Below are 57,671 nucleotides of genomic sequence, written 5' to 3'. Positions count from 1 at the left end.
GGCCGTCGCGAAGAAAGCCGTCGCCAAGAAGGCGCCGGCCAAGAAGACCGCCGCCAAGAAGGACGACGTCGAGGCGGTCGACGAAGAGGCGGTCGAGGAGACCCCGGGCACCGGCAAGCCCGGTGCCGAAGAGCCCGCCGAGGACGGCGCCCAGGGCTTCGTCCTGTCGGACGAGGACGAGGATGACGCGCCCGCGCAGCAGGTCGCCGCGGCCGGTGCCACGGCCGACCCCGTCAAGGACTACCTCAAGCAGATCGGCAAGGTCCCGCTCCTCAACGCCGAGCAGGAGGTCGAGCTCGCCAAGCGCATCGAGGCCGGTCTGTTCGCCGAGGACAAGCTGGCCAACGCCGACAAGCTCGCCCCCAAGCTCAAGCGTGAGCTGGAGATCATCGCCGAGGACGGCCGCCGCGCCAAGAACCACCTCCTGGAGGCCAACCTCCGTCTGGTGGTCTCCCTGGCCAAGCGCTACACCGGCCGCGGCATGCTCTTCCTGGACCTCATCCAGGAGGGCAACCTCGGTCTGATCCGCGCGGTGGAGAAGTTCGACTACACCAAGGGCTACAAGTTCTCGACGTATGCCACCTGGTGGATCCGTCAGGCGATCACTCGCGCGATGGCCGACCAGGCTCGCACCATCCGTATCCCGGTGCACATGGTCGAGGTCATCAACAAGCTCGCGCGCGTGCAGCGTCAGATGCTCCAGGACCTGGGCCGCGAGCCCACCCCGGAGGAGCTGGCCAAGGAGCTCGACATGACCCCGGAGAAGGTCATCGAGGTCCAGAAGTACGGCCGCGAGCCCATCTCCCTGCACACGCCGCTGGGCGAGGACGGCGACAGCGAGTTCGGCGACCTCATCGAGGACTCCGAGGCAGTCGTGCCGGCCGACGCAGTCAGCTTCACGCTTCTCCAGGAGCAACTGCACTCCGTCCTCGACACCCTGTCTGAGCGCGAGGCGGGCGTCGTCTCCATGCGCTTCGGTCTCACCGACGGTCAGCCGAAGACGCTCGACGAGATCGGCAAGGTCTACGGCGTCACGCGCGAGCGCATCCGCCAGATCGAGTCCAAAACGATGTCGAAGCTGCGTCACCCGTCGCGCTCGCAGGTCCTGCGCGACTACCTCGACTAGGTCTGGTCCGCCGGGCAGTCCTGGCTCCCGGCCGTACGTCACCAGGGCCCGGTCTCCCGCACAGGGGGCCGGGCCCTCGGCGTGCGTGAAGTGCGCGTCACCGCCTCGTGGATCACTCTGGGTTCTCCATGACCACCTCAGAGTGAGGAGCGCTAATGCGTCGGCCCCATGTACGAGCGCTGGCTCTCACGGCCGTTGCGGCCGTGATGCCGCTGGCATCCCCCGCTCCGGCAGCTGCCGACAGGGTCGTCATCGGCGGTTATCCCGTCGAGATTTCCCAGAGCCCCTGGACGGTGGCGCTGGCGAGTCGTGACCGGTTCGGGGGTACGCGGGCCGGGCAGTTCTGTGCGGGCGCGGTGATCGGCCGGTCGACCGTGCTGACCGCCGCCCACTGTCTCGGCGAGGAGGCGCTGGGCGCACCCCTCGGGCAGATCCGCGATCTGAAGGTGATCGCCGGGCGCGGGGACCTGCTGGGAGACGAGGGCAAGGAGATCCCGGTGCGCGCGGTCCGGGTCAACCCGGCGTACGACAGCCATACGAACGCCGGTGACGCCGCTGTGCTCACTCTCACCGAGCCGCTGCCCGCGAGCTCGGTGATTCGCACGGCGGGCTCCGGTGACGCGGCCTACCGGCCCGGAACGGACGCCGTGGTCTACGGCTGGGGCGATACGACGGGCAGGGGTGACTTCGCACACGCTCTGCGGGCCGCCCGGGTACGGGTGCTGTCCGACTCTGTCTGTGCGGAGGCGTATCCGGACAGTGCGGAAGGGAAGTATCTGGCCGACTCCATGCTGTGCGCCGGGGAGTTGGATGGCGGCCGGGATGCCTGTCAGGGGGACAGCGGTGGGCCTCTGGTCGCCCAGGGGCGGCTGATCGGCCTTGTGTCGTGGGGGAACGGCTGTGGACGGGCCGAGGGCCCAGGTGTCTATACGCGGGTCTCAGGCGCCATCACGGAGTTGGGCGCGGGCCGCTGACGCGTACGTAGCAGCCACGGCGGGCGGCAGGGACGTACAGGCAGGGCGGGCGGCAGGGACGTATAGCCACAGCCGTCGACAGGTACGTACAGCCACGGTCGCCGGCTGAGATGTACAGGCGTGGCCGCCTGCTGGGTTGTCCGGGCCGACCGGGCATGACTACGGGCGGCGGCCCCTGATTGCCAGGGACAGCCGCCCGGTCACCGGCCTGTGCCGTGCTGGCTCGTCGTGGATGCGAAGTGTCAGCGCTCTTCTTCGTTGGCGCTTGCCGGGACGGCCGTCAGCCGCTCCGTCTCGTCCTGTATCTCAGCGGCGATCTTCTTGAGTTCCGGCTCGAACTTGCGCCCGTGGTGGGCACAGAAGAGCAGTTCACCACCGCTGAGGAGGACGACGCGCAGATATGCCTGGGCGCCGCAACGGTCGCAGCGGTCAGCGGCCGTCAGCGGGCTCGCGGGGGTCAGAACAGTAGTCACGTCGCCTCTTCTCTAGCTCGACGAGCTGTCGTACCAGGGTCAACATCCAACCAGGCCCAAAACGTTCCCGCTCGGGACTCTGCCTCGGAAAAAATCTCACTCCGAGTCGGCTGTCTGCTGCCGGTTGGCGGCGAATGAGCCGTATTGCGTGTCTTTGTATCTTTACGGGTTCGCGCTGTCTGTCAGGGTCAAGTCCTCCCGGCTGGGTTGCCGGTTGTTCATGAGGACGTGCCCGGAGCCTAAATGGTTCATGCCTGGAAGGGAACGTGATATGTACTTCACTCCATCGAGGGATCGAACAGGCATGCGACCCTGGACTACTCTGAGTCTCAGAGGAGGGTGGCGTTACAACGGCTCTACCAGGCCTCGGTACCCTCGGACCGGCGACCGAAGCCGGTCCTTACCCTAAAGGGCCCCACTTGAAATTCAGCGAGGAGCGAACCGCGTGACCGCCGAGACGTCCGTGCCGTCCACAGCGCTGCTGACCGGAGCAGACCGGGACGGTTCCAACTACACCGCGCGGCACCTGCTCGTCCTCGAGGGGCTCGAGGCCGTGCGGAAGCGCCCGGGCATGTACATCGGATCGACCGACAGCCGCGGTCTGCTCCACTGCCTCTGGGAGATCATCGACAACTCCGTGGACGAGGCCCTGGGCGGGTACTGCGACCACATCGAGGTGATCCTGCACGACGACGCCTCGGTGGAGGTGCGGGACAACGGCCGCGGCATCCCCGTAGACGTGGAGCCCAAAACGGGCCTCTCCGGTGTCGAGGTCGTGATGACCAAGCTGCACGCCGGCGGCAAGTTCGGCGGCGGCTCGTACGCGGCTTCCGGCGGCCTGCACGGCGTGGGTGCCTCCGTGGTGAACGCGTTGTCGGCCCGCCTGGACGTCGAGGTGGACCGAGGGGGGCACACGCACTCCGTCAGCTTCCGGCGCGGCACGCCCGGTGCCTTCAAGGGGGCCGGTCCGGACGCGGCCTTCGATGCGTCGGCCGGTCTGCGCAAGCTCAAGAGGATCCCCAAGACCCGCACCGGCACGCGCGTGCGCTACTGGGCCGACCGCCAGATCTTCCTCAAGGACGCCAAGCTCTCCCTGGACACGCTGCACCAGCGCGCCCGCCAGACGGCTTTCCTGGTGCCCGGACTGACGATCGTCGTCCGCGATGAGTACGGGCTCGGCGAGGGGGGCAGCAAGGGCGAGGAGTCCTTCCGTTTCGACGGAGGCATCAGCGAGTTCTGCGAGTACCTGGCGAGCGACAAGCCCGTCTGCGATGTCCTCCGTCTCTCCGGACAGGGCATCTTCAAGGAGACGGTCCCGGTCCTGGACGACCACGGCCAGATGACGCCCACCGAGGTCACCCGTGAGCTCGGCGTCGATGTCGCGCTGCGCTGGGGCACCGGCTATGACACGACGCTCAAGTCGTTCGTCAACATCATCGCCACGCCCAAGGGCGGCACCCATGTCGCGGGCTTCGAGCAGGCCGTCACCAGGACGGTCAACGAAGTGCTGCGCACGAAGAAGCTGCTGCGCGTCGCCGAGGACGACGTCGTCAAGGACGACGCCCTGGAGGGCCTCACCGCGGTGGTGACGGTGCGCCTCGCCGAGCCGCAGTTCGAGGGCCAGACCAAGGAGGTGCTCGGCACCTCGGCGGCCCGTCGCATCGTGACGAACGTGGTCTCCAAGGAGCTCAAGGCGTTCCTGACCTCCACGAAGCGGGACACGGCCGCGCAGGCCCGCGTCGTCCTCGAGAAGGCCGTTGCCGCCGCCCGTACGCGTATCGCGGCCCGTCAGCACAAGGACGCGCAGCGCCGGAAGACGGCCCTGGAGTCCTCGTCGCTGCCCGCCAAGCTCGCCGACTGCCGTAGTGACGACGTGGAGCGCAGCGAGCTGTTCATCGTCGAGGGTGACTCCGCGCTCGGCACCGCCAAGCTCGCGCGGAATTCCGAGTTCCAGGCGCTGCTGCCGATCCGCGGCAAGATCCTCAATGTCCAGAAGGCGTCCATCTCGGACATGCTCAAGAACGCCGAGTGCGGGGCGATCATCCAGGTCATAGGAGCCGGGTCCGGCCGGACCTTCGACATCGACGCGGCCCGCTACGGCAAGATCATCCTTCTTGTCGACGCCGATGTCGACGGCGCGCACATCCGCATCCTGCTGCTCACGCTCTTCCAGCGCTATATGCGGCCGATGGTCGAGTCGGGCCGGGTGTTCGCCGCGGTTCCGCCGCTGCACCGCATCGAGCTGACCCAGCCGAAGAAGGGCCAGGACAAGTACGTCTACACGTACTCGGACCGCGAACTGCGCGACAAGTTGCTGGAGTTCCAGAGCAAGGGCATCCGGTACAAGGACTCCATCCAGCGCTACAAGGGCCTTGGTGAGATGGACGCCGACCAGCTGGCCGAGACCACGATGGACCCGCGCCACCGCACCCTGCGCCGCATCAACATCTCCGACCTGGAAGCCTCGGAGCAGGTCTTCGACCTGCTGATGGGGAACGAGGTGGCGCCGCGCAAGGAGTTCATCTCCAACTCGGCTGCGACGCTGGACCGTTCTCGCATCGATGCGTAGGCGCTCCGCTGGGTAGGGCAGGATCGAAGCTGCGGGGTCGTTGGGGCTGATCGTTCCCCCACTCTCGACTTCGCTTCGAGGGGGGAACCCCATCGCGGCGGAGCCGCAAATTGACACAGCCCCGCGCCCCTAGAAGAGGCATGCGGCCTTCCCTTAGGGGCGCGGTACCGGCCACGTGTCTCAGGGGGCCACCCATGCGTAGCGGTGCTCTGGGCGGCCCGTGTCTCCGTATTTGAGAGTGAGGCGTAGGCGGCCGGCCTGTTCCAGGTGGCGGAGGTAGCGTTGGGCGGTGGAGCGGCTGAGGCCGGTTCGGGCTGCGACCTCGTGGGCTGACAGTGGATGGTCGGCGTCGTGCAAAACTTTGCAGATCAGGTCTGTGGTGGGTTCCGAGTGGCCGCTGGGCAGACCGGGCGAGGAGGCGGCGGGCGTCGTACGCAGCGCGCCGAAGATCCGGTCGACCTGCTCCTGGCCCGCCACGCCCTGGCCCTCGACGCGCTCCACGGTGCGATGCAGGGCGGCGTACGAGTCGAGGCGGGTGCGCAGCGCGGCGAAGGTGAACGGCTTGACCAGATAGTGCAGGGCGCCGAGGCGCATCGCGGCCCGCACGGTCTCCACATCACCGGCCGCCGTGATCATGATGACGTCGCTGTCGTGGCCGAGCTCCCGCATCCGCTGGACGAGTTCGAGCCCCGTCCGGTCGGGCAGATAGTGGTCGAGCAGCACCAGGTCGACGGGTTCGCGGGCCACGGTGGCCAGGGCCTGCGCCGCGGTGTGCGCGCGGGCGGTGACCCGGAAGCCGGGCACTTTGCCCACGTACTGGGCGTTGATCTCGGCGACACGGAAGTCGTCGTCCACGACCAGGACGTCAATCATCGGGCCTCTCTCCCCGAGCTCGGGCCTGCGTCGGGCCCGTTGCTCCGGCTCCAGTGTTGTAGCGCGCGCTAAACGAGCACAACACGCTTTTGCGAGCAGAAGAAGGCCTTGCGGTCACAAGACTGCTGCTCTTGCACACGGCACCTCTACGGTCGCAAGGCAGGTGCGCAGACGCAGAGTTGGTGAAGAAGCAGGCCGCGGGCTGAGCTTCCTCGCACGGCTGGCCTCCCCTGACAGCTGTGCCGAGGTGGGCGCGGTCGCGATTCCCGTACTTCGGCCGTGCCCTCAGGCGCGGGTCGCCCAGACGTAACGGTGCTCCGGGCGGCCCGCGTCGCCGTACTTGAGGCTCAGCGTCGCCCTCCCGGTGCGCTCCAGGAGCTTCAGATAGCGCTGGGCGGTCTGCCGGCTGAGCCCTGTCCGGTCCGCGATCTCCTGGGCCGACAGAGGGCCTTCGGCGCTCAGCAGCGCCTGGCGTACGGCCTGCGCGGTGGTGGGGGAGTGCCCCTTGGGCAGATTCGGCTCCGAACCCGCGGAGAGGGCGCCGAAGATCCGGTCGACCTCGGCCTGCTCGGCTTCGCCTCCGCCGTCGAGGGTCCGGCGCAAAGTCGCGTACGCCTCCAGCTTGGCGCGCAGTCCGGCGAAGGCGAACGGCTTGACCAGGTACTGGAGCGCGCCGTGCCGCATCGCCGCCTGGACCGTGGAGACGTCACGGGCCGCGGTCACCATGATCACGTCGGTCTGGTGGCCGCGACGCCGCATTTCCTGGACGACCGCGAGGCCCGTCTCGTCGGGCAGATAGTGGTCCAGGAGCACCAGATCCAGCTGCGGCAGCGCCTCCACCTGCCGCAGCGCCTCGGCCGCGGAGTGCGCCTGGCCGGCGACATGGAAGCCCGCGACCTTCTCGACGTAGGCGGCGTTGACTCGGGCGACCCGGGTGTCGTCGTCCACGACCAGCACCTCGATCATCGCGACTCCTCCTTGGTGGTCGTGGTGCCTGCCACGGCGGCTTGCCGCGCCTCGTACCTGACGCCGGCCCGTCCGGGCTCCGGAGCGAGTCCCGGCTCCGCCAGCGTCTCGGGCAGCACGATGGTGAACTCCGCGCCCCCGCCGTCCGCCTCCGCGACCCGCGCGCTGCCGCCCTGCCGCTCGGCGAGCCGCCGCACCAGGGAGAGGCCGATTCCGCGCTTTCCGTGCGCCGGAGGCTTCTTGGTGGACCATCCGTCGGTGAAGATCAACTCGCGCTGTTCGGCGGGGATTCCGGGCCCGGTGTCCCGCACCCTGAGCACTGCCGTACGCCCCTCCGCGCGCAATTCGACCTCCACGCGCGCGTGCTGCTTACCGGCGACGGCGTCGAGCGCGTTGTCGACCAGGTTGCCCACGATCGTGACGAGTCCACGTGGATCGATCAACTGGTCGGGGAACAGCGTGCTGTCCGAGATCGACAGTGCCACTCCACGCTCCGCCGCGACGGTGGCCTTGCCGACCAACAGGGCGGCGAGCAGCGGGTCGTGGATCTTCTCGGTGACCTGTTCCGCGGTGACCCTGTGGTCGCCGACCACCTCGCCGACGAACTCCACGGCGTCGTCGTACATCTCCAGCTCCAGCAGGCCGAGGAGCGTGTGCATACGGTTGGCGTGCTCGTGGTCCTGGGCGCGCAGGGCGTCGATCAGGCCGCGGGTGGAGTCGAGTTCGCGGCCTAGCTGCTCCAGTTCGGTGCGGTCGCGCAGCGTGGCGACGGCGCCGCCGTCGTCGGTGGGCATCCGGTTGGCGACCAGGACGCGCTGACCGCGGACGGTGAGCAGATCGGTGCCGGAGACGCGTCCGGCCAGTACATCGGTCGTACGTCCCTCGCCGAGGGCCTCGTCGAGCGGCTGCCCGACGACCTCGTCACCGATGCCCAGCAGGCGCTGTGCCTCGTCGTTGAGGAGCCGGACCCTGCCGCCGCGGTCCAGGGCGACGACGCCTTCCCTGATGCCGTGCAGCATCGCTTCGCGTTCGGCGAGGAGCGCGGCGATGTCCGAGAAGGCCAGGTCGCGGGTCTGCCGCTGGACTCGCCTGGAGATCAGATACGCGGCCAGCGCGCCGACGGCCAGGGCCCCGCCCGCATACGCGAAGAGGCCCGGGATCGCGTGGATGAGCCGGGCGCGCACACTGTCGTACTCGATGCCGACGGAGACCGCGCCGATGATGTCGCCCTCGGCGTTGCGCAACGGCACCTTGCCGCGGGCCGAGCGGCCCAGCGTCCCGCTGTCGATCTCCATGACCTCCTGGCCGGCCAGGGCCTTCTCGGGGTCGGTCGAGACCTTGCCGCCGATCCGCTTGGGGTCGGTGTGCGACCAGCGCACGCCGTCCGTGTTCATCACCACGACGTACTCGGCCCCGCTGGCCTTCCGGATCCGCTCCGCCTCGGCCTGTACGGGTCCGTCGGCCGAGGGACGCGTCGACGTCAGGTCCTCGGCGAACTGCGGCTGCGCGGCCGTGGTCTGCGCGATCGCGAGGGCACGGCGCATCGCCTGGTCGTCCAGCTGCTCGCTGAGCGGGGCGAGGAACAGGCCGGTCGCGAGCACGGCGACTCCGGCGGCGATCGCCACCTGCATCAGCAGCACCTGCGAGAACATCCGTTTCGGCATGCCGAGGCGGAGTCGTCGGGCAGGGGGAGTGGGACTCATGCCTATGACGGTACGGCCGCCGCTGCGCGGTGCCGTAGGGGTGTGGCGTGGATCTCTTGTGCGAGGCGTGATCAGGGGGCTACAAGGCTCGCCACAGCCGGACGGGAAAGCTCGCGCACTGCCAGTACGTCCATCCGGGCCGGGGAGCCGAGGGCCGAGCCGCAGCTCTCCTGTCGGGGCGGCATTGAGGCACCCTGGGCGACGGTGACGCGCCAGATGCTGCCGTCGGTGTGGGCGACGGTCACCTCCCAGCGCGGCGCGGTGCCGTCCGTGCGGACGACCGTCAGCGTGTCCGCGGCCTCCTCGCCGGTCGCCGTGCGGACCGCCAGTTCGGCCGCCTGGCCGGGGCGCTCCCAGGCGGAGCTCCCGCGGCACCCTTCGGTGACCACACGCCCTTCCCGTACGCCCTGGAGTATCTCCTTGACGGCATGAGCCTCCGCGCGCCCGTACGCGTAGCCGAACGGAAGCACGAGCAAGGTCGGCGAAAATCGGTGGCCTCCCAAGTGGGTGACCTCCCATGCGCCGTCCACTCCGGAGGCGGCGAGTTCGGCGGCGAGGGGGCGGCCGAGGAGGGCGCAGCAGCGGTCGCGCTTGCCGTTGGTGCAGACGAGGGCGAGGGGGTCGCCGGTGTGGGGGCGGCCGTCGAGAACGGTGTCGAAGGTGTCGGATGCGCCTCCGCCCAGTGCGGCGAAGTCAAGTTTGAGCAGCTGCTCGGGGGCTGACGTTGTGGCGCTGTGCAGCCATACGTTTCCCGGAGCGGTGTGGGCTGCGTACACCTTGCGCTCGGCAGCTGTGTGGCAGTCGGCGTGCCGTCCCGGGCGGCGGATCAGTGCGATGCGTACGCCGGTTCCCTCCGTGGCCTTCTCCAGAGCGCGGCCGAGGTCCGGATCCAGATGGCTCGAGGTCAGCGCTCTGGCACCCCAGGGTCCGGACTGCTCCACCAGCAGCCACGTCCGCGCGGTGGCGGCGGTCCCCGCAAGGGGCTCGTCCAGCTCCCGGGAGACCTTCGTGCACGTACTCACGGAGGTAAGCCTAACCTGAGTTGCGTCGAGTGGCTTTCGGGGCTTGTGGAGGCAGAGTTACGGGAGTGGCTGAGGTGGCCGTGGCCCTACATAGTTCCCGCTCGGGCGCATGCGCATCGAGGTCTCCTTGTACTCCTCCAGGACGTGGGCGATCCAGCCCGCCGTGCGCGCCACGGCGAAGATCGTCTCGCCTGCGGACGCGTGCATGCCCGACGCCACCGTGAGGACGGCGAGGGCCAGGTCGACATTGGCGTGCAGGGGAGCGTGGCGGGCGGTGGTGTCCACGATGTCGTGGGCCGCCGCCAAGGCGGGCTCGGCTCCGGGGACCTCCTTCAGGAGGGCGAACAGTGCACGCGCGCGCGGGTCCTCGCCCGGGTAGAGATAGTGGCCAAGCCCCGGGACGCGGCGTCCGGCGCGCAGTTCGTCCGCGACCACGGGGGCCGCCGTGCCCCGGTCCAGCACGTCGAAGATCAGCCGGTGCGCGAATCCGCTGGCCGCTCCGTGAAGTGGGCTTTCCAGGGCGCCGAGGCCCGCGGACACGGCGGCGTACGGGTGCGCGCGTGCCGATGCGGCGACTCGGACCGCGAGGGTGGAGGCGGCCAGGTCGTGGTCCAGGAGGAGGGCAAGTGCCGTGTCCAGGGCGTGCAGTGAGGCGTCGTCGGGCTTTCGGCCGCTGAGTCGCGCCCACAGGCGGTGCGCCAGCGGGCCCCGGTCCCGATGATCGCGCCGTAGGGGCGGCAGTGCGGCGACGAGCGTGGGGATGAGGGTGCGCGCCGTGCCAAGCACTGCCTCCTCGGAGAGGTCGAAGCGCAGCGGGTCCGCGATCGCCGCGGCGATGGCTGCGACGCGGAGCCGGTCGGTCGGGCCGGTGTGCTCGGGCAGTGCGTCGACGGCCTGGCGGGCGACTGCCACGGACGCCTCCGGGGCGGTGAAGGTGACGCCGGGGCGCAGCACGCCCGTCCACAGCCACTCGGCGACCTCTTCGTAGGAGTGGCGCGCGGCCAGTTCGGTCGCATCGACGCCACGGAAGTAGTAGCGGTCCTTGTCGATCAGAGTGATGCGGGTGCGTACGGAGAGTCCCCCCGTAGTCGGTGAACTCTCGCTCGCCTCCCGCCTGTTGCGTCGTGCGAGCGTCTCCACCTCTTTGGCGTCGAACGTGCTGCCCCGGCTGCCCGGTTCGCGGCGGCTGCTGAGTTGACCGCGACTCACATACGCATACACCGTCTCGGGCTTCACGCCGAGCAGCTCGGCGGTCTCCTTGGTGCTGATCCGTCGGCCTTCGCGGGCGGGAGCCGGTTCTTGATCCCTCATGGCGTCACCGTATCTGTGTGGATCCGCTCACCTGTAAGTTGATTCAATCAATATTGACAGAGATCAAGTCAATCATAGACAGTCGAATCAACTCCAGGGAGGGAACATGCCGATCAACCGTGCCGAGACCGCCTCTGTAGACGTACCGCGGGGACTCGCCGGCGTCGTTGTCACCGACACAGCACTGGGTGATGTCCGCGGGGTCGAGGGCTTCTATCACTATCGCCAGTACTCGGCCGTCGAACTCGCGCAGACCCGCGGATTCGAGGACGTCTGGCATCTGCTGGTCCACGGTGAACTGCCCGATGCGGCACAGCGTTCCGCCTTCGTGGCGCGGACCGCCTCGTTGCGGCGGTTGCCCGACGAGGTGCTGTCCGCCCTGCCCGCGATCGCGGCGGCGAGTGGGCGGTCCGGGCCGCTCGCAGGCATGCGGACCGCATTGTCGCTGCTCGGTGCGGCGCGCGGGTTCCGACCGGTGTACGACATCGACGCGGACCAGCGTCGTGCGGACGCGCTCGCTGCGGCGGCGGCCGTGCCGACGCTGTTGACGGCGCTCTACCGGCTGGACCGTGGCCTCGACCCGGTGGAGCCGCGGGACGATCTGCCTCATGCCGCCAACTACCTCTACATGTTGACGGGTTCGGAACCGGAGCCGGAGCGGGCCCGGGCGATTGAGCAGTACTTGATCTCAACCATTGACCACGGATTCAACTCATCAACGTTCACGGCCCGGGTGATCACGTCGACGGGAGCGGATGTGGCGGCCTGTCTCGTGGGTGCGGTGGGCGCCCTCTCCGGGCCGCTGCACGGCGGCGCCCCGAGCCGGGCGCTGGATACCCTCGACGCGATCGGGACGCCCGACCGGATCGACTCCTGGGTCCGCACACGAGTCCTCGCCGGCGAACGCATCATGGGATTCGGCCATGCCGTCTACCGCACGGAGGACCCCCGCTCCCGCATGCTCCGCGGCATCGCCCAGCGGTTCGGTGGCACTCTTGTCGACTTCGCGGTCGAGGTGGAGCGCAGGGTGGAGGCGGTCCTCGCGGAACTCAAGCCCGGCCGTGACCTCCACGCCAACGTCGAGTTCTACGCGGGCGTCGTCATGGAGCTCTGCGGCCTCCCACGCGCGATGTTCACCCCTACCTTCGCCACGGCCCGCGTTGTCGGCTGGAGCGCCAACATCCTGGAACAGGCCCAGGACTCGAAGATCATCCGTCCGGTGGCGCGGTACGTGGGGCCGGGGGCGCCGGCGGCGGTGCCGGCGGTGGCTTGACACGCCGACGGCCCGACACTGCGTGGGGTAGTGCCGGGCCGTTCGGGGGGCGGGCTCAAGCGTCAGGAATGTCGGCCTTGGCTCGAATGAGCGTCTCCCGAGTGATGACCACGATGCGCTCGTAGTCGGCGCGCGAGGCGTCCGAGGGGAGGCCGGGGTCGAGTGAGTCAGTGGCGTCCGTGCCGATGACTGCGAAGTTGCCATCGGCCAATTCGAAGATGTCGGGGCAGTTGGCTCCACTCACGCTGCCCCGAGCGCGCGGAGATGCACCGATCCGACGGATGATGTGACTCACTGTTGATTCCCTCTGGTTCTCACGTCTGAAGAGCTGCGCACAACGATGCGGGCGGGAGGCGCCCTGGGTGCGCTCGTCCCTCCGGCGGTGTGAGCAACGGTCTTGTGGAGTCACTCAACACGATCAGGTGAGTGACGCCTGGGACAACTGGGAATGTCACCTGTTCGTTATGGGCCGAGGGTGTGATTTCTGAGCCTCGGGCCGGAGTTCGACGGTGGACACCGCAGTGTGCAAGGGTCACGAATCCGGCAGTTCGCCGACAACCCACCACTCTTCGGTGTCCGACTCCTCCAGTTGGATGAGGAGTTCATCCACCATGCGTCCGAACTCAGCTTCGTCCGAGTCTTCGGCGATGGTCGCCCGTTGGTGCTTGGTCGCGTGCCAGTACTCGCGGACGACGGGGTTCTGCAGGATTCCTCTGATGTACCCGAAGAACTCTTCGCGACTGATATTGCCGATTCGGTAGTAGAAGAGCGCGTTCGTGTAGAGAACGTTGGCAAAGAGATACTGGCGCCGCTGTTTGGGCGATACGGGCGTCTCGTAGAGGTCCAGGACCTCGGCCAGCTCGGGGTCGTCGATGGCCTTGCTCAGCAACTCCCAGTGAAGACGCTGCTGATTGGCCAGATTGGCGTGTCGCTGGGTGTGCGCGGCCTGCTCCACATGTTCCAAGCGTGTTCGCAGGAGATCGAGCGCGTGCCGATGTGCGGTCACGTTGACGAGGACCGCCGCCGCCATGCCGATACCGGCCGCCGCGGCGCAACCCAGTCCGCGTATCCCTAAATTCCGTGTGGCCATGTCAACCCCCGAATCAGGCACCGTCCGCCGGTCGTCGGGTGCGGGTCGACAGGGAACAGACCGGCGAGCGGGTGGGCGGCGCGCTTGCCGTCTTCCAGGGTGCCGAGCGGCTCTGATCGGCTGGGAGGCGGCTAAGAGGGCGCACAGGGGGAAGCGCGGGGCGCGTTCCTGGCGCCATGTCCAACGTGTGCCCCCTGAACGCCGCTAACAATCGTTCACTTCGCGGGGTTTCCACCGGCTCGTATCCTGAGTCGGCATTCAATCCTCGTAACGAGAGCCGGTCCACGAGCCGGTGCACGCATCGGTGTGAGAGAGGTCGCGCGTTGAGTCCTGCGAGCCCCCAGCAGATCCCGGTCGTCGTCCTCGCGGGCTTCCTCGGGTCCGGCAAGACCACGCTGCTCAACCACCTTCTGCACAGCAGCGGAGGCAGCCGTATCGGGGCCGTCGTCAATGACTTCGGGGCGATCGAGATCGACGCGATGGCGGTTGCCGGGGCGCTCGGGGACTCGACCGTCTCCCTCGGGAACGGGTGCCTGTGCTGCGCGGTCGACGCAAGCGAACTCGACGTCTACCTGGAACGGCTCGCCCAGCCCTCCGCCGGTATCGACGTCATCGTCATCGAGGCGAGCGGTCTCGCCGAGCCGCAGGAGCTCGTGCGGATGCTGCTCGCCAGCGAGAACCCACGCGTCGTCTACGGCGGGCTCGTGGAGGTCGTCGACGCCGCCGAGTTCGACGACACGAGGCAGAAGCATCCCGAGATCGACCGGCATCTCGGCCTCGCCGATCTCGTCGTCGTCAACAAGGCGGACCGGGCCGAGGAGCCTGAGCATGTACTCCGACTCGTCCGGACGCTGACTGACCGTGCCGCCGTTGTCCCCGTCACGTACGGGCGGATCGACCCGGAGCTCCTCTTCGACTGCAAGCCGTCGACGGAGCGGATCGGGCAGCTGTCCTTCGATGACCTTCATGAGCACGCCCATGAGGATGGTCGCGAGCACGCCGGGCACCTGCACTCCGTCTACGAGTCCCTCGCCTTCACCACTGAAGTGCCGCTCGGCCCACGCCGGTTGATGGACTTCCTCGACAGCAGGCCGGAGGGCCTCTACCGCATCAAGGGGTACGTCGATTTCGGCGCGGCCGACACCCGCAACCGGTACGCCGTGCATGCCGTGGGCCGGTTCCTGCGGTTCTACCCGGAGCCCTGGGCGCCCGGCGAGGAGCGCCGCACCCAGCTCGTCCTCATCGGCTCCGGCATCGACGCCCCCGCGCTCGGCAAGGAGTTGGAGGCGTGCAAGGAGGACGCCCCGCACGCCGACGAGCACAGCATGTGGGGCGTCCTCCGCTACGTACAAGATCCAGACGAGGCCTGATCACACCGGTCCCGCCACCACCGACACCGTCTTCGGCAGCGAGATGCCCGAGCCGTCGCGGCGCGGGTCCATCTCCGGCAGGTCCGCCGGCGTGCCGTTCTTCTGAGCGGCCCGGGCCGGAGTGGGGCCGGCCCAGGCCAGGCTGAGGCAATCCTCGCCCTTCAGGAACCGCTGGCAGCGGACACCGCCCGTGGCGCGGCCCTTGCGGGGGTACTGGTCGAAGGGTGTCAGCTTCGCGGTCGTCTGGACCGAGTCGTCGAGCGTGCCGCGCGAGCCCGCCACCGTGAAGACCACCGCGTCCGTGGCCGGGTCGACGGCCGTGAAGGAGATCACCTTGGCCCCTTCGGTGAGCTTGATGCCCGCCACGCCGCCCGCGGGCCGGCCCTGCGGGCGGACCTGGGAGGCCTGGTAGCGCAGTAGTTGGGCGTCGTCGGTGATGAAGACGAGGTCCTCCTCGCCCGTGCGCAGCTCGGCCGCGCCGACGATCCGGTCGCCCTCCTTGAGCGTGATGACCTCCAACTCCTCCTTGTTGGACGGGTAGTCGGGCACCACACGCTTGACCACACCCTGCTGTGTGCCGAGCGCCAGACCCGGCGAGGACTCGTCGAGCGTGGCCAGGCAGACGACCTCCTCATCGCCCTCCAGGGTGAGGAACTCCGAAATCGGCGCTCCTCCGGCCAGGTTGGGCGCCGCGGTCGTCTCGGGTAGCTGCGGCAGGTCGATCACGTTCATCCGCAGCAGGCGTCCCGCCGAGGTGACCGCGCCGACCTCGCCCAGGGCTGTCGCCGGGACGGCCGAGACGATCAGATCGTGCTTGGTGCGCTTGCCGTCACTTTCCCCGAAGGGGTCACCGTTCGCCGTACGGGCGAGAAGTCCCGTCGACGACAGCAGTACCCGGCACGGATCGTCGGCTACCTGCAGAGGTACAGCCGCGGCGGTGGCCCCCGAGGACTCGAGCAGCACCGTACGCCGCGGGGTGCCGAACTTCTTGGCCACCGCCGCCAGTTCGCCCGACACCAGCTTGCGCAGCTCGGCGTCCGACTCCAGGATGCGGGTCAGCTCCTCGATCTCCTGGTTGAGCCGGTCGCGCTCCGACTCCAGCTCGATGCGGTCGAACCGGGTGAGCCGACGCAGCGGGGTGTCCAGGATGTACTGGGTCTGGACCTCGCTCAGCGAGAAGCGCTCCATCAGGCGCTCCTTGGCCTGCGCGGAGTTGTCGCTGGAGCGGATGAGGCGGATGACCTCGTCGATGTCCAGGAGGGCGACCAGCAGACCCTCGACCAGGTGCAGCCGGTCCCGCTTCTTGCCGCGGCGGAACTCCGACCGCCGCCGCACCACCTCGAAGCGGTGGTCGAGGTAGACCTCCAGGAGCTCCTTGAGGCCCAGTGTGAGGGGCTGGCCGTCCACCAGCGCGACGTTGTTGATGCCGAAGGACTCCTCCATGGGCGTCAGCTTGTAGAGCTGCTCCAGGACGGCCTCCGGGACGAAGCCGTTCTTGATCTCGATGACCAGGCGCAGGCCGTGCGCCCGGTCGGTGAGGTCCTTGACGTCGGCGATGCCCTGCAGCCTCTTGGCGCCGACCAGGTCCTTGATCTTGGCGATCACCTTCTCCGGGCCGACGGTGAAGGGCAGCTCGGTGACGACGATGCCCTTGCGGCGCGCCGTCACGTTCTCCACCGACACCGTCGCGCGGATCTTGAAGGTGCCGCGGCCCGATTCGTACGCGTCCCTGATCCCGGAGAGGCCGACGATGCGGCCGCCCGTGGGCAGGTCGGGACCCGGGACGTGCCTCATCAGCGTCTCGAGATCGGCGCCCGGGTGCCGGATCAGATGCCGGGCGGCGGCGATCACCTCGCCGAGGTTGTGCGGCGGCATGTTCGTGGCCATACCGACCGCGATGCCCGAGGCGCCGTTCACCAGCAGGTTCGGATACGCGGCCGGGAGGACGCCCGGTTCCTGCTCCTGCCCGTCGTAGTTCGGAGCGAAGTCGACCGTGTTCTCGTCGATCGACTCCGTCATCAGGGAGGTCGCGTCGGCCATCCGGCACTCGGTGTACCGCATGGCGGCCGGCGGGTCGTCGTTGCCCAGCGAGCCGAAGTTGCCGTGGCCGTCCACCAGGGGCAGGCGCATCGAGAAGGGCTGGGCCAGGCGCACCAGGGCGTCGTAGATCGACGCGTCGCCATGGGGGTGCAACTTACCCATGACCTCGCCGACGACGCGGGCACACTTCACATAGCCGCGGTCGGGGCGCAGCCCCATCTCGTTCATCTGGTAGACGATGCGGCGGTGTACGGGCTTGAGGCCGTCACGGGCGTCCGGCAGGGCCCTGGAGTAGATCACCGAGTACGCGTACTCGAGGAAGGAGCCCTGCATCTCGTCGACGACGTCGATGTCGAGGATGCGCTCCTCGAAGTCGTCTGGCGGCGGGGTCTTCGTGCTGCGGCGGGCCATCGCTGCTGCGACTCCTTCACAGTGTCTGCCGGGGCATGAACGGGTTCTGACGAGCTCCATTGTGGACCGCCCCACTGACAACCCGGACCGCGCCCCGTGCACAAGGGTCCGGACGACACGCGCCCGCTCGCTCTCGGCGTAGCCGTTCCGGGAACTTCGCCAGCTGTCAGCGCGCTTGCATACAGTGGCATGACTAGCAGGAATTCAGCAGTTTTCCGCGATCGAAGGGACGTACATGCCCATGGGTCACACGGCCACCGTCGAGGCCGGCTCCGGCGGGCTGACAGCGACCGAGCACCGCCTGGCCAACGGCCTGCGCGTGGTGCTCTCCGAAGATCATCTGACCCCGGTCGCGGCGGTGTGCCTCTGGTACGACGTCGGCTCGCGCCACGAGGTCAAGGGCCTGACCGGACTTGCCCACCTCTTCGAGCACCTGATGTTCCAGGGCTCGGCCCAGGTGAAGGGCAACGGCCACTTCGAGCTCGTGCAGGGCGCGGGCGGTTCACTCAACGGCACCACCAGTTTCGAGCGCACCAACTACTTCGAGACCATGCCCACGCACCAGCTGGAGCTCGCCCTCTGGCTGGAGGCCGACCGCATGGGCTCGCTGCTCGCCGCGCTGGACGACGAGTCGATGGAGAACCAGCGGGACGTCGTCAAGAACGAGCGCCGCCAGCGCTACGACAACGTCCCCTACGGCACCGCTTTCGAGAAGCTGACCGCCCTCGCCTACCCGGAGGGCCACCCGTACCACCACACCCCCATCGGGTCGATGGCCGACCTGGACGCGGCCACCCTGGAGGACGCCCGCGCGTTCTTCCGCACCTACTACGCGCCCAACAACGCCGTTCTGTCGATCGTCGGCGACATCGACCCGGAGGCGACGCTCGCCTGGGTCGAGAAGTACTTCGGTTCCATCCCCGGGCACGACGGCAAGGCCGCGCCGCGCGACGGAGCCCTGCCGGAGACCATCGGTGAGCAGCTGCGCGAGGTCGTCGAGGAGGAGGTCCCGGCGCGCGCGCTGATGGCCGCCTACCGGCTCCCGGAGGACGGCACGCGCGCGTCCGACGCGGCCGACCTCGCCCTGACCGTCCTCGGCGGCGGCGAGTCGTCCCGCCTCTACAACCGGCTCGTACGCCGTGACCGTACGGCTGTGGCGGCCGGTTTCGGTCTGCTGCGGCTGGCCGGAGCGCCTTCCCTGGGCTGGCTCGACGTGAAGACCTCGGGTGACGTCGAGGTCCCCGTCATCGAGGCGGCCGTCGACGAGGAGCTCGCCCGGTTCGCCGAGGAGGGCCCCACGGCCGAGGAAATGGAGCGCGCCCAGGCCCAGTTGGAGCGCGAGTGGCTGGACCGGCTCGGTACGGTCGCGGGCCGCGCCGACGAACTGTGCCGGTACGCCGTGCTGTTCGGCGACCCGCAACTCGCCCTGACCGCCGTACAGCGCGTGCTCGACGTCACGGCCGAGGAGGTCCAGGAGGTCGCCAAGGCCCGTCTGCGCCCCGACAACCGCGCGGTGCTCGTGTACGAGCCGATCGCCACCGACGAGGAGACCGCCCAGTGACCGAGGCCACCGTGACCATGGACTTCCATCCCCAGCCGCAGGCCGGCGAGGCCAAGCCCTGGGCCTTCCCGGCGCCCGAGCGCGGTGCGCTCGGCAACGGCCTGACGCTGCTGCGCTGCCACCGCCCCGGCCAGCAGGTCGTCGCCGTGGAAATCCTCCTGAACGCACCGCTGGAGGCCGAGCCGAAGGGCCTGGACGGTGTCGCCACGATCATGGCGCGTGCCTTCTCCGAAGGCACCGATAAGCACTCCGCCGAGGAGTTCGCCGCCGAACTGGAGCGCTGCGGCGCCACGTTGGACTCGCACGCCGACCACCCGGGCGTACGACTGAGCCTCGAGGTCCCGGTATCGCGGCTCCCGAAGGCGCTCGGTCTGCTCGCCGATGCCCTCAGGGCGCCCGCTTTCGAGGACAGCGAGGTCGAACGGCTCGTCCGCAACCGGCTCGACGAGATCCCCCACGAGACCGCAAACCCGGCCCGCCGCGCCGCCAAGGAGCTCTCCAAGCAGCTCTTCCCGGCGACCTCGCGCATGTCGCGCCCGCGCCAGGGCACCGAGGAGACGGTCGCGAGCATCGACTCCGCGGCCGTACGCGCCTTCTACGAGAAGCATGTACGCCCCGCCACGGCCACCGCGGTCGTCGTGGGCGACCTCACCGGTGTCGACCTCGACGCGCTGCTCGGTGACACGCTCGGCGCCTGGACCGGCTCGCCGGCCGATGCCCGTCCCGTGCCTCCGGTGACCGCCGACGACGCCGGCCGCGTGGTCATCGTCGACCGACCCGGAGCCGTCCAGACGCAGCTGCTCATCGGCCGCGTCGGCGCCGACCGGCACGACCGCGTCTGGCCCGCCCAGGTGCTCGGCACGTACTGCCTCGGCGGCACCCTCACCTCGCGCCTCGACCGCGTCCTGCGCGAGGAAAAGGGCTACACCTACGGTGTGCGCGCGTTCGGCCAGGTGCTGCGCTCCGCCCCGGACGGTACGGGCGTCGCGATGCTCGCCATCAGCGGCTCGGTGGACACGCCGAACACCGGCCCGGCGCTGGACGACCTCTGGAAGGTGCTGCGTACGCTCGCGGCCGAGGGTCTGACGGACGCCGAGCGGGATATCGCCGTACAGAATCTGGTGGGCGTGGCGCCGCTCAAGTACGAGACCGCGGCCGCCGTCGCCGGCACGCTCGCCGACCAGGTCGAGCAGCACCTGCCGGACGACTTCCAGGCGACCCTGTACCGCCAACTCGCCGCGACGGGCACCGTGGAGGCCACCGCGGCCGCCGTGAGCGCCTTCCCGGTGGACCGTCTGGTGACCGTCCTCGTCGGGGACGCCGCCCAGATCGAGGAGCCCGTCAAGGCCCTCGGAATCGGTGAAGTGAGCGTGGTCCCGGCTGAGTAGGGCCGCCGCACATCCCAGGGACCCTGGAGGCTGATGAGCCTCCAGGGTCCCTCTTTGTCCAAATTGATTGGATTGGTTGCGAGTTGGTATGGAGGTTGTGTGTCTGGCCTGTGGCGTGCGCTACAAAAGCCGTCATCCGTTTGTTATTTGAGAGACCGCCCGCTTAGCTTCAGTCCGGCTGTCCGTCAGGCACTGCGCCGCACCCGCGGCACCGGACAGTCATCGCCGAGTCCCCGTACGGCGCGAGCCAGGGGAGCCGGGGACCCATCGCAGTCCCTGGGGTGAATCGGGCGCCCTCCTGGAGGGGGCCCGTAGGAGACCTTCCTGCTCCGAACCCGTCAGCTAACCCGGTAGGCGAGAAGGAAGGAAAGGACAAGCCACTTCATGGCGTTCACCCGCGCCACCGGGAAGCACCGTCGCCCGAGCCGTACGAAGCGCACGTCCTCGAGGACCGTTGGCGTAGCGACGCTCGCCACCACCGGTGTCATCGGCACTCTGGCCGCCCCGGCGTTCGCCGGCCCGTCCGCTGCCAAGCAGACAGGGCTGACCCAGGCCGTCACCATGGGCGACTCGGTCGCCGACCAGATCGACGCCCAGGCCCACGCCCAGCGCCAGGCCGCCGAGGAGGCCGCCGCCCGTCAGGCCGCCGAGGAGGCCGCCAAGAAGCGGGCCGCCGAGCAGAAGGCCCGCGCCGAGGCGAAGGCCAAGGCGGAGCGCGAGGCCAAGGAGCGCGCCGCCCGCGAGGCCGAGCGCAAGCGCCTGCTCAATTCCTTCGTCTCGCCGATCAGCGACTCGTACGTCTCGACCGGCTACAAGGCCGGCGGCTCCGTCTGGTCCTCCGGCAGCCACACCGGCATCGACTTCCACGCCGCCAGCGGTACCACCGTCCGCGCCGTGGGCGCCGGCACCGTCGTCGAGGCCGGCTTCGAGGGCTCGTACGGCAACCAGGTCGTCATCAAGATGAACGACGGCACGTACACGCAGTACGCCCACATGTCGTCCCTCTCCGTCTCTGTCGGCCAGAGCGTCACCCCGGGCCAGCAGATAGGCCTCTCCGGGGCAACCGGCAACGTCACCGGAGCGCACCTCCACTTCGAGGCGCGTACGTCCCAGGAGTACGGCTCGGACATGGACCCCCTCGCCTACCTCCGCTCGCACGGCGTGAACGTCTGACGACGCAGAAGCTCCGTCGCACCCTTCCCCGAAGGCCCCGGCTCACCGAGCCGGGGCTTTCGTGCATCCTGACCGGACGTCTGCCTGTTCTGCGCGACTATGTGTCCAAAAAAACGCCATGGATTCCGGCCCGCCATCGGAATTTCCCGGACTCTGCAATAGAGTCACCGAACGAGCGTCAATCGACCGCGTTTCGCGGGGATTAAGGCGGAGGTCCGGTCATGCGTATTCCCGCGCACTCGGTATGCACGGCGATCCGTGACGACATCGTGGCGGGTGTCTACGAACGCGGCGGCCGGCTCACCGAGGAACTGCTCGCGCGTCGCTACGGCGTCTCGCGGGTCCCCGTGCGGGAGGCGCTGCGCACGCTGGAGGCGGAGGGCTTCGTCGTCACCCGCAGGCACGCGGGCGCGTGCGTCGCGGAACCCACGGAGCAGGAGGCCGCCGACCTGCTGGAGATGCGCATGCTCCTGGAGCCTCTGGGCGCCGCGCGTGCCGCACAGAGGCGTACAGAGGCGCACCTCAAGGTGCTGCGCGGTCTGGTCAGGCTGGGGCAGGAGCGGGCCAGGAGGGGCCAGAGCGAGGATCTGCGCTCCCTGGGCGGCTGGTTCCACGAGACGCTCGCGCAGGCCTCCGGCAGCCCCGCGCTGACCTCGATGCTTACCCAGCTGCGGCACAAGATCGCCTGGATGTACGCGGTGGAGGTACCGGCCCATCCCGCCGAGTCCTGGGCGGAGCACGGCGGCATCGTGGACGCCGTCGCGCGCGGCGACAGCGAGCGGGCCCGGGCGATCACGGCCCTGCACACCGAGCGGGCGACGGCCGCGCACCGGCTGCGCTTTCCAGAGCGCGGTGATCGCGTGGAGCGTGTGAGGACTTCGCAACACCCCGTAAACACGGCGAGCCTGCGGCATTAACAGTGGCACCGTATACAAAGGGGAAGTAATTCGCGGGGGATTATTTCTGCTGCCCGCACCCTGGAATTGCAAAGGGCCCGCCCGGTATTTCGGGCGAGCCCTTTTGGTGCGTGTGCGGGACGGCGTCTTGTGAACGTGATCCCGTGGATCAAACAGTTTCCGGCAGCTCCTCAAGCCCTTCCGAAACCAGCTTGGCCAGGCGGTCGAGCGCGGCGTCCGCGCCCTCGGCGTCGGAGGCCAGGACGATCTCCTCGCCGCCCTTGGCGCCCAGGCCGAGCACCGCGAGCATGGACGCGGCGTTGACGGGGTTGCCGTCCGCCTTGGAGATCGTCACAGGGACGCCGGCGGCCGTGGCCGCACGGACGAAGATGGAGGCGGGGCGGGCGTGGAGGCCCTCGGCCCAGCCGACGTTGACGCGGCGCTCAGCCATGTGATGCTGCCCTTCAGGTGTGCTCAGGTTGTCTAGACCACTATTCCATACGTGAAGCGTCCCCCGGCGGGCACCGGCCCGGCAGAGGCCACGAGCCCATGCGGGGGCCCGAGTCGGGCCCCGGACTGCCTCGCGCCATTGTCGGACACGAGCCGTACTCTGGGGCCCATGCAGACCTCGTCGGACCGGCACGAGTATCCCGCCCACTGGGAGGCCGACGTCGTGCTGCGCGACGGCGGCACCGCGCGCATCCGGCCGATCACGGCCGACGACGCCGACCGCCTGGTCAGCTTCTACGAGCAGGTGTCCGACGAGTCGAAGTACTACCGCTTCTTCGCGCCGTACCCGCGCCTGTCCGCCAAGGACGTCCACCGCTTCACGCACCACGACTTTGTGGACCGGGTGGGACTCGCGGCCACGGTCGGCGGCGAGTTCATCGCCACCGTACGCTACGACCGCATCGACGCCGAGGGGTTGTCGGCCTCGGCTCCGGCCGACGAGGCCGAGGTCGCCTTCCTCGTACAGGACGCCCACCAGGGCCGCGGTGTGGCCTCCGCGCTGCTGGAGCACATCGCCGCGGTGGCCCGCGAGCGTGGCATCCGCCGGTTCGCCGCCGAGGTGCTGCCCGCCAACAACAAGATGATCAAGGTGTTCACGGACGCCGGCTACCAGCAGAAGCGCAGCTTCGAAGACGGCGTCGTACGTCTGGAGTTCGACCTGGAGCCCACCGACCGCTCACGCGCGGTGCAGTGGGCCCGGGAGCAGCGGGCCGAGGGGCGGTCCGTGGCGCGGCTCCTCGCGCCCGGTTCGGTCGCCGTCATCGGGGCGGGCCGCGCGCCCGGGGGAGTGGGGCGCAGCGTCCTCGACAACCTCCGCGACGCCGGGTTCGGCGGACGTCTGTACGCGGTGAACAGGGCCCTTCAGGAGAAGGAACTCGGAGGGGTCCCGGCGTACCGCTCGATCCGCGACATCCCCGACCCCGTCGATCTCGCCGTGGTCGCCGTCCCGGCCGAGCACGTCCCCCAGGCCCTCGCCGACTGCGGTGAGCACGGCGTGCAGGGGCTTGTCGTGCTCACCGCCGGGTATGCCGAGAGCGGCCCCGAGGGGCGGGAGCGCCAGCGTGAACTCGTGCGCCACGCGCGCGCGTACGGCATGCGCATCATCGGACCCAACGCCTTCGGAGTCATCAACACCGCACCGGATGTACGCCTCAACGCCTCACTCGCGCCCAAGATGCCACGGGCCGGACGCATCGGTCTGTTCGCGCAGTCCGGTGCCATCGGGATCGCGCTGCTGTCCCGGCTGCAGCGGCGCGGCGGCGGCGTCACGGGCGTGACGGGGGTGTCGACGTTCATCTCCTCGGGCAACCGCGCGGACGTGTCCGGCAACGACGTACTGCAGTACTGGTACGACGACCCCGACACCGATGTCGCGCTGATGTACCTCGAATCCATCGGCAATCCACGGAAGTTCACGCGACTCGCACGCCGGACCGCCGCGGCCAAGCCGCTCGTCGTCGTGCAGGGGGCACGGCACAGCGGGTCCGCGCCTCCAGGACATGCCGTACGGGCCACACGGCTGCCGCACGCGACCGTGTCCGAGCTGCTGCGGCAGGCCGGGGTCATCCGGGTGGACACGATCACCGAACTCGTCGACGCCGGGCTGCTGCTGGCACGCCAGCCGCTCCCCGCCGGACCGCGCGTGGCGATCCTCGGGAACTCCGAGTCGCTGGGTCTGCTCACATACGACGCCTGTCTCGCCGAAGGGCTCCGGCCGTTGCCGCCGCAGGACCTGACCACGGCGGCATCGGCGGAGGACTTCCATGCGGCCCTCGCGCACGCACTGGCCGATGACGCCTGTGACGCCGTCGTGGTCACCGCGATACCGGCGGTCGGTGAGACATCGCCCTCCGACGCCGCTCTCGCCGAGGCGCTCCGCTCGGCCGCGGCGGCGTCCCCGGCGAAGCCGGTCCTCGTGGTCCATGTGGAGCTCGGCGGGCTCGCCGAAGCCCTCTCCGCCGCCACCAGCACCGCGCCTCACGCCGTCGAGCCACAGGTGCCGCCGCCCGCCGAACGCCCGGCGGCGCAGGTCCCCGCGGACGATTCCGGTCTCATCCCGGCCTACCCCGCGGCAGAACGCGCCGTCCGTGCCCTCGCCGAAGCCGTCAGATACGGGCACTGGCGCCGGGACGCCGCCGAGCCCGGCCGGGTGCCCGAGTTCGAGGACATGGACGAGAAGGGGGCGGCCGAGCAGATCGACGCTCTGCTGGCCGAGGGCGACCCGGCCGGGCTCACGCTCGGCTCCGAGGACACCTGCGCGCTGCTCGGCCGGTACGGCATCGACGTACGCCGTGCCCTGCCCGCCCCGACGCCCGACGAGGCCGCGGCGGCGGCCGAGCGCTCCGGCTACCCGGTGGCGCTGAAGGCCACCGCCCCGCACCTGCGGCACCGCGCCGACCTGGGCGGCGTACGACTGGATCTGGCGGACGAAGAGCAACTGCGGCGGGCGTACGCCGAATTGACCGAGCTCTTCGGGACGCCCGCCGAACTGCGCCCGGTGGTGCAGAGCATGGCGCCCCGCGGTGTCGACACCGTCGTCCGCGCGGTGATCGACCCGGCGGCCGGAGCGGTGCTCTCGTTCGGGCTCGCCGGAGCCGCCTCGGAGCTGCTCGGCGATACCGCCCACCGTTTGATTCCGGTCACTGATCGGGAGGCGGCCTCGCTGGTCCGGTCGGTCCGGACGGCGCCGCTCCTCTTCGGCTGGCGGGGCTCGGCGCCGGCGGATACGGCGGCGCTGGAGGAACTGCTGTTGCGCCTGTCGCGCCTTGTGGACGACCACCCGGAGGTCGTCTCCGTCACCCTGGAACCCGTGGTCGTCGCCCCGCACGGACTGACCGCGCTCGGTGCCTCCGTGCGGCTCGCGCCCCCGCCCGCCCGCGGCGACCTCGGTCCGCGCACGCTTCCTGTGTACTGAGCGGTGCCTCGCAGTCAGTGCGCCCCCGTAGGATGGGCGCCATGGCCAAGACCAGTACATCGACCCAGGGGCTGCGAGCGGCGATCGAGCGCAGCGGCTACTACCCGGCCCTCGTGGCCGAGGCGGTGGAAGCCGCTGTCGGCGGCGAGGCCATCCGGTCGTTTCTGGTCCACCAGGAGACGACGTTCGACGCCAACGAGGTGCGTCGGCATGTGACGGTGCTCGTCCTCACCGACAACCGCTTCATCGTGAGCCACACCGACGAGCAGGCCGCGGACAGTACGTCGCCGACGCCGTACGCGACGACCTCCACCGAGTCCGTGAAGCTTGGCCGGATCTCGTCGGTCGTCCTCAGCCGGGTCGTCGCCAACCCGGAGAAGTACGTGCCCGGGACGCTGCCCCGCGAGGTCGTCCTCACCATCGGCTGGGGCGCGGTATCCCGCCTCGACCTGGAGCCGGCCGCCTGCGGCGACCCCAACTGCGAGGCGGACCACGGTTATACGGGCAGCTCGACGGCGGATGACCTGAGCCTGCGCGTCAGCGAGGCCGGCGACGGCCCGGACGCCGTGCGCCAGACGCTCGCCTTCGCCCAGTCGCTCTCCGAGGCGACCGCGGACGTCACCCCGTAATGGCGCAGCCCGTCTGGGACCACCCGGAACCGCTCACCGTCGAGTCCGCACCCGTGCCCGAGTACGGCTCCGGTTCGCTCGCCGATCTGCTGCCCACGCTCGCCGCGGGCATGGGCGTACCGAATCTGGCCGCCACGCTCACGGATCTGACCCCGGCCGACCGGAACTGCGTCTTCCTGATCGACGGCCTCGGCTGGGAGCAGCTGAGGGCGCATCCCGAAGAGGCCCCGTTCATGAGCTCCCTCCTGGGCAGCTCCCGCGGCGGCACCGGCCGCCCGATCACCGCCGCGTACCCCGCGACCACCGCCACCTCGCTCGCCACGGTCGGCACGGGGCTGGCGCCGGGCGTCCACGGCCTGCCCGGCTACACGGTGCGCAACCCGGAGACCGGCGAGCTGATGAACCAGCTCCGCTGGAACCCGTGGACACCGCCGCACGTCTGGCAGCCGTACCCCACGGTCTTCGAGCTGGCCGACAGGGCGGGCGTGCACACCGCACAGGTCTCCTCGCCGACGTTCGAGAACACGCCCCTGACGAAGGTCGCGCTGAGCGGCGGAACGTTTCACGGGCGCCTGTCCGGCGAGGAGCGCATGGACCTCGCCGCCGAGCAACTGGCCGCCGGAGAGCGCTCGTTGGTCTACACGTACTACGCCGAAGTGGACGGCAAAGGCCACCGCTTCGGTGTCGACTCGGACCCCTGGCGCGGACAACTCATGTACGTGGACCGCCTGGTCCAGCGGCTGGCCGAGCAATTGCCGCCCCGCACGGCCCTGTACATCACGGCCGACCACGGCATGATCGACATCCCCTTCGGGGAGCCGCACCGCATCGACTTCGACGAGGACTGGGAGCTGCGCGCCGGAGTCGCCCTGCTCGGCGGCGAGGGCCGCGCCCGGCATGTGTACGCCGTCCCGGGCGCCGCGTCGGACGTCCTGACCTGCTGGCGCGAGGTGCTCGGCGAGCAGTTCTGGGTGGCGTCCCGGGACGAGGCGATCGCGGCGGGCTGGTTCGGGCAGCCCGACCGGATCGAGGAGCGGGTGTACGCCCGCATCGGCGACGTGGTCGCGGCCGCCCGCGACGACGTCCTGCTCATCGCCTCGCAGCGGGAGCCGAAGGAGTCGTCGATGCTCGGCAACCACGGTTCGATGACCCCCGCCGAGCAGCTGGTCCCGCTGCTCGAAGTACGCTCCTGATCGTCGGCCGCCTCGCCCCTGAACTGCCCTCCGCTGAAAGGTGCTCAACTCGCCATGCCCGAGCTGGTGTTCTTCTCCGGGACGATGGACTGCGGGAAGTCGACTCTGGCGCTTCAGATCGGGCACAACCGTTCGGCAAGGGGTCTGCAGGGTGTGATCTTCACGCGGGATGACCGGGCCGGCGAGGGCAAGTTGTCGTCGCGTTTGGGCCTGGTCACGGACGCGGTTGAGGCGGCTCCGGGCATGGATCTGTACGGGTACCTGGTGGAGCAGATGTCGCACGGTGCCAAGGTCGACTACGTGATCGTGGACGAGGCGCAGTTCCTCGCGCCGGAGCAGATCGACCAGTTGGCCCGGATCGTGGACGACCTCGTCCTGGACGTCTTCGCGTTCGGCATCACCACGGACTTCCGCACCAAGCTCTTCCCTGGCTCACAGCGTTTGATCGAACTTGCGGACCGCGTGGAGACGTTGCAGGTCGAGGCGATGTGTTGGTGCGGTGCGCGAGCCACCCATAACGCGCGCACGCTGGCTGGAGAGATGGTGGTCGAGGGCGAGCAGGTGGTGGTGGGGGATGTGGCCGGCTCGGCGGCGGAGGTGGGGTACGAGGTGCTGTGTCGGCGTCATCACCGCAGGCGGATGACGAGCGCCGCTGCCCATGCGGGGGCGTTGTCGCCGGACGTATTGCCGGTCACCTCCGCCTGATTTCCTGTCGGAGGGACGTCAGTGGACACGTTCTCGGTCGTGCTGGTCATCGTTGTTGCTGTATGACGCGGATGTGGTGGAGTTCCGCTTCAACGTTTAGTTTCACCTCGAATCGCCCCCTGGTCTGCGTTTGTGCAGGTCAGGGGGCGATTCGCCGCCCGGATCCGCGCGTTGCTGCGGAACGTTCAAGGTTTGGGTTCGCGAGATGCGGCGCAGTGTTTGTGCAGGTCAGGGCGTTGCCGTCCGGTGGTTGAATCCGGGCGCGGTTTCCGGTTGCTGGATTTTTGCTGGTTCGGTCGGCGTGACTGGGAGGCCAGGATGGACCGGGTGGGCGGCGGGAGGTCGTTGATCTCACGCAGACGAAAGGCCGGTGGTCCATCAGCGATCCACCGCTGGTCTTCTCGGCCTGGCAACACCACTCCGGGTCACGGCGGGCAAGGGGACACAGCTCACCGCTTCTACGAACGGCCTCCTTGGCGCGAGTGCCGTCCGGCCGGTGACCGAACAGCCGCGTGGCGTCGGCCGTCCCGGTCATACTGGTGGACCTGTTGAGCAGTTCGCGTGTACTGCGACCGTTTTTCCTTGGTGCGGCGTAGCCGACCGGTCCGTGGATCGAGGACGGGTCACGGGGCTGAAGCCGATCCGCTGCCACCGCCCACCGCACCGCCGGCCGATCGGATCAGTGCCCGGGCCTCGTCCTCCAGGCGGCGGGTGATGGGCTCCTCGCGGATGCCGTGCTCACCCAGCTGTGTGGCCAGGTTTCCCAGGAAGTCCGACGCTGCGAGCACATGGTCTGTCACATCGACCGGTACTCCGTTCCGCAGGTCCTCATGGGCGCGGCGGGCGCCGTCCAGGACGTGGCCGATCCGGGCCTGCACCTCGGCTCGCATGTCGTTCGGCAGCCCCGCCCGCATGAGCTGGCGCAGCAGCCGTTCGCAGGCACGGACGACATCGTCCAGCAGTTGAGAGCTGCGGCTGATGCCGAAAGAAAGGTCCGAACCCGTCGCGGCCTGGACCAGCGCGTTGCCGACATAGATGTTCCGGTTCCGACTGGGGCTGTACGGCGTCAAGTCCACGGGGCCCAGGCCGCCCAGTGCGGGCCGGAAGCAAGGATGCACGTGGAACTCCACCTCGCCGGGTTGCGGGGGTATCTGAACACCGTCGGAGTACACGACCTTGTGGCCTCTTTTGACACCGAGGAAGCCGATTCCGAACAGGACGTCCAGTACTCCTTGTGTGGTGAGGCTTTCGGCGTAGTCGGCGAAGTCCTGCTGCAGCCGCTCACGGTGGGGCTCGAACCGAGTGGCGAGCGCCGGGAGCATCACCACGTATCCGTAGTTCTCGAACAGGAGGAAGAGTCGGCTGAGGAAGGGATGCGTCACGGAGTACTCCCTGGCCAGGTCCGTGAGTTTCCAGCGGGAGAACTGTCCGGTGGCAGTGAGTACGTCCTCCTCGGTGATCCGCCGGTGGCCCCGCTGGTCCGCGACGCCTTGGCACACGTTGAGGAACTGGATCGTGTCCCTGGGGCGCGGCAGTGCCCGCCGGAACAGGTACTCGTCCGTCGGTTCACCGGACACCGTCGAGGGGAACAACTGACCCCACAGTTGCTCTGAAGTGAGCTCCTTCTTGAGTGAGGCCGCCGCCCTGGCCAGCGCGAGGTCCGCGAGCTCCTCCTGGGTCCAGGTGATCCGCAGCTCGTCGCTGTGGAACTTGTCGGCGTCGCCGAAGCTGAGCGTGTCGTAGATGTCCGCCCGCAGGAAGAGCGTGCAGCGCACGGCGCTGCCGTACCGTCCCGTGACCTGCTTGCTCGCCAGGAGTAACCCGGTGACCAGAGCGTGACTGTCCGGGTCGATCGTCCAGACCTGTTCGAGCTGGTCGACCAGGAAGAGCAGCGTATGTGCTCCGGCACAGCCGAGTTCGGCAAAGGCCGCCGCCACGCCGTTTTCCAGGACCTCCAACTGCCGGCTGGCGCGGGCTCCTTCGGAGGCGTCGTTCAGACCGACCTCCGCCTCGATGCCGAACGCCCTGAGGGCGAGGTTCGCCGACTGCAGGCCCCGGACCCCTCGCCGAAGTCTGTCGTACAGGCGTTCTTCGCCGGTCTCGCCGTTCGCCTCCAGGAAACCGCGCAGTGCCCGCACCGATGTACGGGCGCGCCGACCGTGGGCGGCTCGCGCATGCTCGCACAGATACCGCGCTGCGTGGACGGCAAAGACGTAGCGCCAGATCAGGGACTTGGCGGTGTCTCCGGAGACTCCCTGGAGTTCGAACCGCCGGATCTCGTCACCGGCTGTGTCGTCAGGGGTGATCAGAACCGTGGTGCCAGGATGGCCGTTCGGGGTGGCGAGCCGGCGGCAGATCGCGCTCTTGCCCGCGCCCTTGCGGCCGATGATCAGTGATGTGCGGCCGGAGAGGGCTTGCCGGTAGGCGTAGGTGGGCCGGAAGACCGTGCCGTTGAGCAGGCCGGCCGTCAGGTCGTTCTCCGCATCGTCACGCCCGAAGAACAGGTCGCTGATCGGATTGGGTTCGTGCTCCATGGTGCTCTCCCCCTCGGTGATGCGTAAATCGTCAACGCATAGGAAGATTAGGCGCGTTGGTGGGGAACTGTCTCGGTAAACAGGCCGCGTTCTCGTCGGCCGACATCAGGGGGGCGTCATGGACGAACGGCAGGATCTCGAAGAGTTGCTGGCGCCACTGCGCGCCGACCTGACCTCGCTGCGCACGGACTCGACCGCACTTCACGTCGAACTGACGGTGCTGCGGCGCGAGAACGACGGGATCGCCGAGTCGCTGTCCTCGGCGTGCGACGAGATCGATGCCGTCAAGGAGACGGTGACAGCGACCCACGACGTGCTGAACGACTTCGTGGAGGGTTACGGCAGGCACCAGATCGTGGCCAACGCCCAGGCGGAGCTGACGCAGTTGACCGTCGTCTGGAAGGCGGATTTTGCCCACCGGCAACGTGTCCGCGCTCTGGCGCGCGGCCTCACCCACGCGTTGACGGCCCACGCGGTGGCCGGTGGGCTCGTCGACCAGGACACGATCGATGTCTGCGTCCGGCAGCAGTTCCTCGCCGAGCCGACGTACTGGCTCGCCCCGGCGATCATGGCGGTGGCGGCCCGGCACAACGCTGAGGCGACGATCGTCCCCCGAGCCACCGCGCACGCGGTGTGGCTCGACTCGGCCAAGGCCAAACTGTTCTTCGCCCTCACCTGTTCGCGCCAAGGTCGGCTGAGCGAGGCGGCGGGCTGGATGGACCGCTACCTCAACTCGCTCGATCGCGACGACCTCGGCGCGGAGTTCGCCGCGGTGCTGGAGGCCATCGCCAACTCCGAACTCGGGTACGACGCGTACACCTATGCCCGTGAGGCCATGGCCCGCTGGTTCCGCGAGGACCAGTCCGCCTTCCAGACCGCACGTGCACTCCCGTCGAGCCCGGATCTGGCCCCGTGGGGAAGCCATCTGATGGAGCTCGGCAAGAAGGAGATCTCCGGCGACCGCTTCGCCGCCCTGCAGGAGTTGACCGGCCTGCAGTGGCCCGGGCTGGAGAGCGGCTGGCGAACCGCCACGGCACTCGACGGCACGCTGACCTTTTTGGAGTCCTTCCCCACGGCCAGTGATCAGTCCGCCCACAAGGGCCACTACACGGCCAGCGCACTGGACCACCTGATCGACCAGCTCGAACCGGATGAGGCGGAACTCCAGGACCGTATGGCACGGTTGCGTGCGTTGATCGACAACGAAGGAGACACGGAAGCCGCCGCGGCGTCGGCCGACGAGTCGACACAGGAGCATGAACGGCTCGACTTCGTGACGCTGCTGGAGCAGGCCGTCTTCCAGCCCGAGCTGCTCCAACTGGGCGTGCCTGCCCGGCGGCTGGCCCTGGACTGCGTCTGGGAGAGCGTGCGTACGGCCGCCGTGTCGATGGCCAGAAGATCGCGCTCGCTCATGCCCGCGACGATCATCCTCTCGGTCGAGGACTGGTCCTGCGAGTACTCCACCGATCCGTCCCGGGTCTTTGACGTGAACCGGGCGGCGGCCGACCTGACGGAGCACGTGGAACGGCGGACGCGCGAGCAGGTCGAGTCGATCGTGCCGCTTTGGATGCTCACCTGGGGAGCCTGCTTCCTCGCCGCGTTGGACGGGGCGCTCATCGTGCCGTTCGTCAGCGGGGGCTTCCTCCTGATGTTTTCGGTCCTGATGGGAGCGCTCATCCTCGTGGGACTCGGTGGCATAGCGCATGTGCCGCTCCGTAAACGCAGCGTGCGCGAGGCCGGCGACCGCCAGCAACTGTACGCGGCGCACGTGCTCGGGCAGGCCGTCGCGCAACTGAATTCCCTGCTGGACGACTGGCGGATCGGGCTGCGCTCGTCTGTGGCTCTGGAGGAGTGGAGCCCCGTCCGGGACGGGGAGACGGACGCATGACGGGCGGGCGTCTGCTCGGCGACGGCCGCTACCGTCTGGACGGCCGCCTCGGGAACGGCGGCATGGGACAGGTCTGGCTCGCGTACGACAGGAAGCTCGATCGGCCCGTCGCGGTCAAGCTCCTCGACATGGACCGCATCCGCATGGGCCAGCGGAACCGCAAGGCGTCGCTGACGGAGGACATGCGCGCGCGGTTCGAGAAGGAGTGGCAGTCCATGGCACGGATCCAGAGTCCCTATGTGGCTGCCATCCACGACCGGGGAGAAGACGAGGGGCAGGTGTACCTGGTGATGGAGTACGTCGACGGGACTTCGCTGGACGGGTACATGGGGCATGGGAGTTCACTGACCCTGGAACAGACTGTGCGCTGGTCCGTGCAGGTCTGCGAGGGGCTCGCGGACGCGAGTGACGTCGACGTCGTGCACCGCGACATCAAGCCGGCCAACATCATGATCAACGAACGGGGCAACGTGAAGATAGTCGACTTCGGGCTGGCCCGCCTCCTCGACATGTCCGAGACACGCGGTGCCGGCGCCACGTGGCAGTATGCGGCACCGGAGCGCTGGCAGAGCAGCCCCGGCGACCATGTCAGCGATCTCTACTCCCTCGGCTGTGTGATGTACGAGATGCTGACCGGGAACCCACCGTTCGCCAGTCGTGGCACCGACATCATGGAGGTCGGTGTCATGCACCTGCGCCACAACCCCGCACCCCCGCTCAATGTCCGCCGGGGCATTCCGGAGGAGCTGAGTCAGTTGGTCATGGCGCTGCTCGCCAAGAAGCCCGAGCAGCGACCGCAGCACGCGCGCACGGTGATCCGCCACATTCGGCAGGTCGAGCACACCCCCGACGTCGCCACGGACGGCTCCGGACACTTCGTGCCCGTCGGCGCGCCGCACGTGAACACGGACTACGTCGACCGGATCCGGGAGGCGGAGCGGCGCATTTGGAACCTCTTCGCCGAAAACGGGGAGTATCACTCCTCCGTCATCGAAGCCCGTTTCACCCTCGCGGAGTTGACGGGGGAGTCCGGTGACTCCCGTGGCGCTGCCGACCAGTACGAAACGCTCGGCGAGGACTGCAAGCGTTTCTTCGGCCCGGCCGATCCCCGAGCGCTGAACGCGTTCGACGCGATGGCCCGCTGGATCGCGGCACCTGCTTGATTGGCAGGGCGGGCCGAGTGAACACCGCTGAGGGGAGGGCACTTCTCCACGCCGGTCGGCTATCTCAGTTGTGGCGGAGCACGAGCAGATCCGCCTCCTTGGAGACGTCCCGACGCAGCAGGAGCGCGGGCAGTGACAGGAGGCGGCAGGGCACGGTGTATATCACGGACAAGATCACGCGACATGGTGCCGGACGGCCGAACCTGTTGTGCGCGAGCTCGCCCACGCCAGATCCGGGAGGAGCGCGAACTTCAGCCCTCAGGATTGCCCGGTCGGCGCCAGGCTAGTCGGCGGTTCCGGGCTCCACGACCCATTGGCAGCGCTGTCCGGTGAGGCTTGCGATCATGTCGTAGTCGGCGTCGTGGTGGAGCACGGTGGCGTCGTTGCGCTCGGCAGTGGCGGCGACGAGCAGGTCGGGGAGGGACAGGGTCCGGTGGAAGCCGCGTTCGATCGCTGCGCGCTGCACCTCAAGTGCGCGGTCGAAGACCCAGTCGTCACCGTAGAAGTAGTCGAAGCCGCGCAGCCATTCGGCCACGGCGGGGGCTTCGCTCTTGCCGCGGATGCTGTACATGAGCTCGTACTCGACGGCGGGGCAGATCGCCAGCAGGCCGCGCTCGTGGAGCGGGTCGAGGGCAGCGGCCACCAGCGGTCGGTGCCAGCGGGCGAGAGCAGACTTGTCGACCAGGAACGGGGCGTTCACTCAGGCAGCCTTCGCGTCCTTGGGGGAGTTGGGCACCTTCGTTTCCTCGACGATCTCGCTGAAGTCGAGATCGCCTGATTTGACAGCGTCGATGAACTGTTGCCGAAGGCGACGCTTGACGGCGTCCTCCACCGCGGCCCGTACGGCAGCGGCTTTGGTCTTCGTTCCGTAGATCTCCTTGGCCTGTGCGACCATCTCGTCATCGAGATCAATCATGGTTCGAGCCATCAGTGACTCCTCTCACTCATCGAAACGACACCAAATCTTAGCATGAAGTGGTGTCGTTTTCGGTTGGCGTGACGGTTGCTGGATCCCTGCTGGATCGAGTGGCGGGCCGCGGTATTCCTGCAGGTCATAGCGATGCCGTGGATGTTCCGCTTCAACGTTTAGTTTCACCCAGAAATGCCCCCTGGTCTGCGTTTTCGCAGGTCAGGGGGCGATTCGCTGCCCGGAGTCGTGTGTTGCGGCGGAACGTTCAAGTTCTGGGTTCGCGCGATGCGGCGCAGTGTCTGTGCAGGTCGGGGTGTGCCGATCGGTAGTTGAATCCGGGCGGGGTTTCCGGTTGCTTGAGTTTCTGCTGGTTCGGTCGGTATGACTGGAAGGCCAGGATGGGCCGGGTTGGCGGCGGCTTGGAGCCCCGCCGTTGCCCAGGCCCTTGCCGGAGGTGGCGGCGATGATCCCGGCGACGTGGGTGCCGTTGCCGTTGCCGTCGTCGGGCCGCATCTTGCCGTCGCCTGTCCACGACCGCGACCCTCGACGGTCATGAGGTGCTGGTCGAGGGGGTTCCAGCACGCGACGGCGGCGGCCTGGTCCTCGCGCAGCCTATGAGTTCCGTCGACGAGGCCACCGACCGGATGCGCGGCGGCCTGGTGCTCCCTCTCACTCTGGGACTGACCGGCTCGGCCGTGGCCGGTGCGCTGCTGGCCAGGCGTCTGCCCAGACCGCTCACCTCGGCAGCCGCCACCGCCACCGGCTGTCCGAGGGCGAGCGGGGACTCCGCGTCCCCACGGAGGGACCCGCCGAAGTGGCCGAACTGGCCGCCGCGCTCAACTCCCTCGACTCGGCGCTGGCCCACAGCGAGAACCGGCAGCGGGACTTCCTGATGTCCGTCTCCCACGAGATCCGCCCCCCGCTGACCGCCGCACGCGGATACGCCGAGGCACTGGCCGACGAGGTGATCACGGGAGACGAGGTTCCCGAGGCCGGTCACATCCTGCGCTCCGAGATCCGGCGGCTGGAGCGGTTCGTGGGCGATCTGCTCGCCCTGGCCCGCCTCGAAGCCGACGACTTCCGGCTGGACAACACCGAGGTCGACCTGAACGCACTGGTCGCCGAGGCCGCGACCGCCTGGTCGGCCCGCTGCGCCCGCCACGACGTCGACTTCCGCCTCGAACGCCCACGGCACCCCCTGCCGGTCACCACCGACGGCTTCCGGGTACGCCAGCTCATCGACGGCCTCGCCTAGAACGCCCTGCGTGTCACCCCGGCGGGCCGCCCCCTCGTACTGGCCCTGTACCAGGACGACCCCGGAGCCCGGTTGGAGGTCCGCGACGGCGGTCCCGGCCTCACCGAGGAGGACATGGCCATCGCCTTCGAGCGCGGCGCCCTCACTGACCGCTACAGCGGCATCCGGGCCGTCGGCAGCGGCCTCGGCCTGGCCATAGCCCATCGCCTGACCACCCGGCTCGGCGGCACGATCACCGCCCATGGGCCCGCCCCCGAAGGCGGCGCCTGCTTCACCGTCCGTCTGCCGCCCTGCCCCGACACCATCCCGCCGGAGGCCCAGACCGGCGCCCCCGACACGCCCCGAACACGACGCTGACCTTGCGCCTGCATGCCAGGTGGCGTGATCACCTGATCCCAACAGCGGGGGCGGCTCCACGGTCACCGTCTGCGCTGCTCCGGAAGGCCGAGACGGCGGCGCAGCCGCTTCGGACGCGCCACCGGTCGGCCGGACGCCGCAGGCCCTGCCCACTCGGAGGCGGGGCAGGGCCTGCGGGCAATCAGGACGTGCGGCAGGGCACGGACGTGATCACCTACGTTCTCGCCTCGTCCTTCGTCAGCAGCCACTCCTCGTGTACTGCGCCGAGCGGGATCTTCTTCTGGAAGATCGGCGTGCCGAAGATGGAGAGTTGGAGGTTCAGGGTTCCGGTGAGGTCGATGCCGCCGTACAGGGCCCAGGAGCCGGAGCCCGAACCGGTGCCGTCCGCAGAGCCCTCGGCCGACGCGTCGGCCGAGGCGCGGAGGTACGGGGCGACGTCGGCCGTGACGCCGACCGTGCCGTAGAGGCCGATCGTCGCCTCGGCTCCCATCGCGGCCTTGACGTCGCCGGCGGCGGTGACCGTCGTCTTCAGCGGCTCACCGGTCATGTGGGACTCGCTCACGCCTTGCCAGCCCTTGGCCCAGGTGAAGTTGCCGCCGACCTTGAAGTCGCCCTTGAGGTCCTGTTCGACGTCGACCGTCACGCGGCCGTCGGCGTCCACCTGGAAGTAGCAGACGAGGTCCAGGTTGACGACGATCGGGACCGGGCCGACCTGGATCACGGGGTCGGCGTGCAGTTCGGCGAAGGGGATACGGATCGGCTTGCCGTTGGTCGAGCCGGCCGCGCGGCCCTTCAGGGACCACTGGGAGGCCCAGTCGCCGGTCAGGCCCAGGAACGCGCCGCCGGGCGAGGAGCCCGAGGCGGATCCGGAACCGTCGTATGAGAAGGCGACCTCGGGGGCGAGCTGGACGAAGCCCTCGACGGACGCGGCGGCCGAGGCGGAGGCGCCCGGCGCGGTCTCCACTGAGGCGCCCACGTCGATGCGCAGGCTGCCCAGTGGGAGCTTCGCGCCCTCGGGGCCGAAGGTGAGGTCGCCGGTCTTCGCCCAGGAGACCTTCACGCCCTGGACGAGCGGGTCGACCTCCATGGTGGATGGGTCGACGGGGATCGTGCCGTCCGCCTCGCTCTCACCCAGGACCGAGTTGAGTTTGGCCGGCTCCGTCTCGACCGTGGTACCGCCGTCGGCCGCCGTCTCGACGACCTCCGTGACCTTGGCGAGTACGCCGTCGGGGGCGCCGGGGGCCGGGGCGCTGGCTATGACGTCGCCGACGGCGACGGCGGCCTTCGGCTTCGTGCCGGAGTCCTGCGAGGTGTCCGCGTCCCGCGAAGCGCCGGAGTTCGCGTCCGGGGTCGCGTCGGACTCCGTGCCCGGGTCCTCGGAGGCCGTCTCCGACGGGGGCGCCGACGGTTCGGCGTCCGAGGCGGACGACGGTGCGGAGATGACCGCCCGGCCGCTCTTCCTGTCGTACGACGCGACCTTGAGCGCGGACTTCTTGGCCTTGTCCTGGTCGACCGCGTTCGCGTCGGCCACGGCGGTGGGGGTGGCATCGCCGTCCGGGGCGGACACGACGGCGAGTTGTTCCTCGGCCGCCCCGGGCTCGGGGGTCTCGGCCGTCGTGGCGGCCGCCTTGTCGGCGGTGGAAGGGGAGTTGGTGGCGGAGCAGCCGGTGGTCAGCAGGGTCGCGACGGTGATTGCCGACAGTGCCGAAACCAGGGCATGTCTTCTGAGCTTGTGCACGCGTGAGTCCTCGGGAACGGTGACAGGGGGGTGCGCTTCAGGAGGGATGAAAGGGACGAGAAATGACCGGGAGCTGCCAAAGCGAGATGACACAGATCTCTCTGTCATCGATGCCAGAGAGTGATGACATCTGGCGGTGGAGGGTGTGCCGCGACGACACAGCTGTCCTCGGGACAGTGCGCACACGCCGGTTACCCCCCAGTAGCCGTGCATGAGCATGCCAGGCTTACGGGGGCTTCGCGGACCACTTCCCTCAGGTCCCGCCAGTGACGTGGGTCACATCGCCGTGGATCAACTACCGCCGCTTGTAGGGAAGTTGAGGAATTCGGCCATCGCCGCGTGCGGGCGATGAGGCTGGGCCAGGTGTACGCCGTGGCCCGCGTCCTCGACGACGGCGAGGTCGGTCCTGGTCGCGTGCGACCAGGGTGGGGCAAGGGGGGTGACCCACTGAGGGTTGTACGCGGTTTCGGCCAACTCCTCGATCATGGCGAGCGTCGTGGCGCGGTCGGCTCGGGGGTGCCAGCCGTCGGAGCGGCGTTCGAGGTTGCGGGATCAGCCGGCGTGACCGAAGAAGTCGGCTGCCCAAGAAAACGGACACCACCTCACGAACCGCACTCTGGGTGGGCATTTAGATATGACTTGCGGCGTTACGCCGCTGCATGAGTTTGAACGCCTTGGCCATGTCCTTCCGTGACGTGGCGTCGTATCGGGTCGAGCCCGCGATGTTCACGCTGAAGGGCCAGTAGCCGTAGTAGTGCACAGTGGCGATCAGGCGCTTGTCGTGCAGGGACTTGATGGTGGTGGCCAGGTGGTCGATCAGCACCATCGGCATCAGCTTCGCCTGGCGCTTCATGCGCTTCTCGCGGAGCCCACCGGTGGGCGATGCTGAGCTGGCTGAAGCGGCTGCCGGCCGGGTGTCGACACGCCTGCGGATCGCCCATGTGTACGCCACCAGAAGGGAGTTGTACGCTGCGAAGGTGGAGGGGGACACATATCGCTTTGGGGGGTACGAGCTGGACACGGCTCGTCATCAGCTCCGCCGGGCCGGCGAGCCGGTCCACGTCGAGCCCCGGGCCCTGGACCTGCTGTGCCACCTGGTCGAGCGCCGGGACCGGGTGGTGTCGAAGAACGAGCTGCTGGACGAGGTGTGGGGTGACCGCTTTGTCAGCGAGGCGGCCCTCACCACGGCGCTGCGGACCGTGCGGTTGGCCGTGGGCGACACCGGCAGCGAGCAGCGACTGATCCGCACGGTGCACCGGCGGGGATATCAGTTCGTGGCCCCGGTGACGGTGGTCGAGGCCGGTCCGCCCGCCGGGTCCGATCTGGGATCCGGCATTGAGGCGACAACAGCGGGTGGGTCGGATGGCACGGGACGTCAGACCATCCGATTCTGCCGGGCCGACGACGGCACCCGCATCGCCTATGCCACCGTCGGCTCAGGCCCGCCGTTACTCAAGGCGGCCAACTGGCTGACCCATCTCGACCTCGAGTGGATGAGCCCGGTGTGGTCGCACTGGCTGGGCGGTCTCGCCCGCAACCGCCAACTCATCCGCTACGACGAGCGGGGGTGCGGCCTCTCGGACTGGGCCGTTCCCAGCTTCACGTTCGACAACTGGGTCGACGACCTCGAGAGCGTGGTCGAGGCCGCGGGGCTCGATCGCTTCCCTCTGCTCGGGGTGTCCCAGGGTGGTGCGGTGGCGGTCGCCTATGCCGCGCGCCGTCCCGAGCGGGTCAGCCGGCTGATCCTCGCCGGGGCGTACGCCCGAGGACGGCAGGTGCGGGCGCAGGACGAGACCGAGCGCGAGGAGGCGGACCTCGACCTGGATCTGGCCCGGGTGGGGTGGATCCACCAGGACCCCAGCTTCCTGCGGGTCTTCGCCTCCCAGTTCCTGCCCGAGGGCACGCCGGGGGACTGGGAGGAGTTCAGCGACTTCCAGCGGCGGACGACCTCGCCGGCCAACGGGGTTCGCTTCCTGGAGGAGTTCGCCCGGATCGACGTGTCCGACATCGCTCACCGGGTGGAGTGTCCGACGTTGATCATTCATTCGCGTGACGACGGGCGGGTGCCGGCCTCGCAGGCCAGTGAGCTGGCCGCTCTCATTCCCGACAGCCGGCTGGTCCTGCTCAAGAGCCGTAATCACCTGCTCACCGCGTTCGAGCCGGCCTGGGACGAGTTCCTGTCCCACATCGACGCCTTCCTGGCCGAGTGACCTCAGCGGCCGACAACCGGCCGGCTGCCGGGTCCGGGTCAGGCCGTAGGCCGCCTGCGGGCCGAGGGCGCGGCGGGCATTTCGACCCCCGCTGGGGAGCGGCGGGCGGCCAGCAGCACCCGGAGGACCATGGCCGGGGTCATCAGTGACTCCGGTCGAGCCAGCAGGTTCTGCACCCGTAGAGTCTGGCGGGCCACCGGGATGGAGGTGTGACAGGCCCGGAGCACCTTGTCGAGGTAGCGGTTGACGAGGTCGATGCCGGTCGGCTCGGGCCCGCTGGTGCGCGGGTCGGCGAAGTCGGCCTCTGCTGCGATCTTCCACGGCACGTCGACCACCTTGGCGGCCCGCCGGTAGAAGTCACCCGCCAGGGCGGGTGAGGCGGGGCCGTGGCGTTCGACGGCCTGGCCCAGGGCCCGGGCCTGCAGGGCCGCCGACGACATTCCCTGCCAGTGGGCGGGGTTGAGGCTGCAGATGGCATCCCCCAGCACCACGAACCCCGGCGGGGTCCGCTCCAGCCGCTCCACGCGGCGGCGCCGGCTGGTGGGCATCCGATGGCTCAGGACCGGCGTGAAGGCATCGGCCCGGGCGAGGACGTCGGCGATCACGGGCGACGGCAGGGAGCGGGCGAAGTCCTCGTACTCGTCCGGCTCGGTCGGGGGCACATCACCGTGGAACGAGCCCACGGTGATGATCCACCGGTCGCCCTCCACCGGCACCATCGTGCCCATGCGGTGGCCGCGGGTCGGGTCGTCGACCACGAGGGCGAGGGTGCCGTCGAGATCGTCCGGTCGCCGCCGCACGATCCGCGTCCCGTAGGCCGTGTCGACGCGGACGGCCGAGACCTCGGGTGCCGGGAATCCCGCTTTGGCCAGCTGGTCGAGGAAACGGGTGTTGCGGCCGGAGCAGTCGACCACGAGGTCGGCCCGGTGTTCGGTTCCGTCGACCCGGACACCGGCCACTCGGCCGCCCTCCAGGATCAAGCGGTCCACCGCGGCCTCGTCGGTGAGGGACACGTTGGACCGTTGCCGCAAGAGCCGCTCGCGGACCGTGCTCTCCAGCAGGGGCCGGCTCATCGACATCGCGAGAAAGCCGAGGTCGGTCCGTACCCGGTAGGCGCCCGCCTGGTGCCACACCAGGTCCTTGGCGTCGAGAGGGACCGCACCTGCCTGCACCAGTTCGTCGACGAGACCCGGGAACCAGCCGTCCAGCAGTCGTTGGCCGCGGGCCAGCAGTACGTGGGCGTGACGTCCCTGGGGAACGCTCCTGCGCGTGACCGCGTCCTGCGGCAGGCGGTCCCGTTCCAGTACCGTCACCCGGTCGACATGGTCACTCAGGACCCGTGCGGTCACCAGACCCGCCATGCCCGCTCCGATGACTATGGCGGTGGTGCCGTTACGCTCCCTCATCTCTCATCCCTCTGGCTCGAACCCGGGCCAAGGCGGCCCCCGGCCTGTTCGATCATCGGGCCCGTCACCAGGCCGAACTTGGTGGAGATCTGAGGCTTTCCTGAGGAGGAGCTGAGGGCAGCCGGAAGCCGGCTGGTGGCGGGCCCGAGAGCCATCGTGAAGCGATCACGAGGCCGAGCCCCGGAGTGGTCAGCGCTTCCGGCGTGCGGCCGGAGTGAACGGGAGGCGATGTCGGCGACGTTCGCATGTACGCCGACAGGCGACGCGGTGTGTGGGCGGGTACCGGCATCGACGTGCACAGCCGTACAGCCGTCGGAACGGCCCGGTTCATTCACCGAACGGCAGCCACACCACCAGGCCGGGGCCCGAGCACGCCACCAGCTCCGGCGGCCGCGACGACCGGCCCGAGCCGACCTGGGGCGACCACCTGAACGCCTTGGACGGGAACCCGCTTCGCCGCTCCGGCGCGCCGGCTCTGAGGGCGGCGCCCTCAGCTCCCCCTCAGGGAAGCCTCAGACCTCCACCAAGTCCTGGCCTGGTGGCGGGCCCGATGCTTGAACGGTGCCGGGCCGAGGAGCAGTCGTACGGACATCGCCCCCAGTCCGGCCTTCACCTCAGACGCGAGACACAAGAGAGAAGGACAGACGATGCGACTCGACAACACCAGGACGTCCGGCCAGATGCGGACTCGGCGGGGGCTGGCGCTGCTGATCGCCACGGGAACCGGGCTGGGCTCCCTGCTGCTGGGAACGATTCCCGCGCACGCCAACGCCACCACCAAGCACGTCGCGTCGGACGGGCAGTCGGTCGAATTCAAGACGAGCGACAGCAGCAAGCGCGTGCGCGGCGACATCACGTTCACCGTGAAGGCGGACGGCAACTGGGAGATCGACGCGAAGGCGACCAACCCGCGCCCCGCGGGCCGCAACGTCCACTGGATCTGCGACCTGTCGTGGGACGCGTCGGACGTCAGGCACTCGACCGGGACGAAGTGGGTGCCCCGCAAGTCGAGCCGCACCCTCACCGCGGAGGCGTACGACCCCTTCATCCAGGCGGACTTCGCCACCATCGTCGCCCGCGGGACGGCCGACTGCGACATCGTCATCGGCTAGCCGGACCGAGCTCCGCGCTCTTCTCGAACCATTCGTGCAGGTCCACGGGCTCACGGACCCGGCAAGACCGTCGACAACCATGACGGGAAGGCCTTCCGACGTGAGGGAGCCCTGCCGGAAGACTGCTGAAGATCTTGTTGAAGGGCCGTCCGGAAGCCGGGCGGCCCTTCGCGCCATCCGTCAGCGCGCGATCTCAAGGACGCGCCAGTCCTCCACACGGGCGAGGACGTTACCGCAGGCGGCGCGATGGGTGCCCCCGACAGCCGCAGAGGGTTGGTGCACCCGCCCGTTGATGTCCCTGAGCGTCTTCTCCCGGAAGGCTTCGGCTTTGTCTCGTCCCCTGCGCGCGGCGCCGCCGTGGTACTCCTCCCGGCTGTCGAGCACGATCGCGGAGTACGACCGGCGAATTCCAAGCGCTGGGCCGCTCCACCGACCGTGCCCGCTGTCCACGCCTGCGGGGCGCGAACTCCACTTACCGGAGCGGGTATCGGTTGTTGGCGCACATGCGCTCGCAACCGGTTCGGAGACCGGTGCGCACCCTCCCGTCGTCGGACGCGTCCTGTCTGCCGGCTACTCGGAGAGGAAGTTGTCGAGGTGGGAGAGGAAGGTGGGCCAGGCCGGGTCGGCGGCGGTGAACAGGTGGTTGCGGCTTTCGAGGAGGATCAGCCGGCTGTCGGGGATGAGAGTGGCCAGTTCCAGGGCCTGTGCGACGGGGACTCGCGCGTCGTCGCGGGAGTGGATGATCAGCGTGGGACAGGTCACCTGGTGGGCGATGCCGGAGACGTCGATGCGGGTGAACTCTTCCAGGAAGCGGAGACCGTTGGCGGGCGAGGTCGTCTGGCGTTGGTAGGCGGCGAACGCGTCCCATTCCGCGGGTGTGGCGTCGGCGAGGAACTGGGAGGCGAAGAAGCGCAGGAAGCTGCTGTCCTGGGAGCGCCATCCGGCGCGGGCGATGTTCAGGTCGACCTGAGCGGCATCGCGCTCGGCGTCGTCGGCGGCTCGGATCTGCCGTCCGCGGGCGTAGGCCGCGGTGAGGACCAGCCGGCTGACCCGCTCGGGACGGCGCGCGGCATAGGCGACCGCCACCGCACCACCCTGGGACACCCCGATCAGGGGGAAGCGGTCGAGGCCGGCGGCATCGACCACGGAGTCGAGGTCGTCGACCAGGTCGTCGAGGGTGAAGCTGGGCACGGTCCATTCGGAGAGGCCGCAGCCCCGCTCGTCGTAGCGGATGAGCTGCCGGCCGCGGGTGAGACCGTCGAACCAGTGCGCCCACATCGGGGTGGTCCGGTCGAGGTCGAGGTGGGTCAGCCAGTTGGCGGTCTTCACCAACGGCGGGCCGTCGCCGGTGGTGGCGTAGGCGATGCGGGTGCCGTCGGCGGACCGGCAGAACCGGATGACCTCGCGGTCCGCCTCTGCCGCTGCCGTAACGGCGGGGACGGTGGGCAGAGTGGTGGAGGCCACCGTCACGCGCGCGACGAACTGATAGCCGCGCTCGCGCACCGTGCGAATGAACTGCTGTCGCGTGGCGTTGTCACCGATCGCGAGGCGGGCGGTGCGTAGCCAGGTGGTGAGCGCGGCCTCGCCGACCGGGCGTCCGCGCCCCACCGTGTGGAGAAGCTCCTCCTTGGGCACAACGCGGTCGCGGTGCTCGACGAGGTGGCAGAGCAGATCCACGGCTTGAGGTTCGGTAGGGACCGGCTGCCCGTCACGGCTGAGCCGACGGCGATCCGTGTCCAACTCGTACTGCCCGAAAGAGTAAACCGCGCCGCCCACAACTCTGACTGTATAGCGTTTGTTCGATTCTGCGGGCGTCGAACGTCCGATCACGATGGTTGCTCGGCCGAGTTGATCAGGCACTGCCGCCAGATCAGTGTGCCGGTGCGGTCGACTCGGCCGGCGGCCGGGAATCCAGGGACCCGGCTGCCGGGGGCCGCGACGACTCGTCAACGCGCCCCGGGCGCAGGGGCCACCTTCTGGCCAAGGGCCCGCATCCCGGCCGGACTTGTTCCGCGGAGGCTCTCCGCATGGCGCGGGCAGGGGCGGTCACCAGTCAGGGACGCGTCGGCTCGCCCTCCCGCAGCTGCCGCCGCAGGATCTTGCCGGAGGCCGCCTTCGGTATCGCCTCGATGAACTCGACCCGGCGGATCTTCTTGTACGGGGCGACCTGGCCCCCGACGTGGGCCATCACCTCGTCGACGGTGATCGACGCACCGGGCGCCAGCACCACGAACGCCTTGGGTACCTCGTTGTTCTCCTCGTCGTTGACGCCGATCACCGCCGCGTCGGCGATGTGGGGGTGACTGAGCAGGATCGCTTCGAGTTCGGCCGGTGCCACCTGGTAGCCCTTGTACTTGATGAGTTCCTTGACCCGGTCGACGATGAACCAGTTCCCGTTCTCGTCGACCCGACCGATGTCGCCGGTGTGCAGCCATCCGTCGGCGTCGACCGTCGCGTCGGTGTCCTCCGGGCGGCCGAAGTAGCCCTTCATCACCTGCGGTCCCTGGATCCACACTTCGCCCGGTTGGCCTGCCGCCACGTCCAGCCCGGTGACCGGGTCGACCAGGCGCGCCCGAGTCGACGGGAGCAGGTGCCCCACGCACGCGACGGGCTCGTCGAGGTTGCCGTCGGCATGGAGATGCGAGGCGGGGGACAGCTCGGTCATTCCGTACGCCTGCCCGATCTCCACGCCCAGCCGGTCGGCCACCGCCGCCTGCAGTCCGGCGTCGAGTGGCGCCGCGGCGCAGATGACGCGCCGCAGATGCGACAGGTCCAGGTTTCCGACCGCGGGGTGCTTGGCCAGCACCAGCATCACCGGCGGGGCGACGTAGGCGTGGGTGATCCGGTCGCGCTCCAGGCTGGTCAGGAACGCGTCGAGGTCGAACCGGGAGTGCACGTACACGGTCGCACCACGGTGCAGCGCGTTGTTGACCAGCGCGGTCAGCCCGAAGATGTGGAAGAAGGGCAGGATCGCGATGACGCGGTCGTTCTCGTCTATCCGATGCAGACCGTTCATCTGTTCGAGATTGGTGCACAGGTTGCGGTGGGTCAGCATCACGCCCTTGGGCACACCCGTCGTGCCGCTCGAATACGGCAGTACGGCGACATCCACGGCCGGATCGAGCTCGAACGTCGGCACGTCGCCGTCCCTCAGCAACCCCAGCACCGAACGGTGACCGTCCGCCGTGTCACAGACCAGGATCTCGATGTCCCGGCCGGTCTGCCGCCGGACCAGTTCGACCGCGGCCCGCGCGCTCTCGATCAGCGCGGACACACTCACCATCAGCCGTGCCTCGGCGTCGATCAACTGCTTGGCGATCTCAGCCGGCGTGGCCAGCGGCGACAGCGTGGTCACCGTCCCGCCCGCCGTGGTGGTGGCATAGAGGATCACGGGGAACAGGATCGTGTTCGGCGAGTGCAGCGCGACCACGTCCCCCTTGCCGATGCCCTCGGCGGCAAGGCCCGCCGCCAGTTGGCGGACCAGCGCGGCCAACTCCCCGTAGGTGAGTGTCCGTCCGCTGGACACGTCCACCATGGCCGGCCGCGTTGCGTGTCGTGCGGCCTCGCCGAGCACCCATTCATGGACGGGGCGATCGACGACGGCGACTTCCGGGTACTTGCTCTTGTAGATCATTGAATCTCCGCTTCTTGGTCTGCTGCATCGGTCGGAACAGCCGCTGGTCGCTGTCCGGGCGACCACTGGTTGGGGAGCCGAGCGGTCTGCCGGGGCCTGGTCGTGCGGGTTCGGTGGCATGTACAGACGGAGGTTTCCGAACCCGCGCGGACCCCGGGCCGGGGTGAGCCGGCCGGGGTCCACGGGCCGATCCGAGGGGCCGCGGAATCCGCGACGAGTGGGCGGCCCGGCCGCAGGTGGATGTGGGACGGTGACGGCCAGCCACACACCCAGCGGTCCGCCCCCTCGGAGTACGTATCGTCGGGGCCCCGGTGTCTGCTCGGCCATCCGGAACGTGCGTTCCGGGCCGAATCCGCAGGCTTCAGCCGGATCAACCTGCCCTCGGTGACAGGGAGTTCGCCATGGTAGCCGATCCAGGCCGAACAGCTGGTGAGCCGGGGACGGATACCGGCGCCGAAGACGATCAGGATGCCCGGGTGGCCCCGCGCTCCTCCACCACGCGGCGGCCGAGGGGGCACACCGGCAGGGCGTCGGCCGGTGTGCCCCCTCGGCCGCCGGGCGGGGTTACTGCGTGATCTCGGTGACGTCGGCCAGGATCTCGGGGGTCGATACCCAGTTCCTCCGCGGCCTTGATCGCCTCGTCGGAGACCTTGCGGACGACGGACACCTTGCCGCGGGCGGTCTCCGGGAAGGTGCGGCCCACGTAGGAACCGGAGTCGCCGGCGTTCAGCCTCAGGCTCGCGTTGGTGACCAGGGTGCCGTCACCGCGGACGGGGACCAGCTGGTGGGTGTCGGTCCACAGCGCGCCGGCATGGTTGGCGGGCACGTCGAACGTCACACTTACGCTCTTGTTCTCGAAGGCGGACACGCCATAGCGCGTGGTGTAGCCCAGCTCGACAGACGCGCTCACCGAGGTTTCCACGGAGACGCTCGCACCCACGCCGAAGGGCTTGGCCGATGCCTCCACGCCCGCCGTGACGCCGACGGTGATCCCGGTGCTGAGGGCGAACTCCTCCCACCTCTCCTTCGAGACGCCCTCCTCGACCGTCTCGGAGATCTGCCCGCCGCCGGCGCTCCGGAAGTCGACGTGGCGGATGAGGTCGTACTGGCGCTTGCGCTGGATCTTGTAGAAGGGGGAGTTCGCCACCTTCCACGCCTCGGTGCGCGCATCGTCCTTGACCATGAAGTAGGGCACGGTCACAGCCCGGTCGGTGACGATTGCCTGGGCCGGGGGCGCGTTGCAGGACTCCAGCCGCAGTTCAGGGGCGTAGTCGGCCTTGCCGACGACGGCGGGCAGGTCCAGCACCCAGGTCACGGCCGTCGGCCCGTGCGGCGTGTTGGGGCCGCAGCTGAACGTACCGGCGGGCAGGAACAGGTGCTCCTCGGTGTCGTCGAACGGATACAGCGGGGGCGTGATGGCCCAGAGACCCTTCCCGTTGTCGATCGTCCGAAGGGGAAGGCGTCCGAGTTCCGCGCGGCGTACGTAGGGGCGTCCGTTGTGCTCCTTCTTCACGCACACGATGCCCAGGGCGGAGGTGCCGGGCTTCTCCATCTGCCCGGCGGCGACCGCCGTCGCCACGTCTCCCAGAGCCACGTACCCGGCCGGCGGGACAGGACGCCACACCACGGTGTCAAGGAAGCCGGGGAGGGTGGGGATACGCCCCACCAACTGGAAGCCGGCGGGCGGCTTGAGCAGGTCCTGGTCGGCAGAGCGGTCCCTGACCAGGAGCTCGCCGTACTTGCCCTGCCGAATCGACACGACGAAGCCCCCGTAGACGCTTCCCAGTGTGCGCCATTTCCCGGTCCGGGAAGCGATTCCGGCATGTAACAAGCCGTTCCATTGGGTGGTGTATCCGATCTCCAGGTCTCCGTAGCGTTGAGTGATCACCTGATTGTCCCCCTGTGGGTCTTCCGGCAGGATTCCGTCACGTCTGTCAGGACCTTGCCGGCTCGGTCAGCGGTGTCCTGTCGGACCGGCGGCGCCGGCCCGCGCGAAACGGTTTGCCAGGACCGTCGCAGCGCGTGTGTTCCGATGGTCGGGCCTGCCGCCAGGCCACCGCTTGGTGGAACTCTGAGGCTTTTCTGAGGAGCAGCTGAGGGCAACCTCGGCCAACAGGTCGTGTCGGCGAAGAACATCAGCGGCTCGTGTCGGCGAGGGCCGTCCAGTCGCTGGTGCAGGGTGACTGTGGAATGGCATGAGCCCGGCGCCTTCGTCTGCTGGCAGGTCGTTACCGCTCAGGTCGACCATCAGTACTGTCGGTATCGGTTTCGGACATGGTCGTGCAGCCACGGTCGCGGCTGACCTGAATCGACAGCCGGGAAAGCCGGAATGCCGCTTCGGGCTGTGCCGGGGGAGCCCTGCCCCGCAGAGAAGCAATCCCGGACTGCCGTTCGCCGGCCCATGGCGGCGGCGGTCGCGACGGTGACCGTCGCCCCGGCCATGGACCCGGCGGTAACTCCGCGGGGCCGGTCAAGCCGGGGCGGGTCACGCGGTGTTCATGCAGGGCAACGAGCTCGACGGCAGCGCGGCCCATCTCTTCGGGCGCGGAAGGGATGGCGCCCGGAGCGCCGGCGGCCGCTACGTCACCGGCGGTAGAGGGTGTGACCAGGTCGACGCGCCTATCGACTCCTTCGCCTCCCAGTGTTGCAGCCCCGAGGTGTCGTCGCAGACGAGGGAGTACGTCCGCACCCGCATGCCGCTCCCGGACCAGGCCCAAGCTCTCCGCCTACCGGACGGGGCGCATCGTTCGCGCAAATTCCTCCCGCCCGAGTGCGAAGCAAACCACCTGCAATCGGGCTAACCAGACAACCCGTCACTTTGCCCAGGCCCTGCCGTGAGCTCACCAGGACCCCGTGAGCGGGAAGATCACAACGATGAGGAGTACAAACCAATCTTCTTCCTCGAAGAAATGGATCAGCTGGAGCGTGTGCTTCCACCACTGGTGTGCATGCTGGTCTCTTCACCCTGCCCGACCTGAGCGATGGATGGCGTGACGCGGTTGCACCAAACGGCGATCACGACATCGTGGCCCAGCGAGTCATCGACGTTGCGATGCAGGGCGAGATCGACGATTCGATCATCGCTGGGCCGGAAGGGACGGTCCGGATCCGGCATGCCGAGCAGCGGCCCCAATGCATCGATCGCCGGCTTCCAGAGCGTTGACCAGTTGCGTCCGGCGGACACCCGGAAGCAGAGCTGGACCTGCAGCGGCCCCTCCGGAGCCGGTTCCGGGTGCGCCGCCCGGCATGCCTGGTGGATGGCTTCTTTCCACGCGGCCGAGGTGGCGGACACGCTGGTGCGCACGGACAGTAGGGGCGGCACTGCGGCACGGTCCGGGCCCTGCCGCAGGGCCGGTCCGACGGCGATCGTGGAGGAGGCGTCATGGCGCTTGCGGGCGAAGACGGCGTCGAATCGCCCGGCCCCGAATCTGCGTGCCAGGGGAAACAGGTAGTTGTCGAGGTCGTGGCCGCCGCGAGTCAGCGCCACGTGGTCGGCGAGGCCGACATCGAGCGCCAAGGCCAGGTGGGTGGTGTCCTCGGCGAGGATGGGGCCGAACAGGGCCGCGACGGAGTCCAGGTAGCCGCGCAGACGCTGCTGGCTCGGGTGTGCGGTCGCGTCCCAGCTCTCCAGGACGGGCGGTTCCGACAGCTTGACGGGCGTGACAGCGGGGCGTGAGAACAGTGAGGACATGCGGTCCAGTCTCCTCGGCCGACGACCCTACCCAGAGGTCTGCGGAGCCTGCTGAGTCTCTGGACAGTTGTCTCCCATGCTTCGGGTTACCGGTGTTGTTGGAAGGCGACTGCGTCAGGGTTGTTGGTGAGCCACCAGTGGCACACGTTCCAGTGATTGTTCTTGCTCCCGGCGTCGTCGAACGTCACGACGGCCACGACCAGGCCACTGCAGTTGGGGCTCGGCGAAGTGTGCATGCTGCACGTGCGGTCGTTGTCGGGCGATGCCGCTTCGATGGCCGTGATGACGGACTTCATGGCGGGAGCGTACGGGCGCTGACGGTCACACTGCCAGGCGGGGAACCACGCCGCCGGGAGTGCGTATGGCGGAAGGGGTGTTCGCCCATGCCGCAGGTGACGGAGAGGCACCGGCCCGTCGAGGCCGCGGAGCGGTACATCCTGCCGAAGCAGAGCCTGCCGGTGGCCAGGACCGCGTTTTCGGCCGGGTCGCCCGCGAACGTGACCTGCCCCAAACCGGACCAGCGCCGGCAGGGGTTGGCTCCTCATCCCCTCAGCGTCCTTGAGGAGACAGGGCGAGGCCCATGACCGGCCGTGCTCACGAAGCGGGTTGCCCCATGGAACCTCGGAACGTTCGCAGCGGCGTCCGACGGAGTCTCGCCTAATGGAACCCGCCGGGTTGATCCTTGTCGAGGGCGGGGACGCTGTCGCCGGACGTGCTGCCGGTCTCCTCTGCGTGACTTCCGGTCGGAGGGGAGGTGGCGGACGTTCTCGCTGATTGTGCCCGTCGCAGCGGAGTGAGGGTTCGGGCCTGGTGCGGCAGTGAGTTCTGGAGCGGATGGAACGAGGCAGGCTCTGGGTGATGGACTCGGGAGGTGTATGGGCCCTGGCGGATGGTCTTGGCTGCAGGCTCAAGTCCCCGCCGGGGACCCGGAAGAGAGGGAAGTCTCGGTCAGCCACGGCGCAGTGCTCGTGATGTGGGCAGCAGCGGTGCCTCTGAATGGGGAGCGCCAGGCGGACACGCTTTTGGAAGGCAGAGAGTGCCGGCGCACGTGGTGGAGTTCCGCTTCAACGCTGAGTTTCGCGTCGAACTCGCCCTCTGATCTGCGTTTGTGCAGGTCAGGGGGCGATTCGCTGCCCGGATCCGTGCGTTGCGGCGGAACGTTCAGGGTCCGGGTTCGCGAGTTACGGCAAAGTGTTTGTGCAGGTCAGAGCGCTTCCCCGGGTAGTTGAAAGCTGGGCGGGGTTTCCCGTTGCTGGATCTCTGCTGGATCTCTGCTGGTTCGGTCGGTATGGCTGGAAGGCCAGGAGGGGCCGGGTTGGCGGCGGCTTGGAACCCCGCCGCCGTTGCCCAGGCCGGTCTGGCGGGTGCTCAGGTTCTGGCGGCGTCGGCATGCGTGGGGCCTCTGGGGGTGCCGCTGCTGGTTCGGCCGAGCACCGTGCTGCGCCGGCACCGCGACCTCACCGCGCGTCGGACGCCGCCGCCTCCCGTCCCAAGGGCCCGGGACGGCCGCCGCCGGTGCACTCGGTCCGGTGCCCTGGTGCTGCGCATGGCGCGGGAGAATCCCAGCTGGGAATATGCCCTACTGGCCTGCGACTTCTTGGAGACAGCCACCCTGTCTGGGGCGCGGCTGTATGTGTTGGCGGTGATCGAGCACACCGGTCGGCGGATCCAGGCACTGGGTGCCACCGGACATCCGACCGCATCCCAGCGACGGATGCGGGAAGCCGGTCACACAAGACCTCATACACCCCGCAGGTATGCTCCCGCGCGCGCAGCAGTTGCGGCCGCCTCGGCGGCCCGGTCTGCGGCGGCTTCGTCGAGGCTCTCGCCGGTGGTCAGCAGGCGGTAGTAGAGGGGGGCGGAGACGGCACGGATCACCTCGTGGGGGTCGGTGCCCTCAGGTACCTCCCCCCGGTCGATGGCCTGCTGGACGCAGGGTGCCCACTCCTTGACGCGGATGTCGTAGAAGCGGTGCAGGGCCTCGGCTGTCTTCGCCTCGCAGGTGGCGGCCGCGATCACCGCTTTGAACAGCGCTCCCTGCCGCGGGGCGGCCAAGGTGCGCTGCACGAGCCGGGCGTTGGCTTTGAGGTCGCCGAGCAGCGAGCCGGTCTCGGTACGCGGCAGTGACTGCTCGGCCATGTCTACCAGCAGGTCGGCCACCAGGCTGGTCACCGTTCCCCAGCGGCGGTAGACGGTCGTCTTGCCCACTTCGGCACGGCGCGCGATGTCGGCGAGGTCCAGGTGGGCAAATCCCTGCTCTGTCAGGGTGTCCCCGGTCGCCTGCAGCACTGCCGCCCGCACCCGCGCCGTGCGCCCTCCGGGGCGGACGGTCCCCGGCTCCGTACCCTCAACCCCCATAACGGTACTCCAGTTCCGTTAATTGCTCACGTCTGCTACGTTGAGAACCACTCTAACGGAACGGTAGACCCGTTAGTTGTCCCTCCGGTGAAAGAGGATCAGCATGGAATACAGGCGGCTGGGTGCGTCCGGACTCAAGGTCCCCGCACTGAGCTTCGGTGCCGGCACCTTCGGCGGCCGAGGACCGTTGTTCGGCGCTTGGGGCAACACCGATGCGCGAGAAGCGCGCCGCCTCGTGGACATCTGCCTCGACGCCGGGATCACGATGTTCGATACCGCTGATGTCTACTCCGGCGGTGCGTCCGAGGAGGTGCTGGGCGAAGCGATCAAGGGCCGCAGGGACCATGTGATCGTGTCTACCAAGACCAGCCTGCCGATGGGCGACGGCCCAGGCGATGCGGGCTCCTCCCGCTCGCGCCTGATCACCGCATGCGAAGACGCCCTGCGCCGGCTCGGCACCGACTACATCGACCTGTTCCAGCTGCACGCCTTCGACGCCGGCACGCCGATCGAGGAAGTCCTGTCCACACTCGACGATCTCGTACGAGCAGGGAAGGTCCGCTACCTCGGCATCTCCAACTTCTCCGGGTGGCAGGCGATGAAGTCCCTCTCGATCGCGGAGAGGTACGGCCACCCGCGCTACGCCGCACATCAGGTCTACTACTCCCTCATCGGCCGCGACTACGAATGGGAGCTGATGCCTCTCGGGCTCGATCAAGGGCTCGGTGCACTCGTCTGGAGCCCGCTCGGCTGGGGACGGCTCACCGGCAAAGTCCGCCGCGGCCAGCCGCTACCGGCCACCAGCCGACTGCACCACACCGCCGACTACGGTCCGCCGGTAGAGGACGAATACGTCTACCGCGTGGTCGACGCCCTCGACGAGATCGCACAGGAGACCGGCAAGAACATTCCGCAAATCGCCCTCAACTGGCTGCTGCAGCGGCCCACCGTCTCCTCCGTCATCATCGGCGCCCGCAACGAGGAGCAGCTCCGTCAGAACCTCGGCGCCGTCGACTGGACGCTCACCCCCGAGCAGATGGCGAAACTCAATGCAGCGAGTAGCGAGACAGCGCCCTACCCGTACTTCCCCTACCAGCGCCAAGAAGGCTTCGCTCGCCTCAACCCGCCAGTGAGTGACGCCGTGCGTATGCATGCTGCCTGACATCGGCATCAAGTAGCTGGAGTGCAGCCGCGCTTCCATGTCCGCCAACTCGGCCAGCTGAACCACGCAGACAGTGGCCACGAGACTTCACGCCGAGGAATACGCGGCAGCCGATTGCGCGAGGTCGTCAGTTTCATGGCCCGCGATCAGGGTGTCGAGGTGGGTCAACTGGCTTTCGTCGTCAAGGTCGTTGGCCTGCCACCACTGCCACCACTGCCACCGCCGGTCATCGGCGTCCGTCGAGCCGGAACCCTTCTACGTCCAACCGCTGTTCGAGCGCGTCGACATACAGGGCCGGCCAGTTGAACCACTGTCGACGGCTGCCGCATTTCCGGGGCGGGCGAGCGAGGTCGATGGACGCGAGCCGTACTCGGCCCTCGTAATGGCGGTCGAGGCGGGCACGGGTGTTGGCTCCGCTGGTTCAGCTTGCGGTCGAGCCTGGCCACCATGACGGCATGGTCGAGGTGTGCGGCGAGGCGGAGGACGAGCCCGAGCGTTCGGTGCAGCCATTTTCAGGGATGGACCAGTGGGTTCAGGGGACATGCTGGGTCGGCTTCGAGAAGCTGGCGCGCGGAGTCCCGTAGCAGATGGCGGCGGTGGAGAAATCCGGTCGACAGACGAGTGCGCGACGCACTGTGATGGCCCCGACTGCCCGCCGCACGGAGTGGGCCGACTCCAGGAGCTGCTCTTGGCAACCGCGAGGACTCCCGACGCCCGCCCCGCGATCGATGCCACGTTGGTCAGGCGCCTGGTCGATACGCAGTTCCCGCAGTGGGCCGGGCTCCCTCTGCAGCTGCTCGACCCGGCCGGCTCGGACCATGTGATCCACCGGCTGGGCGAGGAGCTGTCCGTCCGGCTGCCCCGCCATGCCGGCGCCATCGGGCAGGCCAGGAAGGAGTCCGAGTGGCTGCCCCGGCTCGCCCCGCACCTGCCCCTGGCCGTCCCGGTCCCGGTGGCGGTGGGGGAACCCGACTTCGGCTACCCGTGGCCATGGGCGGTCTCCCGTTGGCTGGACGGCGAGGTGGCGACCGTCGAGGCACTGGCCGACTCGTACGAGGCTGCCGTCGAACTGGCCGGGTTCCTGACCGCCCTCCAACGGTTCGCACCCGAGGAGATCCCGGCCGAGGGTGCCCGCGAGGATCTCACCGTCCGGCCGCTGGTCGCACGGGACCGGGCGACGCGGGCCGCCATCGCGGAGGTCGACGGCACGTTCGACACCGCGGCCATGACCGAACTGTGGGACGCGGCGATCAGCGCCCCCGCATGGGATCGCCCTCCGGTCTGGTTCCACGGCGACTTCCACACCGGCAACCTGCTGACCGCGGGCGGCCGTCTCAGCGCGGTCATCGACTTCGGCGGGCTCGGCATCGGCGACCCGGCCTGCGACCTGACCATCGCCTTCACCCTGATGTCGGCCGGGCCCCGGGCAGCCTTCCGCGCCGCGCTCGGCGTGGACGACGCCACCTGGGCCCGAGGTCGCGGCTGGGCCTTGGCCACGGCCCTGAACGCCCACCTTTCCTACGCTGCTGTCAACCCCCGGGTCGCCGCGCAGACCACCCGCCAGATCACCGAGGCTCTCATCGGCCAATAGCGTTCCACCAGCAGGCAGCCCAACCAGGGCAGCAGTAACGAGATCGAGAGAGGAAAACGGCATGAAGTACACCAGGCTGGGCTTGACAGGGCTGAAGGTCTCGCGGGTCTGTCTCGGCATGATGAGCTACGGCGATCCCGCCCAGCGCGCGTGGTTCCTGGACGAGGAGGCGGCCGAGCCCATCGTGCGTCGGGCCGCGGAGGCCGGGGTGACGTTCTTCGACACCGCGGACATGTACTCGCGCGGCGTGAGCGAGGAGATCACCGGGCGGCTGCTCGACAAGCTCTTCCCCCACCGTGACGACTACGTGCTCGCCACGAAGATCTACTTCCCGATGGGCTCCGGACCCAACGACAGCGGCCTGTCGCGCAAGCACATCCTGTCCGGCATCGATGCCTCGCTGCGGCGGCTGGGGACCGACCACGTGGATCTGTACCAGATCCACCGGTGGGACTACGAGACGCCGATCGAGGAGACCATGGAGGCGCTGCACGACGTGGTGCGCTCCGGCAAGGCCCGCTACATCGGCGCGTCCAGCATGTTCGCCTGGCAGTTCGCCAAGGCCCAGCACGTCGCGGAGACGCACGGCTGGACGAAGTTCGTGTCGATGCAGAACCACTACAACCTGGCCTACCGCGAGGAGGAGCGCGAGATGATCCCGCTCTGCCTCGACCAGCAAGTGGGCTGCATCCCGTGGAGCCCGCTGGCGCGCGGACTGCTCGCCGGTTCCCGCGAACGCGGCGGCAAGCAGCTCACGGTCCGCTCGGGCAGCGACCAGTACGCCGAGGAACTGTACGGGGACGCCGACTTCGACGTGGTCGACGCGGTGCGCGAGCTCGCCGCTGAGCGGGGGCTGCCGCCCGCGCAGATCGCCCTGGCGTGGCTGCTCGGCAAGCCTGCGATCAGCGCACCGGTCGTGGGCGCGACCAAGCTGAACCATCTGGACGACGCGGTCGCGGCGGTGGAGGTGTCTCTGAGCGAGGAGGAGATCGCCCGCCTGGAGACCCCGTACCAGCCCCACCGAGTCCTCGGCCACTCCTGACGTGACCGCCCGTCGGCATCGGTAACGGCTCTCCTGGACCGTTGGCGGCCAGGGCCTGTCTGAGCGTCACAGTTGGCTGTGACCGTCCACGAACATCAGGGCGAGACGCCGTGGCAGAGCATCGAACGGGCCATCAACCGGCTCAATCAGCACCGAGCCGTGGCCACCCTGGCTCCGCTCGTGAGCACCAAGATCAGTCCTTCAACCGTCCTCCGGCAGGTGGAAGTAGACGGTCCCCGACCGCCAGGGGCCATGTGCGGTCGTCTCCGATTCGATCACTACGTCCTGGATCTCAACAGGGCCCAACACCTCGATGGCATCGGCCAGCCGCCGCAAGAGGGCCGGAACGCTGTCGCAGCCCGGGCCAGCGGGGTTGGCCTGCGAGAAATGGCGCACGGTCCAATGCTTTGGAGTATCGATCATGGGCTGATCGTAAGACCTGTCGTGGTCAGCAGACCGACCGCTGGGGCCGGGCGACTCACATCCCGGGGCGGCCGAGACTTTGATCGACCGGACAAGTCCTGGCGACCGGCCCACCGTGGAGGGACTGATGGGGAGAGGCGGGGATGAAAGCGTCCTTCGCCAGTGGTGAACCTCGCGACGGTCCCCGTTGTGGGCGGGAGTGAAGACCTCTGAACGCCGAGGCGGGGCCGCGTACCGGTCTTGAGATGTCCGTCGGGCGACGGATCTCTCGGTGTCGAGTTTGGCCGCGCGTGGCCACCCCGGCCGGACGTTCCGCTCCCGCTGCTGGATCCCCGCTGGATCATGTTCCGAAAACGGCGGCCTTTGCAGGTCATTGCGCCGCTGACAATATTCCGCTTCAACGTTTGGTTTCGCGTCGAACTCGCCCTCTGATCTGCGTTTGTGCAGGTCAGAGGGCGATTCGCTGCCCGGATCCGCGCGTTGCTGCGGAACGTTCAAGGTCTGGGTTCGCGCGATGCGGCGCAGTGTTTGTGCAGGTCAGGGTATGCCGTTCGGTAGTTGAATCCGGGCGGGGTTTCCGGTTGCTGGGTTTTTGCTGGTTCGGTCGGCGTGGCTGGAGGGCTTGGAGGGGCCGGGTGAGCGCGGTGTAGAGGGCGGTCGCGGGGCGACCATGGCGATAGCGAGGGTCTTGGCGCCGATGAGGGTGGACTGTCGGTGTCCGGCGAAGACGAGCAGCCGGTCGCGTGCAGCTTGAAGTCCAGCACCTCACCTGCGGCAAGTGTGTCCATCACCGGATACCAGACGGGCGCGAACAGTACGAGCAGCAGACCGGCGAGCCGGTTGCGGGTCTGCTCGCGCACCGAGAAGGCGAGGTGGAGGAGTTCGTGCCGGTTCGTGTTCTTCGGTACCCAGGTGCCGCCTCGGGCTTCCTCCAGGGGACTTCGCATCATCGAGCGATCGCCCATGATGGGCATACCGCCCAGGGTCGGGAGCTCCCCCGTGCTCCTGGAGACGCCGAGGCGACCGG

Annotated in this window: 48 protein-coding genes and 1 riboswitch (1 of these 49 running past the window's edge); of the genes, 22 read left to right on the top strand and 26 right to left on the bottom strand. The window is 69.0% G+C overall.

Annotated features, from left to right (window positions below; genetic code table 11):
- Nucleotides 1-1,126, top strand: the 3' portion of a protein-coding gene (locus G6048_RS10455) for an RNA polymerase sigma factor (RefSeq protein WP_328825732.1). Its footprint begins 416 nt before the window's first position; the window shows 1,126 of its 1,542 coding nt (coding positions 417-1,542); the start codon falls outside the window, past its left edge; it ends in the stop codon at nucleotides 1,124-1,126.
- Nucleotides 1,127-1,281: 155 nt separating this feature from the next.
- Entirely contained in the window at nucleotides 1,282-2,100 is an 819-nt protein-coding gene (locus G6048_RS10450; protein WP_165339199.1) for a S1 family serine peptidase, read from the top strand.
- A gap of 242 nt (nucleotides 2,101-2,342) precedes the next feature.
- Here G6048_RS10450 and G6048_RS10445 read toward each other — a convergent pair whose 3' ends face one another.
- Nucleotides 2,343-2,573, bottom strand: coding sequence for a DUF7455 domain-containing protein (locus G6048_RS10445; protein ID WP_165339198.1), 231 nt, complete (start codon nucleotides 2,571-2,573; stop codon nucleotides 2,343-2,345).
- A gap of 445 nt (nucleotides 2,574-3,018) precedes the next feature.
- Between G6048_RS10445 and G6048_RS10440 the strand changes: the two genes are divergently transcribed.
- A complete protein-coding gene (locus G6048_RS10440; protein ID WP_165339197.1) occupies nucleotides 3,019-5,142 on the top strand; it encodes a DNA gyrase/topoisomerase IV subunit B in 2,124 nt (707 codons plus the stop codon).
- Between the two features lie 180 nt (nucleotides 5,143-5,322).
- On the opposite strand, the gene G6048_RS10435 is transcribed toward G6048_RS10440, so the two are convergent.
- From G6048_RS10435 to G6048_RS10415, 5 genes are all read right to left on the bottom strand, one after another.
- Nucleotides 5,323-6,015, bottom strand: a complete 693-nt coding sequence (locus tag G6048_RS10435; protein WP_165339196.1) for a response regulator — start codon at nucleotides 6,013-6,015, stop codon at nucleotides 5,323-5,325.
- 285 nt (nucleotides 6,016-6,300) lie between these two features.
- Nucleotides 6,301-6,981 (bottom strand): response regulator, encoded by a 681-nt coding sequence (locus G6048_RS10430; protein ID WP_165339195.1) that lies wholly within the window; start codon nucleotides 6,979-6,981, stop codon nucleotides 6,301-6,303.
- Entirely contained in the window at nucleotides 6,978-8,684 is a 1,707-nt protein-coding gene (locus G6048_RS10425) for a sensor histidine kinase (RefSeq protein WP_165339194.1), read from the bottom strand. The genes G6048_RS10430 and G6048_RS10425 overlap by 4 nt, the downstream gene beginning before the upstream one ends.
- Nucleotides 8,685-8,755: 71 nt before the next feature.
- The gene (locus G6048_RS10420) at nucleotides 8,756-9,706 is read right to left on the bottom strand and encodes a sucrase ferredoxin (protein WP_165339193.1); all 951 of its coding nucleotides are present in this window, start codon (nucleotides 9,704-9,706) and stop codon (nucleotides 8,756-8,758) included.
- A gap of 57 nt (nucleotides 9,707-9,763) precedes the next feature.
- Nucleotides 9,764-11,017, bottom strand: a complete 1,254-nt coding sequence (locus G6048_RS10415) for a citrate synthase (protein WP_165339192.1) — start codon at nucleotides 11,015-11,017, stop codon at nucleotides 9,764-9,766.
- Nucleotides 11,018-11,123: 106 nt separating this feature from the next.
- Here G6048_RS10415 and G6048_RS10410 point away from each other — a divergent pair, with 106 nt between their 5' ends.
- Nucleotides 11,124-12,290: a citrate synthase gene (locus tag G6048_RS10410; protein ID WP_165339191.1), complete on the top strand. Its 1,167-nt coding sequence runs from the start codon at nucleotides 11,124-11,126 to the stop codon at nucleotides 12,288-12,290.
- A gap of 55 nt (nucleotides 12,291-12,345) precedes the next feature.
- On the opposite strand, the gene G6048_RS10405 is transcribed toward G6048_RS10410, so the two are convergent.
- Both G6048_RS10405 and G6048_RS10400 read right to left on the bottom strand, forming a co-directional pair.
- Nucleotides 12,346-12,573, bottom strand: a complete 228-nt coding sequence (locus G6048_RS10405; protein WP_165339214.1) for a hypothetical protein — start codon at nucleotides 12,571-12,573, stop codon at nucleotides 12,346-12,348.
- Between the two features lie 249 nt (nucleotides 12,574-12,822).
- Complete coding sequence (locus G6048_RS10400; RefSeq protein ID WP_165339190.1) at nucleotides 12,823-13,380, bottom strand: DUF6082 family protein; 558 nt, start codon at nucleotides 13,378-13,380, stop codon at nucleotides 12,823-12,825.
- Between the two features lie 323 nt (nucleotides 13,381-13,703).
- Here G6048_RS10400 and G6048_RS10395 point away from each other — a divergent pair, with 323 nt between their 5' ends.
- Entirely contained in the window at nucleotides 13,704-14,750 is a 1,047-nt protein-coding gene (locus G6048_RS10395; RefSeq protein WP_235989580.1) for a CobW family GTP-binding protein, read from the top strand.
- Here G6048_RS10395 and G6048_RS10390 read toward each other — a convergent pair whose 3' ends face one another.
- Complete coding sequence (locus tag G6048_RS10390; RefSeq protein WP_165339188.1) at nucleotides 14,751-17,201, bottom strand: DNA gyrase/topoisomerase IV subunit A; 2,451 nt, start codon at nucleotides 17,199-17,201, stop codon at nucleotides 14,751-14,753.
- A gap of 241 nt (nucleotides 17,202-17,442) precedes the next feature.
- Here G6048_RS10390 and G6048_RS10385 point away from each other — a divergent pair, with 241 nt between their 5' ends.
- The 4 genes from G6048_RS10385 to G6048_RS10370 all read left to right on the top strand — a co-directional run bounded on the left by G6048_RS10385 (nucleotide 17,443) and on the right by G6048_RS10370 (nucleotide 22,240).
- Entirely contained in the window at nucleotides 17,443-18,762 is a 1,320-nt protein-coding gene (locus tag G6048_RS10385; protein ID WP_165339187.1) for a M16 family metallopeptidase, read from the top strand.
- Nucleotides 18,759-20,150, top strand: coding sequence for a M16 family metallopeptidase (locus G6048_RS10380; protein WP_165339186.1), 1,392 nt, complete (start codon nucleotides 18,759-18,761; stop codon nucleotides 20,148-20,150). The genes G6048_RS10385 and G6048_RS10380 overlap by 4 nt, the downstream gene beginning before the upstream one ends.
- Nucleotides 20,151-20,363: 213 nt before the next feature.
- Nucleotides 20,364-20,521: riboswitch (cyclic di-AMP (ydaO/yuaA leader) on the top strand.
- Between the two features lie 13 nt (nucleotides 20,522-20,534).
- The gene (locus tag G6048_RS10375) at nucleotides 20,535-21,323 is read left to right on the top strand and encodes a M23 family metallopeptidase (RefSeq protein WP_165339185.1); all 789 of its coding nucleotides are present in this window, start codon (nucleotides 20,535-20,537) and stop codon (nucleotides 21,321-21,323) included.
- Nucleotides 21,324-21,544: 221 nt separating this feature from the next.
- Nucleotides 21,545-22,240, top strand: coding sequence for a GntR family transcriptional regulator (locus G6048_RS10370; protein ID WP_165339184.1), 696 nt, complete (start codon nucleotides 21,545-21,547; stop codon nucleotides 22,238-22,240).
- A gap of 148 nt (nucleotides 22,241-22,388) precedes the next feature.
- On the opposite strand, the gene G6048_RS10365 is transcribed toward G6048_RS10370, so the two are convergent.
- Entirely contained in the window at nucleotides 22,389-22,670 is a 282-nt protein-coding gene (locus G6048_RS10365) for an HPr family phosphocarrier protein (RefSeq protein ID WP_165339183.1), read from the bottom strand.
- 168 nt (nucleotides 22,671-22,838) lie between these two features.
- Between G6048_RS10365 and G6048_RS10360 the strand changes: the two genes are divergently transcribed.
- From G6048_RS10360 to G6048_RS10345, 4 genes are read left to right on the top strand one after another with little or no spacing between them, the layout of a single operon-like run.
- Nucleotides 22,839-25,643, top strand: coding sequence for a bifunctional acetate--CoA ligase family protein/GNAT family N-acetyltransferase (locus tag G6048_RS10360; protein WP_165339182.1), 2,805 nt, complete (start codon nucleotides 22,839-22,841; stop codon nucleotides 25,641-25,643).
- A gap of 41 nt (nucleotides 25,644-25,684) precedes the next feature.
- Complete coding sequence (locus tag G6048_RS10355; protein WP_165339181.1) at nucleotides 25,685-26,272, top strand: DUF5998 family protein; 588 nt, start codon at nucleotides 25,685-25,687, stop codon at nucleotides 26,270-26,272.
- The gene (locus G6048_RS10350; protein ID WP_165339180.1) at nucleotides 26,272-27,465 is read left to right on the top strand and encodes an alkaline phosphatase family protein; all 1,194 of its coding nucleotides are present in this window, start codon (nucleotides 26,272-26,274) and stop codon (nucleotides 27,463-27,465) included. The genes G6048_RS10355 and G6048_RS10350 overlap by 1 nt, the downstream gene beginning before the upstream one ends.
- A gap of 54 nt (nucleotides 27,466-27,519) precedes the next feature.
- Entirely contained in the window at nucleotides 27,520-28,170 is a 651-nt protein-coding gene (locus tag G6048_RS10345) for a thymidine kinase (RefSeq protein ID WP_165339179.1), read from the top strand.
- 623 nt (nucleotides 28,171-28,793) lie between these two features.
- Here the strand turns inward: G6048_RS10345 and G6048_RS10340 are convergent.
- Nucleotides 28,794-30,704, bottom strand: coding sequence for a P-loop ATPase, Sll1717 family (locus G6048_RS10340; RefSeq protein WP_165339178.1), 1,911 nt, complete (start codon nucleotides 30,702-30,704; stop codon nucleotides 28,794-28,796).
- A 118-nt stretch (nucleotides 30,705-30,822) separates the two neighbouring features.
- On the opposite strand from G6048_RS10340, the gene G6048_RS10335 reads away from it, so the two are divergent.
- Together G6048_RS10335 and G6048_RS10330 are read left to right on the top strand one after the other, a co-directional pair.
- Nucleotides 30,823-32,592: a hypothetical protein gene (locus G6048_RS10335; RefSeq protein ID WP_165339177.1), complete on the top strand. Its 1,770-nt coding sequence runs from the start codon at nucleotides 30,823-30,825 to the stop codon at nucleotides 32,590-32,592.
- Complete coding sequence (locus G6048_RS10330) at nucleotides 32,589-33,755, top strand: serine/threonine-protein kinase (RefSeq protein ID WP_165339176.1); 1,167 nt, start codon at nucleotides 32,589-32,591, stop codon at nucleotides 33,753-33,755. Before G6048_RS10335 ends, G6048_RS10330 begins: the two co-directional genes overlap by 4 nt.
- Nucleotides 33,756-34,038: 283 nt before the next feature.
- Here G6048_RS10330 and G6048_RS10325 read toward each other — a convergent pair whose 3' ends face one another.
- Together G6048_RS10325 and G6048_RS10320 are read right to left on the bottom strand one after the other, a co-directional pair.
- A complete protein-coding gene (locus tag G6048_RS10325; protein WP_165339175.1) occupies nucleotides 34,039-34,455 on the bottom strand; it encodes a PIN domain nuclease in 417 nt (138 codons plus the stop codon).
- Nucleotides 34,456-34,683: a type II toxin-antitoxin system VapB family antitoxin gene (locus G6048_RS10320; RefSeq protein WP_165339174.1), complete on the bottom strand. Its 228-nt coding sequence runs from the start codon at nucleotides 34,681-34,683 to the stop codon at nucleotides 34,456-34,458.
- 796 nt (nucleotides 34,684-35,479) lie between these two features.
- On the opposite strand from G6048_RS10320, the gene G6048_RS48620 reads away from it, so the two are divergent.
- Together G6048_RS48620 and G6048_RS48615 are read left to right on the top strand one after the other, a co-directional pair.
- A complete protein-coding gene (locus G6048_RS48620; protein ID WP_206341419.1) occupies nucleotides 35,480-35,920 on the top strand; it encodes a histidine kinase dimerization/phospho-acceptor domain-containing protein in 441 nt (146 codons plus the stop codon).
- A 6-nt stretch (nucleotides 35,921-35,926) separates the two neighbouring features.
- The gene (locus G6048_RS48615) at nucleotides 35,927-36,277 is read left to right on the top strand and encodes a sensor histidine kinase (RefSeq protein ID WP_328825734.1); all 351 of its coding nucleotides are present in this window, start codon (nucleotides 35,927-35,929) and stop codon (nucleotides 36,275-36,277) included.
- Nucleotides 36,278-36,491: 214 nt separating this feature from the next.
- Here G6048_RS48615 and G6048_RS10310 read toward each other — a convergent pair whose 3' ends face one another.
- From G6048_RS10310 to G6048_RS10300, 3 genes are all read right to left on the bottom strand, one after another.
- Entirely contained in the window at nucleotides 36,492-38,015 is a 1,524-nt protein-coding gene (locus G6048_RS10310) for a hypothetical protein (protein ID WP_165339173.1), read from the bottom strand.
- 291 nt (nucleotides 38,016-38,306) lie between these two features.
- A complete protein-coding gene (locus G6048_RS10305) occupies nucleotides 38,307-38,501 on the bottom strand; it encodes a hypothetical protein (RefSeq protein WP_165339172.1) in 195 nt (64 codons plus the stop codon).
- 142 nt (nucleotides 38,502-38,643) lie between these two features.
- On the bottom strand, nucleotides 38,644-38,868 hold the full coding sequence (locus G6048_RS10300) for a hypothetical protein (RefSeq protein ID WP_165339157.1): 225 nt from the start codon (nucleotides 38,866-38,868) through the stop codon (nucleotides 38,644-38,646).
- A gap of 22 nt (nucleotides 38,869-38,890) precedes the next feature.
- Here G6048_RS10300 and G6048_RS10295 point away from each other — a divergent pair, with 22 nt between their 5' ends.
- Nucleotides 38,891-40,225, top strand: coding sequence for an alpha/beta fold hydrolase (locus G6048_RS10295; RefSeq protein ID WP_328825731.1), 1,335 nt, complete (start codon nucleotides 38,891-38,893; stop codon nucleotides 40,223-40,225).
- Between the two features lie 38 nt (nucleotides 40,226-40,263).
- Here G6048_RS10295 and G6048_RS10290 read toward each other — a convergent pair whose 3' ends face one another.
- Nucleotides 40,264-41,631, bottom strand: coding sequence for an FAD-dependent monooxygenase (locus tag G6048_RS10290; RefSeq protein WP_165339170.1), 1,368 nt, complete (start codon nucleotides 41,629-41,631; stop codon nucleotides 40,264-40,266).
- Between the two features lie 647 nt (nucleotides 41,632-42,278).
- On the opposite strand from G6048_RS10290, the gene G6048_RS10285 reads away from it, so the two are divergent.
- Nucleotides 42,279-42,743 (top strand): hypothetical protein, encoded by a 465-nt coding sequence (locus G6048_RS10285; RefSeq protein WP_165339169.1) that lies wholly within the window; start codon nucleotides 42,279-42,281, stop codon nucleotides 42,741-42,743.
- Nucleotides 42,744-42,923: 180 nt separating this feature from the next.
- On the opposite strand, the gene G6048_RS10280 is transcribed toward G6048_RS10285, so the two are convergent.
- The 7 genes from G6048_RS10280 to G6048_RS10250 all read right to left on the bottom strand — a co-directional run bounded on the left by G6048_RS10280 (nucleotide 42,924) and on the right by G6048_RS10250 (nucleotide 52,426).
- Nucleotides 42,924-43,127 (bottom strand): hypothetical protein, encoded by a 204-nt coding sequence (locus tag G6048_RS10280; protein WP_165339168.1) that lies wholly within the window; start codon nucleotides 43,125-43,127, stop codon nucleotides 42,924-42,926.
- A gap of 186 nt (nucleotides 43,128-43,313) precedes the next feature.
- A complete protein-coding gene (locus G6048_RS10275) occupies nucleotides 43,314-44,519 on the bottom strand; it encodes an alpha/beta fold hydrolase (RefSeq protein WP_165339167.1) in 1,206 nt (401 codons plus the stop codon).
- Nucleotides 44,520-44,796: 277 nt separating this feature from the next.
- Nucleotides 44,797-46,377 (bottom strand): AMP-binding protein, encoded by a 1,581-nt coding sequence (locus G6048_RS10270; RefSeq protein WP_165339166.1) that lies wholly within the window; start codon nucleotides 46,375-46,377, stop codon nucleotides 44,797-44,799.
- A 463-nt stretch (nucleotides 46,378-46,840) separates the two neighbouring features.
- On the bottom strand, nucleotides 46,841-48,265 hold the full coding sequence (locus G6048_RS49375) for a hypothetical protein (RefSeq protein WP_165339165.1): 1,425 nt from the start codon (nucleotides 48,263-48,265) through the stop codon (nucleotides 46,841-46,843).
- A 1,026-nt stretch (nucleotides 48,266-49,291) separates the two neighbouring features.
- Nucleotides 49,292-50,068 carry a hypothetical protein gene (locus G6048_RS10260; RefSeq protein ID WP_165339164.1) on the bottom strand — a complete coding sequence of 259 codons (777 nt, stop codon included), beginning with the start codon at nucleotides 50,066-50,068 and terminating at the stop codon, nucleotides 49,292-49,294.
- An 86-nt stretch (nucleotides 50,069-50,154) separates the two neighbouring features.
- Nucleotides 50,155-50,364, bottom strand: a complete 210-nt coding sequence (locus G6048_RS10255; RefSeq protein ID WP_165339163.1) for a hypothetical protein — start codon at nucleotides 50,362-50,364, stop codon at nucleotides 50,155-50,157.
- A gap of 1,444 nt (nucleotides 50,365-51,808) precedes the next feature.
- On the bottom strand, nucleotides 51,809-52,426 hold the full coding sequence (locus G6048_RS10250) for a TetR/AcrR family transcriptional regulator (RefSeq protein ID WP_165339162.1): 618 nt from the start codon (nucleotides 52,424-52,426) through the stop codon (nucleotides 51,809-51,811).
- Nucleotides 52,427-52,529: 103 nt separating this feature from the next.
- Here G6048_RS10250 and G6048_RS10245 point away from each other — a divergent pair, with 103 nt between their 5' ends.
- The 3 genes from G6048_RS10245 to G6048_RS10235 all read left to right on the top strand — a co-directional run bounded on the left by G6048_RS10245 (nucleotide 52,530) and on the right by G6048_RS10235 (nucleotide 56,221).
- On the top strand, nucleotides 52,530-53,588 hold the full coding sequence (locus G6048_RS10245) for an aldo/keto reductase (protein WP_165339161.1): 1,059 nt from the start codon (nucleotides 52,530-52,532) through the stop codon (nucleotides 53,586-53,588).
- 688 nt (nucleotides 53,589-54,276) lie between these two features.
- A complete protein-coding gene (locus tag G6048_RS10240; protein WP_165339160.1) occupies nucleotides 54,277-55,179 on the top strand; it encodes an aminoglycoside phosphotransferase family protein in 903 nt (300 codons plus the stop codon).
- Nucleotides 55,180-55,240: 61 nt separating this feature from the next.
- Nucleotides 55,241-56,221 (top strand): aldo/keto reductase, encoded by a 981-nt coding sequence (locus tag G6048_RS10235; RefSeq protein ID WP_165339159.1) that lies wholly within the window; start codon nucleotides 55,241-55,243, stop codon nucleotides 56,219-56,221.
- A gap of 201 nt (nucleotides 56,222-56,422) precedes the next feature.
- On the opposite strand, the gene G6048_RS10230 is transcribed toward G6048_RS10235, so the two are convergent.
- Nucleotides 56,423-56,644 (bottom strand): hypothetical protein, encoded by a 222-nt coding sequence (locus G6048_RS10230; protein WP_165339158.1) that lies wholly within the window; start codon nucleotides 56,642-56,644, stop codon nucleotides 56,423-56,425.
- A 494-nt stretch (nucleotides 56,645-57,138) separates the two neighbouring features.
- Nucleotides 57,139-57,618 (bottom strand): hypothetical protein, encoded by a 480-nt coding sequence (locus G6048_RS49365; RefSeq protein WP_235989579.1) that lies wholly within the window; start codon nucleotides 57,616-57,618, stop codon nucleotides 57,139-57,141.
- Nucleotides 57,619-57,671: the final 53 nt, after the last annotated feature.

The organism is Streptomyces ureilyticus, assembly GCF_011045025.1.
In the GTDB taxonomy this organism is placed as follows: domain Bacteria; phylum Actinomycetota; class Actinomycetes; order Streptomycetales; family Streptomycetaceae; genus Streptomyces; species Streptomyces ureilyticus.
Note: the sequence above shows the minus strand (reverse complement) of the source record. Positions and strands in the feature narration are given on the sequence as shown.

Coding starts and splice junctions, on each gene's coding strand:
- G6048_RS10375 (WP_165339185.1), top strand. CDS start 20,535: ATGGCGTTCACCCGCGCCACCGGGAAGCACCGTCGCCCGAGCCGTACG.
- G6048_RS10320 (WP_165339174.1), bottom strand. CDS start 34,683: ATGGCTCGAACCATGATTGATCTCGATGACGAGATGGTCGCACAGGCC.
- G6048_RS10430 (WP_165339195.1), bottom strand. CDS start 6,981: ATGATCGAGGTGCTGGTCGTGGACGACGACACCCGGGTCGCCCGAGTC.
- G6048_RS10235 (WP_165339159.1), top strand. CDS start 55,241: ATGAAGTACACCAGGCTGGGCTTGACAGGGCTGAAGGTCTCGCGGGTC.
- G6048_RS10285 (WP_165339169.1), top strand. CDS start 42,279: ATGCGACTCGACAACACCAGGACGTCCGGCCAGATGCGGACTCGGCGG.
- G6048_RS10400 (WP_165339190.1), bottom strand. CDS start 13,380: ATGGCCACACGGAATTTAGGGATACGCGGACTGGGTTGCGCCGCGGCG.
- G6048_RS10410 (WP_165339191.1), top strand. CDS start 11,124: ATGCCGATCAACCGTGCCGAGACCGCCTCTGTAGACGTACCGCGGGGA.
- G6048_RS10255 (WP_165339163.1), bottom strand. CDS start 50,364: ATGAAGTCCGTCATCACGGCCATCGAAGCGGCATCGCCCGACAACGAC.
- G6048_RS10385 (WP_165339187.1), top strand. CDS start 17,443: ATGGGTCACACGGCCACCGTCGAGGCCGGCTCCGGCGGGCTGACAGCG.
- G6048_RS10300 (WP_165339157.1), bottom strand. CDS start 38,868: ATGAAGCGCCAGGCGAAGCTGATGCCGATGGTGCTGATCGACCACCTG.
- G6048_RS10290 (WP_165339170.1), bottom strand. CDS start 41,631: ATGAGGGAGCGTAACGGCACCACCGCCATAGTCATCGGAGCGGGCATG.
- G6048_RS10370 (WP_165339184.1), top strand. CDS start 21,545: ATGCGTATTCCCGCGCACTCGGTATGCACGGCGATCCGTGACGACATC.
- G6048_RS10270 (WP_165339166.1), bottom strand. CDS start 46,377: ATGATCTACAAGAGCAAGTACCCGGAAGTCGCCGTCGTCGATCGCCCC.
- G6048_RS10415 (WP_165339192.1), bottom strand. CDS start 11,017: ATGAGGGATCAAGAACCGGCTCCCGCCCGCGAAGGCCGACGGATCAGC.
- G6048_RS10345 (WP_165339179.1), top strand. CDS start 27,520: ATGCCCGAGCTGGTGTTCTTCTCCGGGACGATGGACTGCGGGAAGTCG.
- G6048_RS10335 (WP_165339177.1), top strand. CDS start 30,823: ATGGACGAACGGCAGGATCTCGAAGAGTTGCTGGCGCCACTGCGCGCC.
- G6048_RS10435 (WP_165339196.1), bottom strand. CDS start 6,015: ATGATTGACGTCCTGGTCGTGGACGACGACTTCCGTGTCGCCGAGATC.
- G6048_RS10365 (WP_165339183.1), bottom strand. CDS start 22,670: ATGGCTGAGCGCCGCGTCAACGTCGGCTGGGCCGAGGGCCTCCACGCC.
- G6048_RS10425 (WP_165339194.1), bottom strand. CDS start 8,684: ATGAGTCCCACTCCCCCTGCCCGACGACTCCGCCTCGGCATGCCGAAA.
- G6048_RS10260 (WP_165339164.1), bottom strand. CDS start 50,068: ATGTCCTCACTGTTCTCACGCCCCGCTGTCACGCCCGTCAAGCTGTCG.
- G6048_RS10450 (WP_165339199.1), top strand. CDS start 1,282: ATGCGTCGGCCCCATGTACGAGCGCTGGCTCTCACGGCCGTTGCGGCC.
- G6048_RS10245 (WP_165339161.1), top strand. CDS start 52,530: ATGGAATACAGGCGGCTGGGTGCGTCCGGACTCAAGGTCCCCGCACTG.
- G6048_RS10305 (WP_165339172.1), bottom strand. CDS start 38,501: ATGATCGAGGAGTTGGCCGAAACCGCGTACAACCCTCAGTGGGTCACC.
- G6048_RS49365 (WP_235989579.1), bottom strand. CDS start 57,618: ATGCCCATCATGGGCGATCGCTCGATGATGCGAAGTCCCCTGGAGGAA.
- G6048_RS10250 (WP_165339162.1), bottom strand. CDS start 52,426: ATGGGGGTTGAGGGTACGGAGCCGGGGACCGTCCGCCCCGGAGGGCGC.
- G6048_RS10355 (WP_165339181.1), top strand. CDS start 25,685: ATGGCCAAGACCAGTACATCGACCCAGGGGCTGCGAGCGGCGATCGAG.
- G6048_RS10340 (WP_165339178.1), bottom strand. CDS start 30,704: ATGGAGCACGAACCCAATCCGATCAGCGACCTGTTCTTCGGGCGTGAC.
- G6048_RS10360 (WP_165339182.1), top strand. CDS start 22,839: ATGCAGACCTCGTCGGACCGGCACGAGTATCCCGCCCACTGGGAGGCC.
- G6048_RS10350 (WP_165339180.1), top strand. CDS start 26,272: ATGGCGCAGCCCGTCTGGGACCACCCGGAACCGCTCACCGTCGAGTCC.
- G6048_RS10230 (WP_165339158.1), bottom strand. CDS start 56,644: ATGATCGATACTCCAAAGCATTGGACCGTGCGCCATTTCTCGCAGGCC.
- G6048_RS10390 (WP_165339188.1), bottom strand. CDS start 17,201: ATGGCCCGCCGCAGCACGAAGACCCCGCCGCCAGACGACTTCGAGGAG.
- G6048_RS10330 (WP_165339176.1), top strand. CDS start 32,589: ATGACGGGCGGGCGTCTGCTCGGCGACGGCCGCTACCGTCTGGACGGC.